Source organism: Janthinobacterium kumbetense (genome assembly GCF_023703445.1).
Lineage (GTDB): Bacteria > Pseudomonadota > Gammaproteobacteria > Burkholderiales > Burkholderiaceae_D > Janthinobacterium > Janthinobacterium kumbetense.
The window spans coordinates 56,622-114,292 of sequence record NZ_JAMQGR010000002.1; the positions used below are offsets into that span (position 1 = coordinate 56,622).

General features: G+C 64.7%; 45 protein-coding genes (2 of these 45 cut by a window edge). 23 read left to right on the forward strand and 22 right to left on the reverse strand.

The genetic code is table 11. The features are described from left to right. The 4 genes from NCG91_RS07635 to NCG91_RS07660 form a co-directional block, all read right to left on the reverse strand. Window positions 1–5: the beginning of an AIM24 family protein gene (locus tag NCG91_RS07635; protein WP_034784288.1), read on the reverse strand. Its footprint begins 637 nt before the window's first position; 5 of the gene's 642 nt are visible here — the first part of the coding sequence; it begins with the start codon at window positions 3–5; its stop codon lies beyond the left edge, outside the window. 17 nt (window positions 6–22) lie between these two features. Further along, window positions 23–640 (reverse strand): AIM24 family protein, encoded by a 618-nt coding sequence (locus NCG91_RS07640; protein ID WP_216350350.1) that lies wholly within the window; start codon window positions 638–640, stop codon window positions 23–25. A gap of 158 nt (window positions 641–798) precedes the next feature. Further along, window positions 799–3,963: a S8 family serine peptidase gene (locus NCG91_RS27995; protein ID WP_285817088.1), complete on the reverse strand. Its 3,165-nt coding sequence runs from the start codon at window positions 3,961–3,963 to the stop codon at window positions 799–801. A 1-nt stretch (window position 3,964) separates the two neighbouring features. After that, window positions 3,965–4,780 (reverse strand): NF038120 family PEP-CTERM protein, encoded by an 816-nt coding sequence (locus NCG91_RS07660; protein ID WP_251349269.1) that lies wholly within the window; start codon window positions 4,778–4,780, stop codon window positions 3,965–3,967. Between the two features lie 430 nt (window positions 4,781–5,210). Here NCG91_RS07660 and NCG91_RS07665 point away from each other — a divergent pair, with 430 nt between their 5' ends. Together NCG91_RS07665 and NCG91_RS07670 are read left to right on the forward strand one after the other, a co-directional pair. After that, window positions 5,211–6,119: a histidine kinase gene (locus NCG91_RS07665; RefSeq protein WP_251349270.1), complete on the forward strand. Its 909-nt coding sequence runs from the start codon at window positions 5,211–5,213 to the stop codon at window positions 6,117–6,119. Continuing rightward, a complete protein-coding gene (locus NCG91_RS07670; RefSeq protein ID WP_251349271.1) occupies window positions 6,116–6,793 on the forward strand; it encodes a response regulator transcription factor in 678 nt (225 codons plus the stop codon). The genes NCG91_RS07665 and NCG91_RS07670 overlap by 4 nt, the downstream gene beginning before the upstream one ends. Here NCG91_RS07670 and NCG91_RS07675 read toward each other — a convergent pair. Together NCG91_RS07675 and NCG91_RS07680 are read right to left on the reverse strand one after the other, a co-directional pair. After that, complete coding sequence (locus NCG91_RS07675) at window positions 6,790–9,288, reverse strand: TonB-dependent receptor (RefSeq protein ID WP_251349272.1); 2,499 nt, start codon at window positions 9,286–9,288, stop codon at window positions 6,790–6,792. The two genes, NCG91_RS07670 and NCG91_RS07675, sit on opposite strands and share 4 nt — an antisense overlap. Before the next feature lie 95 nt (window positions 9,289–9,383). Further along, window positions 9,384–9,845, reverse strand: coding sequence for an Lrp/AsnC family transcriptional regulator (locus tag NCG91_RS07680; protein WP_070217690.1), 462 nt, complete (start codon window positions 9,843–9,845; stop codon window positions 9,384–9,386). Between the two features lie 99 nt (window positions 9,846–9,944). On the opposite strand from NCG91_RS07680, the gene ilvB reads away from it, so the two are divergent. After that, window positions 9,945–11,705 carry a biosynthetic-type acetolactate synthase large subunit gene (ilvB, locus tag NCG91_RS07685; RefSeq protein WP_251349273.1) on the forward strand — a complete coding sequence of 587 codons (1,761 nt, stop codon included), beginning with the start codon at window positions 9,945–9,947 and terminating at the stop codon, window positions 11,703–11,705. Between the two features lie 10 nt (window positions 11,706–11,715). Here the strand turns inward: ilvB and NCG91_RS07690 are convergent, their stop codons facing one another. Then, window positions 11,716–12,573, reverse strand: coding sequence for a helix-turn-helix domain-containing protein (locus NCG91_RS07690; protein WP_251349274.1), 858 nt, complete (start codon window positions 12,571–12,573; stop codon window positions 11,716–11,718). 113 nt (window positions 12,574–12,686) lie between these two features. Here NCG91_RS07690 and NCG91_RS07695 point away from each other — a divergent pair, with 113 nt between their 5' ends. The 5 genes from NCG91_RS07695 to bamE all read left to right on the forward strand — a co-directional run bounded on the left by NCG91_RS07695 (window position 12,687) and on the right by bamE (window position 16,135). Continuing rightward, a complete protein-coding gene (locus NCG91_RS07695; RefSeq protein ID WP_251349275.1) occupies window positions 12,687–14,126 on the forward strand; it encodes a cytochrome P450 in 1,440 nt (479 codons plus the stop codon). 35 nt (window positions 14,127–14,161) lie between these two features. Continuing rightward, on the forward strand, window positions 14,162–14,623 hold the full coding sequence (locus NCG91_RS07700) for a GNAT family N-acetyltransferase (protein WP_251349276.1): 462 nt from the start codon (window positions 14,162–14,164) through the stop codon (window positions 14,621–14,623). Then, a complete protein-coding gene (locus tag NCG91_RS07705) occupies window positions 14,620–14,979 on the forward strand; it encodes a nucleotide pyrophosphohydrolase (protein WP_251349277.1) in 360 nt (119 codons plus the stop codon). The genes NCG91_RS07700 and NCG91_RS07705 overlap by 4 nt, the downstream gene beginning before the upstream one ends. A 62-nt stretch (window positions 14,980–15,041) precedes the next feature. Beyond that, window positions 15,042–15,830, forward strand: a complete 789-nt coding sequence (locus NCG91_RS07710; RefSeq protein WP_251349278.1) for a hypothetical protein — start codon at window positions 15,042–15,044, stop codon at window positions 15,828–15,830. After that, a complete protein-coding gene (gene bamE, locus NCG91_RS07715) occupies window positions 15,827–16,135 on the forward strand; it encodes an outer membrane protein assembly factor BamE domain-containing protein (protein WP_251349279.1) in 309 nt (102 codons plus the stop codon). Before NCG91_RS07710 ends, bamE begins: the two co-directional genes overlap by 4 nt. 35 nt (window positions 16,136–16,170) lie before the next feature. Here bamE and NCG91_RS07720 read toward each other — a convergent pair whose 3' ends face one another. From NCG91_RS07720 to NCG91_RS07730, 3 genes are all read right to left on the reverse strand, one after another. After that, window positions 16,171–17,826 (reverse strand): methyl-accepting chemotaxis protein, encoded by a 1,656-nt coding sequence (locus NCG91_RS07720; protein WP_099665611.1) that lies wholly within the window; start codon window positions 17,824–17,826, stop codon window positions 16,171–16,173. A gap of 437 nt (window positions 17,827–18,263) precedes the next feature. Beyond that, a complete protein-coding gene (locus NCG91_RS07725; protein WP_251349280.1) occupies window positions 18,264–20,420 on the reverse strand; it encodes a DEAD/DEAH box helicase in 2,157 nt (718 codons plus the stop codon). Window positions 20,421–20,692: 272 nt separating this feature from the next. Continuing rightward, a complete protein-coding gene (locus tag NCG91_RS07730) occupies window positions 20,693–21,538 on the reverse strand; it encodes an alpha/beta fold hydrolase (RefSeq protein WP_251349281.1) in 846 nt (281 codons plus the stop codon). A 135-nt stretch (window positions 21,539–21,673) separates the two neighbouring features. Here NCG91_RS07730 and NCG91_RS07735 point away from each other — a divergent pair, with 135 nt between their 5' ends. Then, window positions 21,674–23,290, forward strand: a complete 1,617-nt coding sequence (locus NCG91_RS07735; RefSeq protein WP_251349282.1) for a M28 family peptidase — start codon at window positions 21,674–21,676, stop codon at window positions 23,288–23,290. Between the two features lie 140 nt (window positions 23,291–23,430). Here NCG91_RS07735 and NCG91_RS07740 read toward each other — a convergent pair whose 3' ends face one another. The 3 genes from NCG91_RS07740 to NCG91_RS07750 all read right to left on the reverse strand — a co-directional run bounded on the left by NCG91_RS07740 (window position 23,431) and on the right by NCG91_RS07750 (window position 27,940). After that, complete coding sequence (locus tag NCG91_RS07740) at window positions 23,431–23,847, reverse strand: SRPBCC family protein (protein ID WP_251349283.1); 417 nt, start codon at window positions 23,845–23,847, stop codon at window positions 23,431–23,433. Between the two features lie 132 nt (window positions 23,848–23,979). Continuing rightward, window positions 23,980–24,678, reverse strand: coding sequence for a dienelactone hydrolase family protein (locus tag NCG91_RS07745; protein WP_099665616.1), 699 nt, complete (start codon window positions 24,676–24,678; stop codon window positions 23,980–23,982). Window positions 24,679–24,766: 88 nt separating this feature from the next. Then, window positions 24,767–27,940, reverse strand: coding sequence for a DUF6701 domain-containing protein (locus NCG91_RS07750; protein ID WP_251349284.1), 3,174 nt, complete (start codon window positions 27,938–27,940; stop codon window positions 24,767–24,769). A gap of 115 nt (window positions 27,941–28,055) precedes the next feature. On the opposite strand from NCG91_RS07750, the gene NCG91_RS07755 reads away from it, so the two are divergent. Continuing rightward, window positions 28,056–29,060 carry a GlxA family transcriptional regulator gene (locus NCG91_RS07755; protein WP_251349285.1) on the forward strand — a complete coding sequence of 335 codons (1,005 nt, stop codon included), beginning with the start codon at window positions 28,056–28,058 and terminating at the stop codon, window positions 29,058–29,060. A gap of 12 nt (window positions 29,061–29,072) precedes the next feature. On the opposite strand, the gene NCG91_RS07760 is transcribed toward NCG91_RS07755, so the two are convergent. Together NCG91_RS07760 and NCG91_RS07765 are read right to left on the reverse strand one after the other, a co-directional pair. Continuing rightward, a complete protein-coding gene (locus NCG91_RS07760; protein WP_034784311.1) occupies window positions 29,073–29,306 on the reverse strand; it encodes a hypothetical protein in 234 nt (77 codons plus the stop codon). A gap of 118 nt (window positions 29,307–29,424) precedes the next feature. Continuing rightward, window positions 29,425–30,531 carry an S-(hydroxymethyl)glutathione dehydrogenase/class III alcohol dehydrogenase gene (locus NCG91_RS07765; RefSeq protein WP_034753481.1) on the reverse strand — a complete coding sequence of 369 codons (1,107 nt, stop codon included), beginning with the start codon at window positions 30,529–30,531 and terminating at the stop codon, window positions 29,425–29,427. Between the two features lie 216 nt (window positions 30,532–30,747). Between NCG91_RS07765 and NCG91_RS07770 the strand changes: the two genes are divergently transcribed. From NCG91_RS07770 to NCG91_RS07780, 3 genes are all read left to right on the forward strand, one after another. Beyond that, window positions 30,748–32,196, forward strand: coding sequence for a PQQ-dependent sugar dehydrogenase (locus NCG91_RS07770; protein WP_251349286.1), 1,449 nt, complete (start codon window positions 30,748–30,750; stop codon window positions 32,194–32,196). Window positions 32,197–32,313: 117 nt separating this feature from the next. Beyond that, window positions 32,314–32,757: a thioesterase family protein gene (locus NCG91_RS07775; RefSeq protein WP_077399141.1), complete on the forward strand. Its 444-nt coding sequence runs from the start codon at window positions 32,314–32,316 to the stop codon at window positions 32,755–32,757. A 41-nt stretch (window positions 32,758–32,798) separates the two neighbouring features. Then, on the forward strand, window positions 32,799–33,599 hold the full coding sequence (locus NCG91_RS07780; protein WP_251349287.1) for a substrate-binding periplasmic protein: 801 nt from the start codon (window positions 32,799–32,801) through the stop codon (window positions 33,597–33,599). A 29-nt stretch (window positions 33,600–33,628) separates the two neighbouring features. Here NCG91_RS07780 and NCG91_RS07785 read toward each other — a convergent pair whose 3' ends face one another. After that, window positions 33,629–34,147, reverse strand: coding sequence for a DUF3016 domain-containing protein (locus tag NCG91_RS07785; protein ID WP_251349288.1), 519 nt, complete (start codon window positions 34,145–34,147; stop codon window positions 33,629–33,631). A gap of 421 nt (window positions 34,148–34,568) precedes the next feature. On the opposite strand from NCG91_RS07785, the gene NCG91_RS07790 reads away from it, so the two are divergent. Further along, window positions 34,569–36,074, forward strand: a complete 1,506-nt coding sequence (locus NCG91_RS07790) for a DUF3369 domain-containing protein (RefSeq protein WP_251349289.1) — start codon at window positions 34,569–34,571, stop codon at window positions 36,072–36,074. Window positions 36,075–36,267: 193 nt separating this feature from the next. Here the strand turns inward: NCG91_RS07790 and NCG91_RS07795 are convergent, their stop codons facing one another. After that, the gene (locus NCG91_RS07795) at window positions 36,268–38,223 is read right to left on the reverse strand and encodes a GAF domain-containing sensor histidine kinase (protein WP_251349290.1); all 1,956 of its coding nucleotides are present in this window, start codon (window positions 38,221–38,223) and stop codon (window positions 36,268–36,270) included. A gap of 185 nt (window positions 38,224–38,408) precedes the next feature. Here NCG91_RS07795 and NCG91_RS07800 point away from each other — a divergent pair, with 185 nt between their 5' ends. From NCG91_RS07800 to NCG91_RS07820, 5 genes are all read left to right on the forward strand, one after another. After that, entirely contained in the window at window positions 38,409–39,956 is a 1,548-nt protein-coding gene (locus NCG91_RS07800) for a C13 family peptidase (RefSeq protein ID WP_251349291.1), read from the forward strand. Window positions 39,957–39,998: 42 nt separating this feature from the next. Beyond that, window positions 39,999–40,367: a cation efflux protein, CzcI family gene (gene czcI, locus NCG91_RS07805; protein WP_099665624.1), complete on the forward strand. Its 369-nt coding sequence runs from the start codon at window positions 39,999–40,001 to the stop codon at window positions 40,365–40,367. A gap of 106 nt (window positions 40,368–40,473) precedes the next feature. Further along, window positions 40,474–41,712 carry a TolC family protein gene (locus NCG91_RS07810; RefSeq protein WP_251349292.1) on the forward strand — a complete coding sequence of 413 codons (1,239 nt, stop codon included), beginning with the start codon at window positions 40,474–40,476 and terminating at the stop codon, window positions 41,710–41,712. A gap of 12 nt (window positions 41,713–41,724) precedes the next feature. Further along, window positions 41,725–42,930, forward strand: coding sequence for an efflux RND transporter periplasmic adaptor subunit (locus NCG91_RS07815; protein ID WP_251349293.1), 1,206 nt, complete (start codon window positions 41,725–41,727; stop codon window positions 42,928–42,930). A gap of 25 nt (window positions 42,931–42,955) precedes the next feature. After that, the gene (locus tag NCG91_RS07820) at window positions 42,956–46,126 is read left to right on the forward strand and encodes an efflux RND transporter permease subunit (protein WP_251349294.1); all 3,171 of its coding nucleotides are present in this window, start codon (window positions 42,956–42,958) and stop codon (window positions 46,124–46,126) included. Between the two features lie 133 nt (window positions 46,127–46,259). On the opposite strand, the gene NCG91_RS07825 is transcribed toward NCG91_RS07820, so the two are convergent. Continuing rightward, window positions 46,260–46,772: a hypothetical protein gene (locus tag NCG91_RS07825; RefSeq protein WP_152252198.1), complete on the reverse strand. Its 513-nt coding sequence runs from the start codon at window positions 46,770–46,772 to the stop codon at window positions 46,260–46,262. A gap of 122 nt (window positions 46,773–46,894) precedes the next feature. Next, entirely contained in the window at window positions 46,895–47,131 is a 237-nt protein-coding gene (locus NCG91_RS07830; protein ID WP_251349295.1) for a hypothetical protein, read from the reverse strand. A 212-nt stretch (window positions 47,132–47,343) separates the two neighbouring features. Between NCG91_RS07830 and NCG91_RS07835 the strand changes: the two genes are divergently transcribed. Beyond that, window positions 47,344–47,724 (forward strand): hypothetical protein, encoded by a 381-nt coding sequence (locus tag NCG91_RS07835; protein ID WP_099665628.1) that lies wholly within the window; start codon window positions 47,344–47,346, stop codon window positions 47,722–47,724. Here NCG91_RS07835 and NCG91_RS07840 read toward each other — a convergent pair whose 3' ends face one another. Next, window positions 47,725–50,730 carry a sensor domain-containing diguanylate cyclase gene (locus NCG91_RS07840; protein ID WP_251349296.1) on the reverse strand — a complete coding sequence of 1,002 codons (3,006 nt, stop codon included), beginning with the start codon at window positions 50,728–50,730 and terminating at the stop codon, window positions 47,725–47,727. A 264-nt stretch (window positions 50,731–50,994) separates the two neighbouring features. On the opposite strand from NCG91_RS07840, the gene NCG91_RS07845 reads away from it, so the two are divergent. After that, window positions 50,995–51,714, forward strand: a complete 720-nt coding sequence (locus NCG91_RS07845; protein WP_251349297.1) for a helix-turn-helix domain-containing protein — start codon at window positions 50,995–50,997, stop codon at window positions 51,712–51,714. On the opposite strand, the gene NCG91_RS07850 is transcribed toward NCG91_RS07845, so the two are convergent. Both NCG91_RS07850 and queC read right to left on the reverse strand, forming a co-directional pair. Beyond that, entirely contained in the window at window positions 51,698–52,603 is a 906-nt protein-coding gene (locus NCG91_RS07850; RefSeq protein WP_251349298.1) for a sterol desaturase family protein, read from the reverse strand. The two genes, NCG91_RS07845 and NCG91_RS07850, sit on opposite strands and share 17 nt — an antisense overlap. A 78-nt stretch (window positions 52,604–52,681) precedes the next feature. Then, window positions 52,682–53,407, reverse strand: a complete 726-nt coding sequence (gene queC, locus NCG91_RS07855) for a 7-cyano-7-deazaguanine synthase QueC (RefSeq protein ID WP_099665632.1) — start codon at window positions 53,405–53,407, stop codon at window positions 52,682–52,684. A gap of 221 nt (window positions 53,408–53,628) precedes the next feature. Between queC and NCG91_RS07860 the strand changes: the two genes are divergently transcribed. After that, on the forward strand, window positions 53,629–55,542 hold the full coding sequence (locus NCG91_RS07860) for an autotransporter assembly complex protein TamA (protein WP_251349299.1): 1,914 nt from the start codon (window positions 53,629–53,631) through the stop codon (window positions 55,540–55,542). Next, window positions 55,542–57,671, forward strand: the 5' end (the start) of a protein-coding gene (locus NCG91_RS07865; protein WP_251349300.1) for a translocation/assembly module TamB domain-containing protein. The gene runs 2,298 nt beyond the window's last position; 2,130 of the gene's 4,428 nt are visible here — the first part of the coding sequence; its start codon is at window positions 55,542–55,544; its stop codon lies beyond the right edge, outside the window. The genes NCG91_RS07860 and NCG91_RS07865 overlap by 1 nt, the downstream gene beginning before the upstream one ends.

Below are 57,671 nucleotides of genomic sequence, written 5' to 3' on the forward strand. Positions count from 1 at the left end.
GGCATCGCGGGTCCTCGCTGACTTAACGTTCGGCGGGCTGGATGAACACCACGCCCTGGCCTGTGAATTTGTGCTGGTACGATTCGCCCGAGCTCTGGCCGATCATCGTGCGCCAGTTGACGTCGAAAACGAATTCCTGGCGGATATCGCCCTTGAAGCCGACGAAGGCGTCCGGGTCCACGCGCAGCGGGTGCGCGGGCGTCACTTCCAGCATGATCAGGTTGCCGCGCGAAATGACGGCCAGGTTGCCGTGCCCTTCGACGGTGGTGGAAAACAGGCCCTGGCCCGAACTGGCGCCGCGCAGACCCGCAAAGCTGGTGCCCGTCTTCAGGCTCGTGTCGTAGGCCAGCAGGCTGCTGCTTTCGATGGTCAGCTTTTCACCCGTCAACGGAATGACGGTGATTTCGGCCGCATTCTGCGCGAAAAACACGGTGCCCGTGCCGGCTGCCTGCATCACCTGCATGCCTTCGTTCGTCACCTTGCGCTTGAGCGCGCCGAACAGGCCCTCGCCGCCGAGCAGGGATTTTTCAAATTTGATGCTGCCCGTATAGGCGACCATGGCGCCGGCAATCGCCAGCACTTTTTCATCCTGCAGGCGCACTTCCAGCAGGCGGTCGGTATTGGTGCGGAAACTGGTCACGCGCGACTCCCCAAGAATGCCAGGGCACAAAGCCATGGCTATCCGACAAGATACCGTTGGCGTTACCACCATGCAAGTGCTATTCCTCCCGAACGGGGGTGGGTGAATAAAAAAAAAGCGTGCCCGGAGGCACGCCTTGCGTTCAAGCAAAGAACGGTTTACTCAGCCAGCACCGGCTTGGCGCCGCGCGCGTTCTGGAACAGCGGCACGGGATCGTTGGTATTGACCTCGACCACCGTCACGCCCTGCACCACGCCAGCCACCTGGTAGCCGACGGCGCCCAGGTGGCGCTTGCCTTCGGCCAGGTTGGACCAGCTCAGCGAGACAGTCGCCGTGCCGCCCGTGTAGGCCGTGCCCGGCATCAGCGCCTTGAAGCCGCCATTCGACAAGCCCGGCGCCAGCACCCACGACGACAAGGTGTAGTCGGCCTGGCCGTTTTGCGGCGCAAAGCCGATCACGCACACCTTGTAGGTGCCGGCGGCGGGCAGGCGCAGTTCCACTTGCTCATTGGAACTTTCATTGCCGCTGCTGCCGACCAGCACATTGGCGGCGTTGTAGACCTCCATGTCCATGTCGGTATTCGCGCCGCCCGTCGTTTCCGCATCGTAGGTGGCAAAGCGCGCCGCCAGGGTGCCGGCCGGGATCACCACATTGTGCACGTTCACGCCCGTGGCGCCGCCCGCCTTGCAGGCAGCCGATGCGGCGGCGCCCGTCGTCGCCTGGCCGATCGTGCGCGCCTGGCGCACGGCTTCGACGAGACCCGACTTGACGCCCACCAGCGCGCCCGAGAAGCCCGTGCCCAGGGTCAGCACCTTGCTGCCCGTGGCCGCTTCGCTGCTGACCAGCGGAATGGCCACCAGCGCCGTGCCGCGCGCCGTCAGCGGGCTGCGCACCGTGTGCGTGCCATCCGTCCAGCTCAGGGCGCCGTAGGTCCAGGTATTGGCCGGCGCCGTGGTGCGCGTCAGCTTGACCTGGTACTGGCCCTTGGCGCCCGGCGCCAGGCTCAGGCTCGTTGGCGTCACCGCCACCGTATAGCCCGGCAAGCTGGCAGAGACGTTGTAGACGGCGCTGCTGGCGCCCACGTTGGTCACCGTGCGCGTCAGGGTTTGCGTGCCCAGCACGTTGGCCGCCGTCAGCGACGCCAGGTTCAGGTTATAGGCCGCGATCGTACCGATGGCCTGGCACGTGGCGGCGCTGTAGACCTTCAGGTTCAGGCCGCACAGGAAGCGCGCATAGTCGATTTCCGACATGTCGTACACGAGGCCCGGATCGGCCGCGCTGTTCGGCGCGATGTGGCCGGCGCCCTGGCCCCACGGCAGCTGGCCCGAGTTCTTCGCCGTGGCATCCCACGACACGGAACCGTTCAAGCCGTCCGAATAGGTGCTGAAAGCCGTCGTCATCAGCGCCGACTTGATGGCCGCGGGCGACCAGTCAGGATGCTGCTGCTTGAGCAGTGCCGCCACGCCGGCCACGTGCGGGCTGGCCATCGAGGTGCCGGAATAGAAATCCCATTCGGCCGCCGGCGCCACGCCGCCTGCCGCCACGGCATCGCGCTGCGCCTGCGTCAGGTCGGCCGTCACGCCGGCCAGCACGTTGGTGCCGGGCGCCGAGAGATCCGGTTTCAGGATGTTCGCGTTGGCCACGTTCGGGCCGCGCGAGGAACGGTCGCTGACGATCGGCGCCTGCACCGTCGTGTCGGCGGTGGTGTGGATTTCGCCCAATGCCGCCGTGCCGTCGGGCGTCGCCGCCATGAAGGCCTTCAGCGCGTCGCCCTGCGCCTGCGCCAGGTGCACGGTCGACAGCGCGTGCGCCTGGTTGATGACGGTGTTGGCGCCGCCGGCCACGTTGGCGATGATCACGCCCGCCGCACCGGCCGTTTTGGCGTTCGCGCTCTTGTTGACCAGCACGTTGCCGCCACGGTCGCACACGAGTATCTTGCCCGCCACTTTCGCCGGGTCGAGATACGCCGACGTGGCATCGGCCACGCCGAAGCAGCGCAGCAAGTTGACATCCGTCGGCAGCACGCCGGCCAGGCCCGCGTCGCGCGACTGGATCAGCGGCAGCGCCGGCGTATTCGCATTGCTCGATGCGCCTTCCAGTTTCGTGCCGCTGCTGAGAGTGACGTTGGCCGCGTACAGGCGGTTGTGGGTGGAATTGGCCACCGTTGCCAGCCACGGGCTGATGTGCGACACGGGCGCCGGCACGTCGGGTGCGGGCGTGGCCGGGCCGGAATTGCCGCCCGATGTAGCGACAAACACGCCGGCCGCCGCCGCGCCAAGGAAGGCCACTTCCGTCGGCTCGTCGAAGGCGCCGCCGCCCGCGTTCGGGCCGATGGAGAAGTTGATGACGTTCACGCCATCCTTGACCGCCTGGTCGATGGCGGCCACGCTGTCGGCCGTGGCGCAGCCGTTGCGGCCCGTCGAGGCGGCCGTCCAGCACACCTTATAGGCGGCGATGCGGGCGCGCGGCGCCATGCCGGACGCCTTGCCCAGCGAGACGCCGTTCGAAGTGGCCAGGGCGCCATTGTTGCCGCCCGCCGTGGACGCCGTATGCGTGCCATGGCCGCCGTGCCCCGTCAGGCCGGCGACGGAATCGCGCGGTGACAAAAATTCCGTCCAGTGCAGCGCCGACGTGGCGGCGCGGTAGTAGCGCGCACCGATCAGCTTGTTGTTGCAATTCTCGGCGGAGAAACCTTCGCCCGTCTGGCAAGTGCCCTGCCAGCTGGCCGGCGGCGCGCCGTACACGACATTGTTGCCGCTGTGGCTAGGTACGCCATTCTCGTCCAGGCGGTCGGCAAAGGCCGTGTTTTCCGGCCAGATGCCGCTGTCGACGATGCCGATGATGATGTCTTCACCCGCGTGCGCCTTGCCGCCCAGCTGCTCCCAGATGCCGCCCGGCTTGTCCAGGCCCAGGAAGCTGGGCGTGTAGCTGGTGTCGAGCTGCAGGATGGAGTCGGCGCTGATGCTGGCCACGCCGCTGTTTTTCTTCAGGGCCCGCACTTCATCGTCCGTCAGCAAGGCGGAAAAGCCGTTGAAGACGACGCTGTACTGGTGCGTGATTTCAGCCGCGCTGACGGTGCCGGCCACGGCGGCCTGCTTGGTGTCGAGGTAGCTCAAATAGGCCTGCACATCGGCGGCGCCCACGTTGATGCGCGCGCCGGGGGCCGGCTTGGTGGCGGCCAGGCCGTCGACCTGGCCCGTGTAGGTGGCGGCCGGCTTGTCGACCAATTGCACGATGTAGGAGCGGCGTTCCTGCGCCTGCGCCGCTTGCGCCAGGCTGGCGGCCAGCAAGAGGATGCCGAGCGAAACGGGACGTAATTTCATCTTACGCTCCTTGCACGGTGGAGGCGGCGAACTTGCCGGTACGGCGGCGCGACAGCATGCCGATGGCACCCAGGCCGGCCAGCATCAGCATGTAGGTCGACGGTTCCGGCACGGCGCTGATGTTGATATTGTCGAGCGCAAACTGGCCCTGGTTGAAGGCGGGGAAATCGAGGGAATTGCTGCACGCGCCCGTATCGTTGAAGATGCACGCATTGAAGGTCAGGCCCGTAAACGCATAGTTGCTGAAGCCGCCCAGCAGGGAAGCGCTCTGGAAATGGTAATTGCCATCGCTGCCCTGGCCGGGAAACGCCAGCGAGGTGCTGATCACCTGGCCGTCGCTGAGGGTGCCGCTCAGCTGCAGCTGGCCCCAATTCTGGTTCGGCAAGCCGGACACGGGAGCGATAAAGGAATAATCGAAACCGGCCAGGGTGAATGCCTGGTGGTCGGCGCGCGTGAAATTCACGCCGCCATCGTTGAGGATAGCCAGGTAATTGCCGGTGGCGCCCTGCGGGCAGGCAGCGATATCGCACGACGAACCCACGCGGCCATCGAGGATGGCGCCCACGCCGCTGACGCCGCCGCCGGCCGCCGTCGTCGGGTCGGCCAGGAACAGCAGGTTGTAGCTCGACGTATTGAGCGTCTGGCCGCTTTCATACACGTCGGGACGCAAGTTGTCGAAAGTCAGGACACCGGCCAGGGCCGGTGCCGAGCCCAGCACAGACAAGGTGGCCAGCGCGGCAAGGACGGCGACGCGACCGCGGGTAGCGGGCGGATTGGCGGTGGCGGGCGATACCCGCGCATGTGATAAACGATTCATTCTATTCCCTTGATTGTTGTGGATAGATAGGTCGGCAGGTCTGACGCCCGCTTTCAGCTTTTTCACAAAAGTGTCAACAAATATAGCAAATCGTATAAAACAAATATCATATTTTTAATATCATTTATTTATTTTTTATCTAACTCCGCGAAACTTTGTTTTGTTTTATCTATGAAAGTTTGAGGAATCTCAACGTTACATTTGAACAACAAGAGCGCACACTGCAGACGTGCGCGCCAGCGTGCCGGCCCGACTTCAGATAAGCTCGAAAACCGCGTCTGCCGCACCATCATCTTCCCGTCACATCGCGGTACACCTGTTCCATCCTGGAACACTTGTCTCTCCCCGCCACGCGCCCGGCCACAGCCCCTGCAGCGATGGCATGAAGCTTGCACAACAAAGAGATCGACCGTGCTCAGGGAGCAGCATCATGGAACACCATCAATTTGGCGCCCAGGCAAGCGCGCACGCCCGGCCGCGCCGGACCGTCCTGCTGTGCTGCGCGCTGGCGCTGGCTTTTTTCCTGCTGGCCGCCAGGCTGGACCTGGCCGAACGGCTGACGCAGTCGCTCTGGCGCCAGGAACATTGGCAGCTCGATGAACTGGCCCTGAGCCTGCTGCTGCTGGTGCTGGCGCTGGCCGGCTTTGCCATGCGGCGCGGCCGCCAGGTGGCGCTGCTGCTGGCGCAAAACCGCGCCCTCACGCAGCGCCTGCTGCGCGCGCAGGAAGAGGAACGCTGCGCGCTGGCGCGCGAGCTGCACGATGAAGTGGGACAGGATTGCACGGCCATCCGCGCCGCCGCCAGCTACATCCTGCGCGCGCGCGAGGGCGACCAGGCGAACGTGCAGGCGTGCGCCGCCAGCATCGCCCGCTCGTCGGAAGCGCTGCACGCGATGGTGCGCACGATGCTGCGCCGGCTGCGCCCGCCCGTGCTCGACAGCCTGGGATTGGCGCCGGCGCTGCAGGCGCTGTGCGACAGCTGGACCCAGCAGCACGGCATCGCCTGCCATTTCGCGCCGCACGCCATCCCCGCCGGCCTCGACGACAGCACCGCCACCGCCATCTACCGCCTGGTGCAGGAAGGCTTGACGAACGTGGCGCGCCACGCGGGCGCCGACCGGGCCACGGTGGAATTGCGCGCCGATGCGCACGGCTTGCTGCACCTGGCCATCGAAGACAATGGCCGGGGTTTGCGCCAGGACAAGACGCCAGCAGACGGTTTCGGCATGCTGGGCATGCGCGAGCGCGTGGCCGGTCTGCGCGGCCATATCCGCTGGATCAATGCGCTGGGCAACGGCTTGCGCATCGAAGTGGCCCTGGCGGCACGGTGCGCGGCATGAGCGCCATGAACGCCATGCACAGCGGCATGCGGCCGATCCGCGTGATGCTGGTGGACGACCATCCCGTGGTGCGCACGGGCTACCGGCGCCTGCTGGAACAGGGCGGCGACATCGCCGTCGTGGCCGAGGCGGGCAATGGCGAAACGGCGTATGGCTTGTACCAGGAGCACGCGCCCGACGTCTGCGTGACGGATTTGTCCATGCCCGGCATCGGCGGCCTGGAATTGCTGCGCAAGCTGCTCGCGCGCGACGCGGGCGCCCGCGTGCTGGTGTTTACCATGCACGACACGCCCCAGCTGATCGCGCGCGCGTTTGACGGCGGCGCCTGCGGCTTCGTCAGCAAGCAGGCCGACCCGGAACACCTGGTCGACGCCGTGCGCGCCGCCCACGCGGGCCGGCGCTACCTGGACCCGCACAGCGCGCCCGGCGTGCTGCAAGGCACGGCCAACATGGAAGCGGACCGCTTGAGCAGCCTGAGCCAGCGCGAATTCGAAATCTTCCGCCTGCTGGCCGAAGGCCGCAGCGCTGCCGACTGCGCCCGCCTGCTGCACGTCAGCAGCAAGACGGTGGCCAACCACCAGACTTGCATCAAGGAAAAGCTCGACGTGCCCGGCCCCGCCGCCCTCGTGCACCTGGCGCTGCGCAATGGCATCATCGAGCAGGTCCATCCTTAAAACGCATAGCGCACGCCCACATTCACGCTGCGCGGCGCGCCGGCCGCATAAAACGTCGCATTGACCATCGGATACTCGCCGTTCACGGCGGGCAGCGGGCGGGCGGCGAAATTGCCGTTGGCGTCGAAACCCGTCGCACCCAGCTGGGCCGCCGTCGCATATTTCCGGTCGAACAGGTTATTCACCTGGGCAAACACGCTGAGCCGTGGCGTCAGCTGGTATTTGCCGTTCAGCTCGACCACGGCATAGCCGCCGCTCTTGCCCGCGCCCAGGTAGGCTGGGCCGCCAGCCTGGTGCACATTGTTTTCATTGCCGCGCGCATAGGCGCTGGAGACGGCCGTCATGGCCAGGCCCACCGTCCAGTCGCGTCCGCCCTGAATATCCACATGCGCCTTCAGGATATGGCTGGGCGTCAAGGGAATGCGCTTGCCGGGCGTGATGACGATATTGCCTTCCAGGCCCGGTGCTTCCGCATCGCTGCTGCTGTTGGCGCTGCCGTTGACGAGCTCCCGGCTTTGATACGTCGCCTGCAGCCACGTGTAGTTGACGCCGAAGTCCAGCATGCCCGCCTTGCCATCAAGCGCCAGTTCCACGCCCTGGTGGCGCGTCTTGCCGAAATTCTTGAAATAGCCAAACCCCGCCTGGTTGTCGGCCACGAACAGGATATCGTCGTGATTTTCCGCGCGGAACACGCCCGCGCTCCAGCGGGCCACCTCGCCCCACTGGCCACGCACGCCCGCTTCCCACGTCTTCGTGATGACCTGCTTTAATGGCGGGTCGCCGGCCATGGCGTTGGGCAGGCGGCACGGATTTTCCGGATCGGCGCAACCGAGCTCGATGGCCGTCGGCGTGCGGCTGCCTTCGTTGTAGCCGAGATACGCGCTGATGCCCGCGGCCGGCGCATACGCCAGGCCGATGGCGGGATTGAAGCGGCTGAAACGGTGGTCGCCGTCCAGCGAACCGCTGCCGCCGCCGGGCGTGATGGCGTCGCGGTTGCGCACCGTGCTGCGGTTGTAGCGGCCGGAGACGGTCAAGGTCAGGTCTTGATTCAACGCAATGCTGTCGCTCGCATACACGCTCCACGTGCGCATGCGCCCGCTCAAGTCGACCCGGTTGTCGACGGGCGTGCCGTCGTCATCGATTTCCGTGCCGTCGGCAAAGAAGTTCACAGGCGTGATGCTGCGGTCCGGATTCAGGTAGCCGAACTGGCTCGTCTGGCGGAACGTGGCGTGGCTCGTGTCATAGGCGGCGCCGGCCGTGACGGCATGGCGCGCTCCCGCCACGTCGGCCAGCGCGGTGAACTGGCCCGAAAGCCCATAGTTTTCCTGCCGCGTATGGCTGCGGTTGAGCATGCCATTGCATTTTTCGGCCGGCTCGTCGTTCAGCAGCACGTTGGCGATGCAGCGCCATTTCGGGAAGGGCGTATTGGCCGCGTTCGCCCCGCTGGCGGGAAAGCCCGTGTAGCCGGCCGCCGCCAGGGCCGCCCGCTCGGCCACGCCCGGCTGGTAGACGGACTGGTCGAGCGACTCGTCGTTCAAGTCGCCATTGAACGTGTGCGTGTCGATCTTGCGGTAGTACACATTGCCGGACAGCAGCAAGGCCGCGCCGGCCTGGTGCTTGCCCGTCAGGTTCAGCAGGGTCGATTTGTTCTGCGTCAAATCCGGCTTGGTATACACGCTGCGGTAATCGCGCGCCAGCAGGCGCTGTTCCTGCAAGCCGTTGCCCGTCAGCGCATTGTCCGCGTGGGCTACGGTAACGGCGATATCCGTGCGCGCATCGCTCCAGCCCAGCTTGCCAAACACCTGGCGCACGTCGGACGGCGAATCGTCGCGCCAGCCGTCTTCCTTGAAGCGGTTGCCCGTCACATACCAGTGCCAGCCTTGCGCATTGCTGCCGCCATGCTCGACCTCGACGGCGCGCCGTTTGTCGGAACCCAGGCGCGCTTCGATGGCGGTGCCGGGGCTGCTGCGGCCATCCTTGGTTTGCAGCGCCAGCGCGCCGCCCAGGGTATTCAAGCCGAACAGGGGGTTCGAGCCGGGCATCAGGGTCAGCGACTCGATGGCCATGCGCGGGATCAAGTCCCAGCTGACGACGTCGCCGAACGGCTGGTTCAAGCGCATGCCGTCCAGGTACACGGACAACCCTTGCGGCGTGCCCAGCAGGGGCGACGCCGTATAGCCGCGGTAGCTGACGTCGGGCTGGAACGGGTTGTTCTGTACCTCGTTCACGTAGACGCTGCCCAGGTTGCGGCGCAGGAAGGCGGAGATGTCGAGCGCGCCGCTGCGGGCGATCTGCTGCGCGCTGGCCGTCTGCACGGGCGCGGCCAGGGTGTCGCGCGGCTGGTCCACGGTGGGCAGCGGCATGCTGCCCGTGATGATGACGGTGGGCAAGTCACCCGAGGTGGCCAGGTTCGCGGCCAGGCTGGCTGCGGCCGGTTCGGCGGCGTGCGCCTGGCACAGGGCCATGGCGGCGGCGGCCAATAAAGTCAGTTTCATGCGTATCCCCAGTTTTATCGTGGTTTTTATTACTGTCCAGTATCGGACAGTCACCATCGGGGAACCAGGGAAAAACTCCCGCCGTGCAGGCAGACTTATCGCTGCAAGGGCAGGTAGCTCTGTTTGAGCTGGCGCAACACGAAACTCGATTTGCTGTGGCGGATGCCGGGAATTTTATATAAACGCTCGCGCAGCAGGCGTTCGTAGTCGCGCGTGTCGCTCACCGCGATGCGCAGATAGTAATCGTAGTCGCCCGAGACGAGAAACGCTTCCAGCACTTCCGGGATCATGGCCAGCGCGTGGCCGAATTCGAACAGGGCCTGGTCGGAATGGTCGTCCAGCGTCACTTGCACGATGACGGTGTCGGCCAGCCCCACCTTGGCCGCGTTGACGTTCACCGTGTAGCCTTCGATGACGCCATCGTCTTCCATGCGCTTGATGCGCGCCCAGCACGGCGACGAGGTCAGGCCCACCTTGGCGCTCAGGTCGTGCAGGCTGATGCGGGCATCCTGCTGCAGGGCCGTCAGGATGGCGAGGTCGAATTTATCCAGTTTCATTCTGTCATATCCTTATTTCACAGCAAATTTTACTGAATATCGCATTCTATACGAGAAAACCAGCAGCCTTTTCTGCCCCATCAGGCAGAAAATAAGGCCATGAAACCCGATCCCGCTCCCCTCCTCGCTCCCGCCGCCGACCTTGCGCCGCGCAACGGCGCCAGCACCCTGATCGACACCCTGCTGGCCCTGGGCGTCGACACCGTCTTCGGCTACCCGGGCGGCGCCGTGCTGCCCCTGTACGACGCGCTGCACGCGCAGCCCCGCCTGCGTCACGTGCTGGTGCGCCACGAACAGGCGGCCGTGCACGCGGCCGAAGGTTATGCGCGCAGCACGGGCCGGCCCGGCGTCGTCTTCGTCACGTCCGGTCCCGGCATGAGCAACACCACCACGGGCTTGCTCGACGCCCTGTGCGATTCGGTTCCCGTCATCTGCATCAGCGGCCAGGTGGCCAGCACCAGCATCGGCACCAACGCCTTCCAGGAATGCGATGCGCTGGGCATTTCGCGCCCCGTCACCAAGTGGAACCGGCAAATCCGCGCGGCCGAGGAAACGGCCGCCGTCATGCACGAAGCATTTATCCAGGCCACGCAGGGCCGGCCCGGCCCCGTGCTGGTCGATTTTCCCAAGGATCTGCAGCTGGCGCCCGTCACGCAGCACGCGCCGCTGCCGCCCGCCGCATCTGCCGCCGCCACGCCCCTGCCGGCAGCATCCGATCTGGAACGGGCCGCCAGCCTGATCGCCGGCGCGCGCCAGCCCGTGTTCTATGGCGGCGGGGGCCTCGTCAATTCCGGCCTGGATGCCTGCGCCGCCTTCCAGCAACTGGTGAAACTGGCCGCCGCGCCGTGCACCCTGACCTTATTGGGCCTGGGCGCCTTTCCCGCCTCGCACCCGGCCTTCCTCGGCATGCTGGGCATGCACGGCACCCTGGAAGCGAACCTGGCCATGCACCATGCCGATCTGATCGTCTGCGTCGGCGCCCGCTTCGACGACCGGGTCACGGGCCGCCTGGATGCGTTTTGTCCTGGCGCAAAGGTCATCCACATCGACATCGACCCGGCCTCCATACACAAGGTGGTGCACGCCGACGTGGCCTTGCGCGGCGATTGCGCGCCCATATTGGCCGCCTTGCTGGTGCAGCTGCGCGGACGCCTGCTGGCGGACCGCCAGCCGTGGTGGCAGCGCATCGACGCCTGGCGCGCCCAGGACAGCCTGGCGTTCGACGATACGCCGGAGGTGATCGCGCCGCAGGCGCTGATGCGGCGGCTGCAGGCGGCGCTGGACGGCATGGACGGCGGCGACGCCATCGTTTCCACCGACGTGGGCCAGCACCAGATGTGGGCGGCGCAGCACTTGCGCTTCGAGCAGCCGCGCCGCTGGCTCACCTCGGGCGGCGCCGGCACCATGGGCTATGGCTTGCCGGCCGCCATCGGCGCGCAGATCGCCCATCCGGGCAAGCGCGTCGTGTGCGTCAGCGGCGACGCGTCGATCTTGATGAATATCCAGGAACTGGCCACGGCGGTGCAGCACCGCCTGCCCGTGAAAGTGGTGTTGTCGAACAATGGCTACATGGGCATGGTGCGCCAGTGGCAGGAACTCATCCATGGCGGGCGCTACAGCCACAGCTACACGGAAGCGCTGCCCGATTTCGTCGCCCTGGCGCGCGCGTTCGGCTGGCAGGCGCGCACGGTGAGCCGGCGCGAGGAGCTCGACGCGGCACTGGCGGCCTGCCTGGCATCGGAGGGCCCGTACTTCCTCGACGTGCGCGTGCACGGCGCGGAAAACTGCTTCCCCATGATGGCGCCCGGCGCGGGGCACCATGAAGTGACCTTGCGCAAAGGCGTCGTCTACACCGGGTAACAAATCCTGTTCAACTCCACACCCTGTATATCCAGTAGCTTTCATCGTCGCGCATGGCGCGCGCCAGCTCGGTGGGGCTCAAGCCCGTGATTTCGCGCGTCTCGCGGCAAAAATGGGCCTGGTCGGCGTAACCGCCGCTGGCGGCGACGTCGGACCAGGACGCCGTGCCCTGCAGGATGGCGCCGCGCTCGTCGAGAAACAGCTGTTCCGCGCGGCGCATGCGGCGCAAGGTGCGCATGGGCTGGCCGGCCCAGGCCTTGATGCGGCGCTCGATATTGCGCGCGCTGCTGGCCAGGCCCGTCGATGCCGCCTGCACGGCCAGGCGGCGCACCCAGTCCTGCACGGCGCCGGCCGGATGGTCGCCGCTCTTGCGCGCCAGCGCCCAGCGCGGCGCGAGAAAATCCTCCACCAGCCTGACGCGGACCGCATCGTCGGGCGCCGCCAGCACGGCGTCCGACAGGGCCAGCCAGTCCCCATCGAACAGCGCGTCGAGCGGGCGGAACTGGTCCAGCAAGCCATCCATCGAGACGCCCGACAACGCATGCAGGGCGGCCGGGTAGAACATCACCACAAACGTATGCACGGGGCCGGGGTTGTAGCTGACCAGCGGATACGAGCGGGGGCCGCCGAACAGCGCGGGCGGCATGCGCACGTCCCGCAGCGACAGGCCCGGCGCTGCCGCTTCCACGTCGCCCGCGACGGTCCAGACGATGCTGCACATGGGCGCGGCGGGAAAGCGGTTCAGGCGCTGCGCCGGCGGCAGCGGCGCGCAGCCCGTGGTGTCGCGCACGAGGAAGGCGCGCACGCAGGAAGCGAGCGCCGTGCGCGGCGCGATCAGGCGGGTCAGGGGCGTAGGGGCGGCAGGCATGGCGACGATTGTACCGGCAATTTCCGGCCGCGCCCGATGTCGTATTCGTTCAAGACGCGGACGTGCAAGCGCGCTACAGTGAAGTCATTGTCGCCATCCACCAGGAGTACGCCATGCCCCCGCTCGACCACGCCGCCGCGCCCGCCACCACGGTCCTGCGCCAGATTCGCCGCCTGCCGGGGCCATTCGCCCTGCCCATCGTCGGCAACAGCCTGCAGATCAAGCTCACGCGCATCCACCGCGACGTGGAAGCGTGGGTGCGGCGCTACGGCCCCTACATGCGCGCCTGGTTCGGCCGCACCCTGGTGCTGGTGGTGGCCGACAGCGAGGCCGTCGCCGCCGTGCTGCGCGACCGGCCCGACGGCTTTCGCCGCCCCCTGAGCAGCTCCATCGTTTCCGAGGAGATGGGCGGCATCCCCGGCCTGTTCCTGGCCGAGGGCATGGAATGGCGCAACCAGCGCCGCATGGTCATGGCCGGCATGGCGCCCGGCGCCGTCAAGGCCTACTTCTCCGCGCTGGCGACGGTGGCGCAGCGCCTGCGGCGGCGCTGGCATCTTGCCGCCACGCAAGGCCAAGCGATCAACCTCGATGGCGACCTGAAACGCTACACGGTCGACATCATCGCCGGCCTCGCCTTCGGCACCGAGGTCAATACGCTGGAAGCGGGCGAAGACGTGATCCAGCGCCACATGGACGCCATCCTGCCCGCCGTGGCGCGGCGCAGCCTGTCCATGTTCCCGTACTGGCGCTACGTCAAGCTGCCCGTCGACCGCCGCCTGGACCGCGACGTGGCGGCCCTGTCCGCCGCCGTGGCCGACCTGGTGCAGCAGGCGCGCACGCGCATGGCGCGCGACCCGGCACGCCGCGAGCGTCCGCCCAACCTGCTCGAAGCGATGATCGCCGCCGCCGACGAAAAGGACAGCGGCGTGAACGACCGCGCCGTGGCCGGCAATGTGCTGACCATGCTGCTGGCGGGCGAGGATACGACGGCCAATACGCTGTCCTGGATGATTTACCTGTTGCAACGCCATCCGCACACCCTGGCGCGGGCGCGCGAGGAAGTGCGGCGCCTGGCGCCCGACACGGCCCGCTTCACGATCGAGCAGATGGATAGCCTCGACTACCTGGGCGCCTGCGCCAGCGAAGCCATGCGCCTGAAGCCGGTGGCCCCCTTCCTGCCCGTGGAAGCGCTGCGCGACACGGTCATCGCCGATATCGCCGTGCCGGCCGGCACCCTCGTGTGGTGCGTGATGCGCCACGACACGGTGTCCGATGCGCACTTTCCCGACGCGCAAGCCTTCCAGCCCGAGCGCTGGCTGGCCGAAGGGGGCGAGGCGAACAACAAGCGCGCCGCCATGCCCTTCGGCGCCGGCTTGCGCACGTGTCCGGGCCGCTACCTGGCCTTGTTGGAAATCAAGATCGCCATGGCCATGCTGCTGGGCAGCTTCGACATCGCCGGCGTCGACACGCCCGATGGCGGCGAGGCGCAGGAACTGATGGGTTTTGTGATGTCGCCCATCGGCCTGACGCTGCGCCTGGCGCGGCCGCAGTGATACCATGGGGGAAGTCCCATTCATACGACCTCCCCATGACCATCCGCCTGGAATCGCCGCAGCAAGCCGACGTGCAAACCCTGATCGCCGAACTTGATGCATATCAACAGACCCTGTATCCGGCCGAATGCGTCTACTCGCTGGACCTGGCGTCCGTACCGCCGGACACCCTGCTGTTTGCCGTCGCCCGCGATGCGGCCGGCACGGCGCGCGCCTGCGGCGCCATCGTCGTCACGCCCGCTTTCGGCGAGGTCAAGCGCATGTACGTGCACCCTGACAGCCGGGGACTGGGCCTGGCGAAACGCTTGCTGGCCTTGCTGGAAGAACAGGCGCTGGCGCGCGGCTGCCGCTTGCTGACCCTGGAAACGGGCATCCACCAGCCCGAGGCGATCGCCCTGTACGCGCGCCACGGCTACCAGCGGCGGGGACCGTACGGCGACTATCCCGACGACCCATTCAGTGTCTTCATGGAAAAACCGCTTCAGGCGGCGGCATGAGCGCGCCCAGCGACAGCCTGTTTGACATCCGCGCGCGCCTGCGCGCCTTTGCCGACGAGCGCGACTGGGACCAGTTCCACACGCCGAAAAACCTGGCCATGGCCCTGTCCGTGGAAGTGGCGGAATTGGCGGAACACTACCAGTGGCTGGCCACGGGCGCGGATAGCGAACTGGACGAGGCGAAGCGCACGGGCATCCGCCACGAACTGGCCGACGTGCTGATGTACCTGGTGCGCCTGGCCGACAAGAGCGGCGTCGACCTGCACGCGGCCGTGCTGGAAAAGATGCAACTGAACGCACAGAAATACCCGGCGCAGCAGGTGCGCGGCGACGCGCGCAAATACAGCGAGTACTGATAGCGAGTACAGACACGCCCACCCGTGCGTGGCGGATGCGAAAAAAGGCGTAGCATCAAGCCATGCGTATTTATCGATTACTGCTGATCATAGGCTTGCTCCACGGCCCTATTGCGCTGGCGCAAACCGCGCCCGTGCCGCAGGTGAAGGTGGACGCCACGCGCGACCCCGTCGACAAGTCCTACCGCAAGATGCTGCAGGGCGTGGACCGCTTCGAGCGCGACCATGCGCTGGCGCCGCAGGCCGTGCTGCGCTTCCGCTTGCTGCCGCGCCAGCCCGGCGTGGACATGCAGGGCGTGCAGCTGCGCATCGCCGGCGACACGGTCAGCATCCCCTTGCCCTTGGCCGAAGACAACAGCTTTGCCCCCGTGCGCAATGCGCAAGCGGCGCGCGAAGACGCCGTGCTGCTGGCCAACCGCAAGGCCACCACCATGAGCTGGCGCGCGCAAGTGATCACGCCCGGCTTGCCGCCCGGCACGCGGCGCCTGGGCGACCTGCGCCTGGAATGCCGCGCCGGCATGGATTCGGGCCTGATCTCGAACGACCCGCAAATCATCGCCTGGCTGTCCAGCATGCTCTACAGCACAGATAAAGTGTGTTCCGAGCCGGATGGCAATTATCTGTTCTTCACGGACCGTCCCCTGTTCGGCGTGACCCTCGTGCACGGCGAGCGCCGCCTGGCGCTGCCGTTCACCATGCTGTACGCGGGCGGCGAGCAAACGCCCGCCTCGCTGCCCTATTGCGATTGCCAGGTCTTGCTTGACCGCACGTACTACGCGCCCTTGTGGGATAACAACTGGCCGGACGACACCCTGCTGGAATTTACTTACATGGACGAGGTGGCGCCATGAAGTGGCTGTCGCTGATCTTGTTGACGCTGCTGGCCGCCTGCTCCGGCACGCGCGCCTTGCAAGCAAGCAAGAATGTGCCCTACGCCACCCTGGAACAGACGGTGCAAGTGGGCAACAGCACGCGCGAACAGGTGCGCGCCGCACTGGGCGACAGCACGTCCATCCGTTTCGACAGCGGCAAGGAAGTGTGGATGTACACCTATCCGGCGGCCTCGGGCGCGCAGGGGGAATATGTGATTCTGTTTGGCGGGGATGGGGTGGTGAAGCAGGTGCGCGGCGGCGAGGTGTACCGGGTACGGAAGTGATTCCCGCCAGCATGGCGCTGGCGGGAGTGGCATGCTTATCGTGCCTTCAGCAAGGCCCGCGACGCGACGCCCGCGCCCACGCTGCGGCCCACGCCGGCAACCTTGCGCTTGGGCGACGCCTTCAGCTTGAAAATGCCGATCGACTGGGCCACGCTGTCGGTGCGCTGCGCCAGGTTGGTGGCGGCCGCGGCCGCCTGCTCCACCAGCGCCGCATTCTGCTGCGTGATGCCATCCATGTGGATGACGGCCTGGTTGACTTGCCCGATGCCCTGGTTCTGCTCGCGCGTGGTCGAGGAAATCTCGTCCATCACTTCCGTCACGCGGGCTACCGAGGCGATCACTTCCGCCATGGTGGCGCCCGCATTGCTGGTCAGCACGCTGCCCGCGTTCACGGTGGCGATCGAATGGTCGATCAGGTTTTTCACTTCTTTCGCGGCCGTTGCCGAACGCTGCGCCAGGCTGCGCACTTCGCCGGCCACGACGGCGAAGCCGCGACCGTGCTCGCCCGCGCGGGCCGCTTCCACGGCCGCGTTCAAGGCGAGGATATTCGTCTGGAAGGCGATGCCGTCGATCAAGCCGATAATGTCGAGAATCTTGCGCGACGACGAGCTGATCTCATCCATCGTGGTGACCACTTCGCTGACGATGGTGCCGCCCTTGGCCGCCACGGTGGACGCCTGCGCCGCCAGGTCGTTGGCCGTGGCCACATGGTCGGCGCTGTTTTGCACGGTCGACGTCAGTTCTTCCATGCTGGCCGCCGTCTGCTCGAGGCTGGACGCCTGCGATTCCGTGCGGCTGGACAAGTCCATATTGCCCGTGGCAATTTCCGCCGTGGTGATGCGGATATCCTCGAAGTTGGCGCGCACGTCGCCGATGATGCTGTGCAAGTTGATGTTGGTCTGGCGCAAGGCCGCCATCAATTGCCCCATGTCATCGTCGCGCACCTTGTCGATGACGCCCGTCAAGTCGCCGCCGGCCATCTTGCGCGCTACCGTGATGGCGTCGCCCAGCGGGGCGACGAGGGAATTGTGCAGATGGGCCCAGAAATACAGCATCAGCGCCACGGCGGCGGCGGCGGCACCGCTGAGCCAGCTGCGCGTGGCCGTGCTCGTGTCACCGTCGATATTCCACACGGCGCAACCGAGGATGGCCAGCACCACGCCGAAGACGATGCAATGCAGGGCCAGGTCTTGCGACAGGCTCAGCTTGCGCCATTCGGCCAGCTTGGCGGCCCAGCCCTGGCGCACGACGCGGCCATTGCGGATCGCCAGGTTGGCGGAATTGCCATCTTTGAAACTTTTATACAGGGCTGCCGCTTCGTTGATCTGCTCGCGCGTGGGCTTGGTGCGCACGGACATATAGCCGATCGGGCGGCCGCTTTCGATGACGGGCGTGATATTGGCGAAGACCCAATAGAAATCGCCATTCTTGCAGCGGTTCTTGACCATGCCAGTCCAGGGCATGCCCGTCTTGATGGTGTCCCACAGGTCGGCAAACGCTTCGGCCGGCATATCGGGATGGCGCAGGATATTCTGTGGCGCACCCAGCAGTTCCATTTCTGAAAAACCGCTGACTTCAATGAAATACTGATTGGCGTAATTGATGTTTCCCTGTAAATCCGTGGTGGAAACAATCGTCATGCCTTCATTTAATACGTATTCATTTTGCGTGATAGGCGTATTGACCCGCATCGTCGCTCCTCTATTTTTTTCAACTAGCATAACAAAAACATAAAAACAATATACCACATCAAGCACCCATGATATATCGCCTCGGCGACAGTGACGCCAGTCAAACAATTTAATAAAAGTCAATTTATTTATATTTTAGGATTTACTTTGATTCAACTTGATTGATTTTATTGAAATGCAAAATTTAAATTGCGTGCACATACAATAATTAATAAAAAATTATGTATCGATGCGACAGGCAATAAAGATGGCGTTTACGCCGATAAAAAGATGCAAAGGAGCGGCGGCCATTGCCGGCAGATGGCGATACCTGCCGCCAACCATAACGCGGCAACCATGTTTATTTCTTGAGGGAAAATAAAAACTGGCGCGAATGCGCCAGTGGGGGATGTGTCTCCAATCCGCGACACAGGCGCCGAAGCGCCCGTGGGGATGGCTTACTTGTACGTTTTACGGGGTGGCGACTTCGGACGCGGCGGCGCAGGCTTGCGCTCCGTCGTGCCATCGTCCAGGCTGATGCGCAGTTTCTGACCCGAAACGACAACCGATTTCAAGTGGTCGAGGATTTCCGGCGGCATGCCTTCCGGTAAGTCCAGCACGCTGTAGTTGTCAAAGATATCGATGCGGCCGATATGCTTGGCTTCCAGGTTCGCTTCGTTGGCGATGGCGCCGACGATATTGCTTGGCGTTACGGCGTGCTCACGGCCCACTTCGATGCGGTAGGCCGTCACGCCCGGGCGTGGACGTTCCTTCTTCGGCGCGCGCGGGGCAACTTCGCCCGCGTCCGCCGGTGCATCCTTGAACGCTGGCGCGGACTTGGCGGCGAACGGCTTGCGCGGCGCGGCTGGCGGCGCCAGGTCCGGTGCGTCGCCGTCGCGGCTGATACGCAGCTGCTGGCCCGCCACCCACACGGTTTTCAGCTGATCCAGCAATTCTTTCGGCATGCTGTCTGGCAAGTCCAGGACGCTGTAGTCGTCATAGATTTCGATGCGGCCGATGTTTTTCGAATCGATGCCCGCTTCGTTGGCGATGGCGCCCACGATATTGCCCGGCTTCACGCCATGCTGATGACCTACCTCAATGCGGAAGGTTTGCATGCCGGCGTCGGCCGGACGCTGGATGCGTTCCTTTTTCGGGAAGGCCGGGCGCTCGCTGCGCTCGTTGCGGTCGAAGCGGTCATTGCGTTCGAAACGGTCATTGCGTTCAGGGCGGTCAAAGCGGTCTTGGCGCGCAGGACGGTCGTCCTGCCACGTGGCTTGCTCGCGTGCCTTGTTTTTGTCCAGCAACAAAGGCACATTGCCACGCGCCATCTTCGCCAGGGCGGCGGCGATTTCGATGGCGGGAATGTTCTGTTCGCGTTCGAAATCTTCGATCAGCGACTGAAACTGCTCCAGTTCGCCCAAGGCCAGGGTTTCGCTGATCTGTTCCTTGAACTTGGCGATACGCACGTCGTTGACGGCCTGGATCGTCGGCAGTTCCAGCATGCCGATCGGCTGGCGGGTCGAGCGTTCGATGGCTTTGAGCAAGTTCTTTTCACGCGGGGTGATGAACAGGATCGCTTCGCCGCTGCGGCCGGCGCGGCCCGTGCGGCCGATGCGGTGGGTGTAGCTTTCCGGATCGTGCGGCACGTCGTAGTTGACGACGTGGCTGATGCGCTCGACGTCCAGGCCGCGGGCGGCCACGTCGGTGGCGACCAAAATGTCGATCTTGCCGTCTTTCAACTGCTGGATCGTGCGCTCGCGCTGGGCTTGCTGGATGTCGCCATTGATGGCGGCAGCCGAGAAGCCGCGGGCTTGCAGCTTGCCGGCCAGCTCTTCCGTGCCCAACTTGGTGCGGGCAAAGATGATCATGCCGTCAAACGCTTCCGCTTCCAGGATGCGGGTCAGCGCGTCGAGCTTGTGCATGCCCGACACCAGCCAGTAGCGCTGGCGGATGTTGTCGGCCGTGCCCGTCTTCGCGGCGACCGTCACTTCGGCCGGGTTCACCAGGTAGGTCGTGGCGATGCGCTTGATGACGGAAGGCATGGTGGCCGAGAACAGGGCCGTTTGATGGCCTTCCGGCGTTTCTTGCAAAATGCGTTCGACGTCGTCGATAAAGCCCATGCGCAGCATTTCATCGGCTTCGTCGAGTACCAGGGTTTTCAGCTTGGACAGGTCGAGCGAACCCTTGTCCAGGTGATCGATGACGCGGCCAGGGGTGCCGACGACGACGTGCACGCCGCGGCGCAAGGCCGACAGTTGCGGGCCGTAGCTTTGGCCGCCGTAGATCGGCAGCACGTGGAAGCCGGGGATGTGGGCAGCGTACACCTGGAACGCTTCGGCGACCTGGATGGCCAGTTCGCGCGTCGGTGCCAGGACCAGGGCTTGGGGTGAGCTTTGTTTCAGATCGATGCGCGACAGGATCGGCAAGGCGAAGGCGGCGGTCTTACCCGTGCCTGTTTGCGCCTGGCCCAGCACGTCGCGGTTCGCGAGCAATAATGGAATCGTCGCCGCCTGGATAGGCGACGGTGTTTCGTAACCGACATCCTTGAGCGCGCGAATCAGCGGCTCGCTCAGGTTAAGGTCGGAAAATAAGGAAATTGGTGTATCAGACATGAAATCACTCACAAGTTCGCTCGAATCGCCCAATGCGAAAGAGTGTATCTGCTAGTTTACTCTTTACTGGACCTTACCGGGTGGCTGCATGCCGCAGAACGCCGTTTTTTGCGCCATATCTACGTAAAAAAGCCAGAAAAATCGGCGATCCGCACGCATTTGGCGCGTGATTTTGCCAACATTAAACGATACACAACAATATGCCGGCTGCGCCTGTTCTGTGTGGCAACAGCTACGGCGGGCGCCTCGCCGTCACGGCGCCCGCCCCGGCTTCAGGTGCGCAAGAACTCCAGCAAGTCCTCGTTCAGCCTATCCTTGTGCGTCGTCGCCAGGCCGTGCGGCGCGCCCGCATACACGAGCAATTTGCTACCGATGATGAGCTCGGCAGTGCGGCGCGCCGAGGCGGCGATCGGCACGATCTGGTCGTCGTCGCCATGGATCACCAGGGTCGGCACGTCGAATCTGGCCAGGTCGCCCGTGAAATCCGTTTCCGAAAACTGCTTGATGCACAGGTAGGCGGCCGGCATGCCCGCCTGCATGCCTTGCCGCCAGAAACTGTCGCGCACGCCCTGCGACGGCTTCGCACCGGGCCGGTTGTAGCCATAGAAGGGCTCGCTCAAGTCGCGGAAAAACTGGCTGCGGTCGGCCTGCACGCCTGCGCGGATGGCGTCGAACGCGGACAGCGGCAAACCCAGCGGATTGTCGGCCGTTTGCAGCATCAGCGGCGGCACGGCGCCCACGAGCACGGCGCCGGCCAGGCGCTGCGTGCCATGGCGGCCGATGTAGCGCGCCACTTCGCCGCCGCCCGTCGAATGGCCGACGAGGGTGGCGCCCGTCAAGTCCAGCGCGGCGATCAGGGCGGCCAGGTCGTCGGCATAGGTATCCATGTCGTTGCCGCCGAACGGCTGGCTGGAACGGCCGTGGCCGCGCCGGTCGTGCGCGATGACGCGGTAGCCGCGCGAGGCCAGATAGAACATCTGGTCTTCCCAGGCGTCGGAAGACAAGGGCCAGCCGTGGCTGAAAACGACGGGCGGGCCGCTGCCCCAGTCCTTGTAGTAGATCAAGGTGCCGTCGGCGGTACGCAGGGTATTGCTCGATTGCAAGTCAGGGCGAGTCATGGAACGCTCCTTGTCGGTGGACCAGCAGCCATTGTGGCCCCAATCGGCTGGCGCGCGCCGCGCGCTACGCCAATGCATTGCGGTAGAGTAAGATTACCGCTGCTTTGCTTTCCCGTATTCACTTTTGGAGTTGTCATGCGTTTTCCCTTCGTCCTCGCCGCCAGCCTGTTCAGCACGGTTACCCTCGCCCAACCGCTCGTTGCCGAGGCGCCCCTGCGCGCCCACCTGTCCTTCCTGGCCGACGACTTGCTGGAAGGACGCGGCACGGGCCAGCGCGGCGGCGATCTGGCCGTGCGCTACCTGGAAACGCAGGCGGCCGTGGCCGGCTTACAACCATTGCCGGACGGCACGTATCGCCAGGCGCTGACCATCGTCGGCAGCAAGGCCTTGCCATCGAGCACAGTGACCTTCAGCGCGGGCGGCAAGACCTTGTCCCCCGCCTTCGGCCAGGACATCGTCTTTGGCGCGGCCAATGGCCAGCAGACAGTGGCGTTCGACGCGCCCGTCGTGTTCGCCGGCTACGGCATCCGCGCCCCCGAAGAGCAGTGGGACGACTTCAAGGGTGCTGATTTAAAAGGAAAAATGGTCATCCTGATGGTCAACGACCCGCAGCCGACCGTTGCCGAACCGAACCGCTTTGCCGGCAAGTCGCTGACCTGGTACGGCCGCTGGGTCTACAAGTACGAGGAAGCGCTGCGCCAGGGCGCCGCCGGCGTGCTGCTGATCCACACGACGGCGTCCGCGTCGTATCCGTGGTCGGTGCCGGCCAACGGTTTCGGCCATGAACGCTTCAACCTGGCCGGCGCGGGCAATGCGATGGAAGGCTGGCTGCAGGAAGACATGGCGCGCGCCCTGTTCCAGGCGGGTGGGCAAGACCTCGATGCCTTGCGCGCGCAGGCGGAAACGCGCGAATTCCGTCCCGTGGCCTTGAACGCCACGGTCAAGGTGGTCTTGAACAGCCAGATCCGCAGCATCGAGCAATTCAACGTGGCCGGCATCGTGCCGGGCACGGATCCGAAACTCAAGGACGAAGCTGTGATTTACTCTGCCCACTGGGACCACCTGGGCAAGGATGACGAAGGCAGCGCCCGCTCAGGGCAAAGCGACCACATCTACAACGGCGCCATCGACAACGCCTCGGGCGCGGCGGCCCTGCTGGCCATGGCGCAAGTTGCGGTAAAACAACCTGCACGGCGCACGCAGATCTTCCTGTGGCCGGCCGGCGAGGAAACGGGCATGCTGGGAAGCACGGCCTACACGCGCAAGCCCCTGTGGCCGCTGGCGAAAACGGCCGCCGACCTGAACCTCGACAGCATGAATTTCGTCGGCAAGACGCACGACATCGGCGTGGCCGGCGCCGAGCGCAGCAGCCTGTACGCGAGCGCCGCCAAGGTGGCCAAGCGCATGGGCTTGCGCCTGGCGCCCACCATTCCCGACCTGTCCGGCGCGTTTTACCGGGCCGACCACTTTGCGTTTGCCAAGGCTGGCGTGCCCGCCTTCAACGTGGGTTCGGCCGTATTTTCCGGCGACGGCTCGTTCGACTTCGTCAAGGAGCCGAAAGCGTCCGGCGAACGCCTGGTGGCGTTCAAGAAAGATTACCACCAGGTAACGGATGAATACCACCCGTCGTGGGACCTGTCGGGCATGGTGCAGCAGGCGCAGTTCACCCTGAACCTCGGCTATGAAGTGGCGAACGACAAGAATTTGCCTGCATGGAACAAGGGCGAAGCGTTTGGCAAGGTCAAACGCTAGGCGCCATGCAAAACACCGGCATGTGCCGGTGTTTTTTTAAGAGTGCTGGACAAAATGTTCAGGGCTAGGCGTGTTGCCGAAGACAGTACGAATGTACGGCGAGGCAACGCAACAACGCCATGGACTTTTTGTCAGGCGCTCTAAATTGCCATGATGCGTTTCAGGTCGATGAATGCCGTTTCATACAGGTGCTGGAACGCACCCACCATGACTTCTTCCACGCCTTCGGCCGCGTCGAACTCGCTGGCCCATTCCGCCACGCAGGAAGCGCCGCCCGGCTCGCCCGTGACGCGCAGAGTGGAGCGGTAGTTCTTGACGGGGATCGGCCCCGAGACGATGGTGTAGCTGTAGCTCTTGTCCGCCTCGCTGTAGCTTTGCAGGCGTTCGGCGATGATGGCGCCGTCCGTGGTTTTCAGGCGGCGCACGCGGCCGCCGTGTTCGGACAGGCTGGTCTTGATCGAGCTCGACCATTCAGCCAGCGACTGGAAGCCGCCGATAAAATCCCACACGCGTTCGGCGCTTGCCGCCAATGTTACAGAAACAATTACTTGGGCCATCTTTAATTCGGTTCCTCATCCAGGTTTGCCGGGCGTTGCCCGGCACAGCCGCTATTTTAGCGCCCATGCGGCTTTGTTGCTGGGCGCGTATTGGGCTCGAGAATAACAACTGGCCGGCCTGGCGAGGCAGCCTTACAGGTTTTCCGCCAGGAAAATCAAGGAATTGCCGTGCGCGTGGGCGGCGGCGCGCTGCTGGTAGCTGTCGCGGTGGGTGCAGTTGAAACCGTGCTCGGCGCCCGGGTAGATGTGGATTTCCACGTCTTGCCGGTCTTCGAAGCGTTCGGCGATCTTTTGCACGGCTTCCGGCGGAATGTGGCTGTCCTGGCCGCCGAAATGCATGAGCAACGGCACCTGGATGCGGTCGGCCAGGTCCAGCTTGTTCTGGATGCCGCCGCCGTAATAGGCGATGGCCGCGTCGACCAGGCCAGCCGCGGCCGTCTGGAACGACAAGCGGCCGCCAAAGCAGTAGCCGACGGAGGCCAGCTTGCCCGTCACTTCCGGACGCGCGCGCAGGACGGCGATGGTGGCGGCGATATCGGCGTCGGCGTGGGCATTGTCGGTAGCCTGCATGAGTTCGACGGCGCGCTTCCAGCCGTCCGCGTCATAGCCCAGTTCGATGTGCGCACCGGCGCGCCAGAACAGGTCGGGCACCAGCACCACGTAGCCATCGGCCGCGTACTGGTCGGCCACAGCGCGGATGTGCTCGTTGACGCCGAAAATTTCCTGTAACAGGATGATGGCGGGGCCCTTGCCCACGTGCGGCACGGCCAGGTAAGCCTGGAAGCTGCCGTCCGGGCCGGCGATATCGATCCACTGCGATGTTGTGCTCATAGAAACTCCAGTCTGAGGTTGGGGGGAATGCCACAGCCAGGCATGTTACTGGTTTTTCCCTCTTTCTGCGCCCACCCTTTGTCCTGGCTCAATACATCTCGCGCAGGTAAATCACCGGGCCCGACTTGAAGACGCCAAAGACGACGGTGCCCACGGTGCTGGGCAAGTACGCGATGCCGGGCACGGACACATCGACGCTGCCGGTCTTGCCGGCGCCGGGCGCCGCCACAATCAGGCGTCTATTCGGCGGCAAGATGCCCTTGTCGAACGTATAAGTAATAACCGTGTTAGCGGGGAATGCAAAGTCCTTGCACACCAGTGTTTTCTTGCAATTGGCAAACACCACCTGCGCGCTGCCGAAGGCGCTGATGCTGTCCAGCAGACTGGTGACCCAGGTCTTGCCGTCCCAGTACTGCGCCTGCACGGCCAGGCGCACGGGATAGCGCTCGGAACCGTAGTCATGCGGCACCATCAGGCGGCCCGTGAACACGGTCAGCTGCGCTTCCTTGCCATCGGCCGGCGCCGAGCTCACATTGCCAGCTGCCGGATAGGCATACGTCGCGCGCAGCAGCAGCCCCGTCGGCGATGCCAGCGCTGTCGGCTGCTTGGGCACGGCATAGGCGGCGGGGAAGCTGTAGGCGATGGCGCGCGTGGCAACGCCATTGGTAAAACTGGTGACGGGTACGCCCGTCACGGCCGCAGGTACTGTTGCCCCATCCGTCAGCGTGCTGCCCGATGGCGCCGTGGGCGGATATTTGTTGTTCCCCGTGGCCGCGTCATACGGGACCAGCGGCACCTGCGTTTTGTTGATGTCGGCATTCCTGGCGTCGAAGTTCTTCGTCTCGTTGCCGGCGGCCGTCTGGGCGCGGATGGTCAGGTCAAAGGGCTGGCGCGAATACACGGCGCGGTTGCCGGCGCACACGAGCGGCGCGCTGCACGGGAAAGGAAACTCCGTCTTCGCCCCCCCCGGGAGGTCCACTTGCTTGACGACCAGCTCCGTCACAAAGTGGTGCGGATAAAAGAGCACGGGGTCGCTCGTCCCCGGCGACGTCAGGCTGCTGCCCAGATAACCGTTTTGCAGCGCGGCCGTGAAATTGATCTGGCCCACTTCGGGCCAGACCAGCGGCGGCGCCGTGATGATGCCCCCTTTTTTCAAGAAATCGAGATCGCCGCCGACCGTCGGATTGGCAGGCGTGTTAACGTCCGGGTTTTCGTAGACCGGCGCCAGCAAGATATTGCCAAGCACGACTTTTTGCACGGCGACACCGCTTTCGTTGCCGAAATTCTTCGTCACGGCACCGGCCGCGTTGACGGCCGACAGCATGATGGTCGTACCGGACGTCAAGGGCGCCGCCGCCAGGCCCGCGCGCTGAATCGGCGCCAGCTTCGTGAACAGAAATTTCGCTGGCGCCACGATGACCGTGCCGCTGCCGCTCATGTCCAGGCCGTTATCGCTGCCGCTTTTCGGATTGTAGGCAGCCGTCAGGAGCAACGCTCCCGCGTCGGCATACAGCATGTTCGGCCTGGCCACGCCATCGGCGCCGAACGTCACATTCACCTTGGTGCTCGCCACGGCGCAGCTGCTCTGGTCGCTGCCAGCCAGGGCGACATAGCTATTTTGGACGCTGTCAAAGATGCGCGCAGGCAATGTTCCCTTGTCCGGATTGCTGTACCCGCAAGTCAGGTTCAATTGCTTGGTCTGGCTGGCGAACATGGGCACGCACACGTCCCTGTTGCCGGACGAGGTCTGCAAGGCGCTGATTTCCAGTACGGCCACGTCCTCCGCGTAGCGCGGAACGCCGCTTACCTGGAAGCCGCTGGAGAGAAAGCTGATCTGGCAATTGCTCGTGTTGCCGCCGCTCTTGCACACCAGCGCGCCCGTCGTGGCGGGCGTGCTGACCAGGCTCAGGGTGGCGATGCCCACCGTGGTCTGGCGCACCGTGACATTGGCGTTGACGCCGCTGGCATCGATCTGCGTCGACACGCCGCCCGGGCTGACGGTGACGCTGGGGCTACCCTTGTACACCGCGCTGCAGCTGGCGTCGGCGCAGGCAGTCACCGTCACCGTGGGCACCTGGCAAGTGAGCGCCGTCAGCGGGTGCTCGATCTGGAAATGGTGCAGTCCGCTCGGCGTGCCGGGCCCGCACTTCGGCCCCATCGGTTCATTGAAGGCCCAGCCGCTGTTGTTCGTCACGCAACTGCACGGGTTCGACGGTGTATACGCCTTGCAAGTGATGGTTTGCTGCACCCGGCCCTGCCAGCCCAGGGTGATGTGGTCGACCAGCGCATTGCCCGTGATATACGCGTTGGACGAGTCCAGCGTGACGTTGCCGCCCTCGACATTACCCTTCACGCCATTGCCGGAGGCGATGCTCAGGGAGCTGGACGCTTTCACGTCGCCCGTGACCAGCAGGCCCGAGGCCTTTAAGTCGATGGTCGGCGACGTCAGGTTGCCCTTCACCTGGCTGCCCGAACCGACTGTCAGCGAGGTGCTGGCCGTGATATCGCCCTGCACCTGGCTGTTCGCTGCCTCGATGCTGACGACGGGCGCCTTGGTGGTGCCATTCAGGTTGCTGCCCGAACCAAGGCTGAAGGAATTGACCGCCGTCACGTCGCCGGTAATCGACACGCTGGAACTGGTGGTGATGCTGCTGCCGTTGACGGGTCCCGTTATAGTCGAGCTGGAGCCGATGCTGACGTTGCCGCTGGCCTTCACGCTGCCCGTGATCGTGACCTTGGAATTGCCGCTGATCGAGCCGCCGCTGATGGCGCCATTCAGCGTCGAGCCGGAGGAAATGTCGATATTGCCCGTGGCCGTGATATTGCCCGTCACCTTCACGGGCGTGCCGCCCAGGGAAACGGACGCCGCCGAGATATCGGCCACGAGCACGGTGCCGCCCTGCGACCCCACCTTGAAATTGCCGCCCTTGGCCGTCAGGCTGCCGCCCGTGATCTTCAGGTTGGGCGGATTGACATTGCTGATGTCGATATTCTTGTTGGCCGTCAGGGCCGCCGTGCCGCTCATGCTCAGGCCCTGGTTGTAGTCGATGCTCACATCGCTGTTGACTGTCACGCCATAGCCGCTGGCGATGACGACGTTGTCGGTGCTGCCCATGATCAGGCTGGCGCACGTGTATTGGGTGCTGGACGCCGGCAGGGTGCAGCCGCTGACGGCGCCGCCATTGAAATTGAGCGTGGCCGCGTGGGCAAGGGTTGAGCCCAGCAGCAATGTCAGGGCGGCAAAAATGTGGAGTAAGCGCACGATATCGAGGAATCCGGTGGGTGGGGAGCCAGCGGGCGCGCGGATTATTTCATGCTAACCTACGCCATCGCTGTTGTTGCATTATGGCAGTATTTATCCCCCTCGCGCATATCGCATGATCAAGCAAAGCCCCAAAGAATTTCCCCTGCGCACCGTCGACATCATCGTCTATCCCGGCTTCAAGGCGCTCGAAGCCATCGGCGCCATGAAAGTGTTTGACTACGCCAACACCCATTTGCGCCTGCGCAATCTGCCCGGCGGCTACGACGTGCGCATCGCCTCGACAGCCGTCGGCCCGGTCGAGTCGGACACGCTGATGTCGCTGCACGCCAGCAAGGCGCTCGATGTGAACCGCCTGCCCGACCTGGCCGTCATCGTCGGCTGCCACCACGTCGAGCAAGTCTTGCAGGATATTCCAGCCCTCGCCGCCTGGGTGGCCGAGGCGGCGCCGCGCATCGATACCCTCGCGGCCCTGTGCACGGGCTGCTTCTTCCTGGCCGAGGCCGGCGTGCTCGACGGCAAGAGCGCTGCCACGCACTGGAGCGCCGTGGATAGCCTGCGCCAGCGCTATCCATTGATACAGGTCAATGCCGATGCGATTTTCGTGCGGGAAGGGAAATTCTGGACGTCGGCCGGCGTGACGGCCGGCATCGACCTGGCGCTGGCCCTGGTGGAAGACGATTTCAGCCGCGATATCGCGCTGGAAGTGGCGCGCGACCTGGTCGTGTATCTGAAGCGGCCCGGCGGCCAGTCGCAGTTTTCCGTGCACCTGTCGAGCCAGATGACGACGCACCCGACCATCCGCCAGTTGCAGGGCTGGATCATGGAGCATCTTGCCGAAGAGCTTACCGTGCCGCTGCTGGCGGCCAGGCTGGCCATGAGCGAGCGCAATTTTACGCGCGTGTTCCAGCGCGAAACGGGCACCAGTCCCACGGAATTCATCGACACGGCCCGCTTTGAAGTGGCGCGCCGCTTGCTGGAAGACAATGTGTCTTCCTTAAAACAGGTGGCCGTGCAGGCGGGCTTGCACAGCGAGGACAGGCTGCGCCGCCTGTTTCAAAAGAAACTCGCCATCACGCCGCGCGATTACCGCGAGCGCTTTTCCAGCACGGCGCGCTAGGCGCAGCGGGTATCAGCGCGGCTTGCCGTGACGCACGTGGCGCGTCGCCAGTTGACGGCTCTGCCGGGCCAGCGGCGTAAACAGGAGTGCGCACAGCAGATACGTGGCCAGCAGCGCCAGCCAGATGGCGGGCGTGGCGAGGCTGGCGGCATTGCTCCACCACAAGGCCAGCAGGGAAGACAGGGCCGCGCCGAGGAAGACGGGCAGCATGCGGCGCAAGGTCGCGAGGTAGGCAGTGGCAAACATGGACGGCTCCCGAAGCAAGGCGGTGATGTCTTCACACTAGCAGGGGCAGGCAGCGAAGTACAGCGCGCCGCCCTGCCCCGTCCGTCAAGTGTTGCGCAATGAGTACAGTCAGATAAAATTAATACAACACGACGGAACGGATCGATTCGCCGCTCTTCATCAGGTCGAAACCTTCGTTGATGCGCTCGAGCGGCAAGCGGTGCGTGATCAGGTCGTCAATGTTGAGCTTGCCTTCCATATACCAGTCGACGATCTTCGGCACGTCCGTGCGTCCGCGCGCGCCGCCGAAGGCCGAACCGCGCCATTCGCGTCCCGTCACCAGCTGGAATGGCCGCGTGGAAATTTCCTGGCCCGCCGCCGCCACGCCGATGATGAAGGACTTGCCCCAGCCCTTGTGCGTGCACTCGAGCGCCTGGCGCATCAGGGTCGTGTTGCCGACGCACTCAAACGAATAATCGGCACCGCCGTCCGTCAGTTGCACGATGGCATCGACGACGTTTTCCACTTCATTCGGGTTGATAAAGTGCGTCATGCCGAACTTGCGCGCGATGGCCTGGCGCGCCGGATTGATGTCGATGCCGATGATTTTATCGGCGCCCACCATCTTCGCCGCCTGGATCACGTTCAGGCCGATGCCGCCCAGGCCGAACACGGCCACGTTGGCGCCCGCCTCGACCTTGGCCGAGAACAGGACGGCGCCCACGCCCGTCGTCACGCCGCAGCCGATGTAGCAGACCTTGTCGAACGGCGCGTCGGAGCGGATTTTCGCCAGCGCGATTTCCGGCACGACGATGTAGTTGGAAAAGGTGGACGTGCCCATGTAGTGGAACAGCGGCTGGCCATTCAGCGAAAAGCGGCTGGTGGCGTCCGGCATCAGGCCGCGGCCCTGCGTGGAGCGGATGGCCTGGCACAGATTGGTCTTTTGCGACAGGCAGAACTTGCACTGGCGGCATTCCGGCGTGTACAGGGGAATGACGTGGTCATCCTTTTTCAGGGTCGTCACGCCCGGACCCACGTCGACGACGACGCCGGCACCTTCATGGCCGAGAATGGCGGGGAAGATGCCTTCCGGGTCGGCGCCGGACAGGGTGTAGTAATCGGTATGGCAGATGCCCGTGGCTTTCAGCTCGACCAGCACTTCGCCAGCGCGCGGGCCGGCCAGGTCGACTTCTTCGATGGTCAGCGGGGCGCCCGCTTTCCAGGCAATCGCGGCTTTGGTTTTCATGTGTGTCATTCCTGCTCGGTTTCAGATGCGCCATTATCGGGCGCCGGCGGGCGCCGCGGCGCAAGTGCCGGCGCGCTTGTCCGAAAACGCGGCGCATTTGTCCGATGCCACCGTACGTTTGCGCCAGCTCAAACTTCCCGCCGCCAAGACGCGCATTCTTGGCACAAGCCCATCCCCTCTTGAGCAGCCATTGCGTCGTTCCCGCAGGAGACTGACATGCGCCATTTCCTTTCCCGCTTGCCGCTGCCCTGGCTGGTCCTGCTGCTGGCATGCTGCCTGGCGCTGCTGGCTGCCTGTGGCGGCGGCCATCACCACCCTGCGCCGGGCGCCACCACGGGGAACCTGACGGTCACCCTCGGCGGCTTGCCGGCCGGCGTGGCGGGCGCCGTCACGGTCACGGGGCCTGCGTCGTACAGCAAGACGCTGACGGCCAGCACCACGCTCACTGGCCTGGCGCCCGGCGCCTACGCGGTTGGCGCCGCCAGCGTGACGCAAGGCACGGGGACGCTGGCGCCCACGCCCGTCACGCAGCAGGTGCAAGTCACTGCGGGGGCGACAGCCAGCGCCAGCGTCACGTATGCGGCAGCCACGCCGCTGGCTCTGCGCCTGCAGGAAGTGGCCAGCGGACTGGATGCCCCCCTCTTCCTCACGGCGCCGCCCGGCGACAGCCGTTTGTTCATTGTCGAACGGGCCGGCCGCATCCGCGTGGTGCAGAACGGCAGCCTGCTGGCCACGCCCTTCCTCGACATCAGTACGCTCACCACCACCAGCGGCGAACGGGGCTTGCTGTCGCTGGCCTTCCATCCGCAGTACGCCAGCAATGGCTATTTCTTCATCTATTACACCAGCCTGGCCGGCGACATCGTCATCGAGCGGCGGCAAGTGTCGGCCGGCAACGCCAACGTGGCCGATCCCTTGTCCGCGCTGGCCATCCTCACGATTGCCCATCCCACCTTCAGCAACCACAATGGCGGCTTGCTCAGCTTTGGCCCGGACGGCTATCTGTATGCGGGCACGGGCGATGGCGGCAGCGGGGGCGACCCGCCCGGCAACGCGCAAAACACGAATGTACTGCTCGGCAAGCTGCTGCGCCTGGACGTCAACGCCAGCAACGTCGCCCAGCCGTACGCCATTCCACCCGGCAATCCCTTTGCCTCGGCAGGCGGACGCCCTGAAATCTGGGCCTACGGCTTGCGCAATCCGTGGCGCTACGCCTTCGACATGCCGGCCCTGCTGCTGTATATCGCCGACGTGGGCCAGGCCAGCTGGGAAGAGGTCGACGTGCGGCCCGTGGGCCAGGCGGGCAACAACTATGGCTGGAACATCATGGAAGGCACGCAGTGCTACAACAGCCCCAGCTGCAACCAGACGGGGCTGGTCTTGCCCGTCATCACCTACGGCCACGATGCAGCCGGCGGCTGCTCGATCACGGGCGGCTATGTGTACCGGGGCGCAGCACTGCCGGAACTGGCGGGGCAATACCTGTATTCCGACTACTGCAGCGGCTGGCTGAAAAGTTTCAGCTACAGCAATGGCACGGCCTCCGCCGTGACGGACTGGGGCATCGCGAACGTGGGCAACATCGTGTCGTTCGGCCAGGATGCTCAAAACGAGCTGTACGTGCTGAGCGGCACAGGGAAAGTCTACCGGATCGCACGCAAATAGTGCCCCTGCGCGATGCCTGCAGCACACGGACGATGGGACGTTTTTCGACGGGACGCGGGGAACCGGCTAGAATTGGTTTTTTCCGCCGCGCCCTGCGCCCCAGCTCAAGAGAACACCATGGCCCGTTTGAAACTTGAATTCCCCGAAGACCAGTACTGCTATTCCTCGCAACTGACGGTACGCACGACGGACATCAACGCCGGCAACCATCTCGGCAACGATTCCATGATTTCCATGATTTCCGAGGCCCGCGCCCGCTTCCTGTTCGAATATGGCGTGCGCGACATCGAAGCGGACGGTACCGGCATCATCGTCACCGACCTGGCCACCACCTACCGCGCCGAAGCCCATGCACGCGACCAGTTGCTGTTCGAAGTGGGCGTCATGGATTTCAACAAGTATGGCGGCGACATCACCTTCCGCATCACGCGTCCGCGCGACAGCACCCTGATCGCCATGGCCAAGTCCGGCTTTGTGTTTTTCAACTATAAGCTCAGCCAGGTCGTGCCCATGCCGGAAGATTTCGGCAGCAAGTTCCCGCAGGTGAACTGGATCGATTGAGGCGCGGTACATTCCGGCCATCATCCTGTATGCTTGTCAGGATGATATGTAAAATTGACCTGCGCCGCGCCGGCGCCTGCCTGCTGGCCGCCCTCTGCGCGATGGCCGCCCCCGGCATCGGCCATGCCGCGCCGCAAACCGTCATCCTGTACGGCGACGACGACTATGCGCCATACAGCTATGTGGAAAACGGCGTCTTCAAGGGTATGTATGTCGATATCCTGCGCCAGGCGGCCAGCGCGATGCCCGCCTACCGGCTGGAACTGCAGCCGCGCCCCTGGAAGCGGGGCCTCGATGCGCTGGAAAAGGGCCAGGTTTTCGGCCTGTTTCCGCCCGGACGCAAGACGGAACGGCCCTACGTGCAGCCGTATTCGGCCATGCTGTACCGCGAATCGGTGGTGCTGTTTTGCCATGACGCCGTCATGCGCACGCCGCGCACGCGGTTTCCCGCCGACTTTGCCGGCCTGACCATCGGCGTCAATACGGGTTTTTTACTCTCGGAAAAACTGATGGCGCCGGCCCGCGAGGGACTGCTGCGCCTGGAAGCGGCCAAGGGCAATGAAGCCAATCTGAAAAAACTGGCCTTGCGGCGCATCGATTGCTACGCCAGCGACCGCGGCGCGGCACGCCACACGGCGCGCCGGCTGGGCGGCGAACTGGCCCGTTACGGCTTTGCCTTGCACGAAGTGCTGGAATTGTCGTCCGAAGCGACGTATATCGCCTACAGCGCGCGCAACACGCCGGCCTACAAGGCCGATTTCGTCGCGCAGATGAATGCCGCCCTGCTGGCCCTGCGGCATAGCGGCCAGCTGGCGCGCATCGAACACGCTTATTTGCGTTGATCAGCCCGGCACTTCGCGCCGCGGCAAGATCATTTGCGTACCGGACTCTTCACTTGCGCGCCGAACGTGCTCGCAAACCAGTCATCGATCATCTGCTTCTCATAGCGCAGCTTGTCGCCGCTGGAATAACGATTGATGCGCGTCAGATAGGACATATCGGACAGGGCCGCATCGGCGCTGCCGATGACCTTGCCATCTTGCTCCAGCACATAGTGCAAGCGTATGCGCGGCCAGTCGGCCTGGCCGGTCATCACGCGGAAATCCTGCGCAGAGCGCATGGCGGGATTTTCACGGCCAGCCATGTCCAGATCCGTCACATCGATCTTCAGGGTTAGCCCGGGCTTGAGCGCCTCTCCCCGTTTTGCGAAGTGCGCCGCCAAGTCCTTGAGGACATTCTCACGCTCCGTCCGATCGAAAGACACATCCGAGAATTGTTCCGGCTTGGTGAAATGCACTTCCGTGCCCGCCCAGGCGGCAGTGCTCGCCAGCAAGGCAAGACCAGCAATGAAGGTACGCGTCGTTTTCGTTTTCATGATGAGTCCTTTCAAGAATGTGGATGGCCTGCGGCCATTTTTTACTTCTCAATATAGCGCGATGCGTTTCATTCTAAAGGGAAACTAATACATTGTTACTTTTCTTGCACCGCGTAACGAACGAGGCTTCGTCCCACCGATTTTTTTTACAGATTCATTGGCAATATTAATTAAAACAAAGTATTGTCTTGAAAATATAGTTGCCTAAGCGATAAAGTATACATAGTGCCGGCAGCGTGGATTTAAAGTGCTTTTTTGATATGCATGTTGCATGAGTTTAGTCAATTATTCTTGCTTGTTGTTAATACTTGGCTGTCAGTCTACAATCGATAAAATGCGCCCGAAAAACGCGCAACGCCAGTAGTGGCGCACAGGCAAGCCTGGCGCGGGCGTCTCAGTATTGCGTCAGTTATGCCTTTTAGCGGAACTCGCCCTTATGTCATTTTTGTCTTCAGCATCGCCCAAGTTACCTCCCTGGAAAGTCCTGCTCGTCGACGATGAACCCGACATCCATGACATCACCGAACTGACACTGAGCCGTTTTCGCCTCGAGGGCCGCGCCCTGAGTTTCGTGCATGCCTACAGCGGCGCCGAAGCCAAGCAGGTGCTGGCGCGCGAAGCAGGCATCGCGCTGGTGTTTCTCGACGTGGTGATGGAGCGCGAAGACAGCGGCCTGGAAGTGGCGCGCTGGATGCGCGAAGACCTGGGCAACCAGTTTACGCGCATCGTGCTGCGCACGGGACAGCCGGGACAGGCGCCGGAAGAGCGGGTGATCGTCAACTACGACATCAACGACTACAAGGAAAAGACGGAACTGGACCGCACCAAGCTGTTCACCACCACCTTTGCCGCCCTGCGCGCCTACCGCGACATCATGAAGGTGGAAGAGGCGCGCCAGGCCCAGCTCCACTACCGCGAAGGCCTCGAGCGCGTCATCGCCGCCTCGGCGCACATCTTCAAGCAGCGCAACCTGCGCGACTTCGCCAGCGGCCTGCTGCAGCAAGTCGTCGCCCTGCTGCGCCTGGAAACGAGCATGCTGCTGCGCCTGCGCGGCGCCAGCGCCATTTCGGGCGAACAGGATTATGAAATCCTCGCGCAGATCGGCGACACGGACGACGGCATCCTCAGCCCTTCCCTGCTGTCGCAGCTGGACGACGCCAAGAGCAACAAGATCTCGCGCCTGCACGGCGACACCTATGTCGGCTATTTCCCGAACAGCAGCGGCAAGGCGTCCTTACTGGTACTCAAGGGCGTGGAAGAAATCTCCGACCTCGATGCGCAATTGCTGGAAGTCTTCTGTTCCGGCGTGGCGATCGCCTTCGACAACATCCTGCTGACGCAGGAAATCACCGATACCCAGGCCGAGCTGATCCTGCGCCTGGGCGACGTGGTCGAATCGCGCTCGCACGAAGGGGGCAACCACGTGCGCCGCATGGCCGAAGTGTGCCAGCTGCTGGCGCAGGCGTCCGGCATGTCGGACGAGGAAACCATGGTGCTGCGCCACGCGGCGCCCATGCATGACATCGGCAAGATTTCCACGCCCGACGCCGTGCTGCTCAAACCGGGCAAGCTGGACGCGGCCGAATGGGAAATCATGAAGCAGCATCCGACGGTAGGCATGTCCATCCTGGACGGCTCGCAGCGCCCGCTGCTGAAGGCGGCCGCCGTGATTGCCCACCAGCACCATGAAAAATACGACGGCAGCGGCTACCCGCAGGGCCTGGTCGGCGAGCACATCCACAAATACGCGCGCATCGCCGCCGTCGCCGACGTCTTCGACGCCCTCATGCACAAGCGCTGCTACAAGGACGCCTGGCCCCTGGAGCGCGTGGTGGGCTACCTGCGCGAAGTCAGCGGCAGCCACCTCGATCCGCAATATGTGGAGTTGCTGATTGCCAATCTCGACGAAGCGCTTGCGTTAAATCAACGTTTTCCAGACTAGCAGGCCCCACGAGCGATACGCACGCCGGCAAAACACGCTTCGGCCCACGCCCCCAACACGGGCATTCCGGGCCAAGCGGACCTGAAAAATGTCGAGGGCAAGGCGCAGCGACGCAGACAGTACGCATGTACGGCAAGGAGCTGCAACGCCGCCATCGGCATTTTCTCAGGCCCGCGTCTCCGGCCCGCCGCTTTTAGGTTTTCAAGGACACATCATTGAACCCGAGCGGGAAACGGATTTTATAGTGCAATCCCATGCCCGGCGCGCTGACCACCTTCACCGTGCCCCCCAGCGGCCCCGTCACCAGGTTATAGAGAATATGCGCACCCAGGCCGCTGCCGCCGGAACCCCGCTTGGTCGTGAAGAAGGGGTCGAACAGCTGGCCCAGGGTGGCGCTGTCCATGCCCATGCCGTCGTCGCTGTAGTCGAGTTCCAGCATCTCGCCGGCCGTGCGCACGCTGATCCTGATCTTGCCCGGCTCGCCTTCGACAAAGCCGTGCACCAGTGAATTGACCACCATGTTCGTGACGATCTGCGAGACGGCGCCCGGATAGCTGCGCAGCTGCACCTCGGGCGCGCAATCGATGTCCACCTTGACGGGCTTGCCCTTCAGCTTGGGCTGCAAGGACAGCAGGATTTCATCGAGGTATTTGCGCAAGTTAAAGCTGCGCAATTCGTCCGACGACTGGTCCACGGCCACCTGCTTGAAGCTGCGCACCAGCGCCGCGGCGCGCTGCGTGTTCGTCGTCATGATGCGCAAGGTCTGGTCGATGATGTCGAAAAATTGCCGCAAGCCATCTTCATCGAGCTGGCCGCCTTCCAGGTCTTCGCGCGTGAGCTTCAATTCCTGCACCAGGTGGCTGGTGGCCGTCACGCAAATGCCCAGCGGCGTATTGATTTCATGCGCCACGCCCGCCACCAGGCGCCCCAGCGAAGCCAGTTTTTCCTGGCGCACCAGTTCCGACTGCGCCTCCTGCAAGGCGCTCAGGGCGCTGTTCAGGGCCGCGTTCTGCTCTTCCAGCGCTTCCTTGGCCCGACGCATGGCGCTGTCGGCCTGGATGCGGGCCATCGCCACGGCCACGTGGCTGGCCATGAAGGCCAGCACGTCCAGTTCCGCCTGGCCATACACGACGGACGTGTCATAGCTTTGCACGATGATCACGCCATATTTCCGGTCGCCCAGCAGCATGGGCGCGCCCATCCAGCTGGCGATGCTGGTATTGCCCAGCGGCTCTTCCATCTCGCCGCTGGCCACCAGCGCCGCATAGCTGTCCGCATCGAGCAGGCAAGCCTGGCGCCGCGCCAGCACATAGGAACTCATGCCGATGCCGTAATGAAAGCGTTTCACGGGCGCCTGCGCATCCTTTTCGTCGACGAAATACGGGATCGTGATGTCCTTGTTGTCCGGGTGATACAGGGCGATGAGGAAATTCTTCGCCGTCACCAGCTCGCTGATGATGGCGTGCAGGCGCGTATACAAGGTCGTCGCATCGGATGCCTGCGCCGACAGGTTGGCGATTTCATACAGCGCATGCTGCAGGTTTTCCGCGCGGCGCCGCTCGGCCACCTCGTGCGCCAGCAGGGCCGTGCGCTCCTGCACCGCCTTTTCCAGCCGGTCCATGCTTTGCATGCCTTGCAGCGCGCTCGACACGTGCGTGGCGATCAGCGCAAACAGGGCCTGGTCTTCCAGGCTGAAGCGGTGCTGGGCGTCGTAGCTCTGGATGACGATGGCGCCCAGCACCTGGTGCTGCTGGTCCAGCAGCGGACAGCCGATCCAGTGCTCGGCCGCCGTGCCCCCGCCCCAGGCGCCGCCGCCGATGGCGCGCATGGCGTCGTCGTCGGCCGTCATCACCAGCTGCTTGCGGTTGACGATGACCCACGCCGTGGGCGACTGCGCGGCGCTGGCCAGGCGCACGCCCTCGTCCGGGTCGGGCGCGGCGTCGAATTCGTCGACAAAATAGGGAAAGCGCACGAGGCCGTCGTCGCGGTCGCTGAGCGCGACATAGAAGTTCGCCGCATACATGATGCGTCCCAGCGCCGCATGCACCGCCTGCAGGAATTCACTGATATCGCTGCAGGTGCTCGAGCGCTGCCCGATTTCCAGCAACACGGTTTGAACGGCTTCCAGGCGGCTGAGGCGGCTTTCCATGGGTGACTATGTACCTTGTGCAAGTATATGTTCTGAAAATCAATATTATCAGTTCAGCCCAACCTTGGCACGGCATAAAACGGAGAATCTTGTCTTGAGGCAGAGCAACACACGCCACGCGCGCATTTGCCACGCTGGCAATACAGTGGCAGACTAGGCCCCTTCCTACAGACCAGACCGTCCTCATGACTGCCACGCTACGCGCCTCGCTTCGCCCCTACACCCTCGCCGGCCTGCTGGCCTTTGCCGCGCTGGGCATGCCGCCCCTGTGCGCCGCGCCAGCCAAGGCGCCGGCGGCGGAAACGGCCGATGGCGGACGCTATTTCGGGCCCCTCGTCGCGGGCAAGATGCATGGCCAGGGCCGGCTCGAATATGCGAGCGGCGCATTTTACGAAGGGGGCTTCGCGCGCGGCGTGTTTTCCGGCCAGGGCAAGCTGCGCCAGGCGTCCGGCGTCGAATACGCGGGCGCGTTCAGTCAGGGCGCCTTCGATGGCCTCGGCCGCTACACCTCGCCCAAGGGCGAAATTTACACGGGCAACTTCGTCAAGGGCAGCTTCGAGGGCGTGGGCCGCTTCCAGGGCGCCGACGGCGCCACCTTCGAAGGCCATTTCAAGCACTGGCGCCCGCACGGCGCCGGCAAGCTGACCGACACGGACGGCACCGTCTTCGAAGGCGAATTCGTCCAGGGCCAGGTGCAGGGCAAGGCCACCGTCACCACCAGCGACGGCATCCATTACGAAGGCGAACTGAAAGACTGGAAATTCGAGGGCCAGGGCGTGCTGCGCACGGCCGAGGGCGACGAATACCGGGGCGGCTTCAAGAATGGCCAGTTCGACGGCAAGGGCGTGCTGCGCTACGCCGTGGCGCAGGCGGACGGCCGGCGCGAAGACAGCGGCAACTGGACGGAAGGCCAGCTGGACGACCCGGCCCTGGACAAGCTCACGCGCGACAATATCGAGCTGGCCCTGTACAACCAGCGCACCCTGCTCGACGGCGCCCTGGCGCGCATCGCGCCGCGCGATGCGGCGAAAAAGATCAATCTGTATTTGCTGGGCGTGGCCGGCGACGGCGCACAGGAAGTGTTTCACCGCGAAACGGCCTTCGTGCAGCGCCAGTTCGACCGCGATTACGGCACCGTGGGCCGCTCCTTGATGCTCGTCAACAGCCGCAACACGGTGGCGCAGCAGCCGATGGCCACGCGCACCAGCATCGCCGCCAGCCTCGACGCGCTGGGCGCGAAGATGGACAAGGCCAACGACATCCTGTTCCTGTTCCTCACCAGCCATGGCTCGCCCGAGCACGAACTGGCGCTGGCGCAAAACGGCATGGACCTGCACAGCCTGCCCGCGCAGGAACTGGCGTCCATGCTCAGGCACAGCGGCATCCGCTGGAAAGTCATCGTGATCTCGGCCTGCTATGCGGGCGGCTTCATTGCCCCCTTGAAAGATGACAACACCCTCATCATCACGGCCGCGCGCAGCGACCGCACTTCGTTCGGCTGCGACGACCAGAACGATTTTACGTATTTCAGCGAAGCGTATTTCAAGGAAGCCTTGCCGAAAAGCAGCAGCTTCACGGAAGCGTTCGACAAGGCCAAAGTGCTGGTGCAGGCGCGCGAGGCGGCCGATTTCCGCGAAGGCGGCATGGAAGCGGAAGAGCATTCCGAGCCGCAACTGTTCCAGGGCAAGGCCATCGCCGCGCAATTGAAGGCGTGGCGCGCCCAGCCGCGCTGACATGGGCACGCCCGCCCGCCTTTCTGTACAATAGCCGTCACCATGCGTAAATTCTTCCTCATTTTGCTGCTGTTCGTGCTTCCGCTCCAGATGTCCTGGGCTGCGGCGAGCGCGTATTGCCTGCACGAGGAAGGCAAGGCGGCGCAGCACCTGGGCCACCACAGCCACCAGCACAAGGCGGATGCGGACAAGCAGCCCGCGGGCGATAAAAAAGTGGCGGACCAGCAGAAAAAAAGCCAGCCGCACAGCGACTGCAACGTCTGCCACGGCATCGGCCACGCATGGCTGCCGGCCGGCTCCAGCCTGCCCATCGGCGACATGGCTTCCGTGAACGCGGACACTTCCCCCTTCTTTTACGCTTCCCACATCCCGGACGCTCCCAAGCGCCCCGACTGGTCGTCGGCCATCTAGGCCGACGGGACGTCCCCTTTTGTCATAACGCAATGCGCGCCCTGAAATAATCCGGGTGCAGGCCTGCGCGTCCCGTCGAATTCTTTTCCATACCTTGGAGAATTCGATGCACCGATCCATTTACCTATTGCTACTCTCTGCTGGCCTGCTGGCCGGCAACTTTGCCCACGCACAATCTGGCGTGGAACCCGCAGCACCCCTGACCCTGCCCGCCGCGCTGGCCCTGGCGGAGGGCGGCAACGCCACCCTGTCGGCCGCCCGCCATGAACTGGCGGCGCAAGGGGGCGCCCTGCAACAGGCGCGCGCCCTGCCCAACCCGGAATTGCAAACCGTGCTGGAAGACACGCGGCGCGCCACGCGCAGCACCACCGTGCAGCTCAACCAGCTCATTGAACTGGGCGGCAAGCGGGGTGCGCGCACGGCCGTCGCCCAACGCGGCGCAGACCTGGCGCAGGCGGGCCTGTCCCTGCAACAGGCGGACACGCGCGCCGCCGTCACGTCCGCCTTTGTCGACGTGCTGGCCGCGCAGGAAGGCTTGCGCCTGGCCGACAGCGCGCAGGCGCTGGCCGCGCGCGCCAGCGACATCACGGCGCGCCGCGTGACGGCCGGCAAGGCGTCCCCGGTCGAGGAAACCCGCGCCAGGGTGGCCGAAGCGAGCGTGCGGCTGGAACTGAACCTGGCGCGCAGCACCCTGGCCAGCGCCCGCCAGCGCCTGGCCGCCCTGTGGGGCAATGCCACGCCCCGCTTCACACTGGCAGAGGGACGCCTGGAAACCTTGCCGGAGCTGCCCCCCGCCAGCGAACTGGCAGCGCGCATGGCCCAGGCCCCTGCCGTGCGCCAGGCGCAAAGCGCGCTGGCCCAGCGGCAAGCCATGCTGGACGTGGAACAGCGGCGTTCCACGCCCGACGTCACGCTCAGCATCGGCATGAAGCGCTCGGAAGAGCTGGGCCGCAACCAGGCCATCATCGGCCTGGCCTTGCCGCTGCCCCTGTTCGACCGCAATGCGGGCAACAAGCTCGACGCCTTGCGCCGCAGCGACAAGGCCAGCGACGAGCTGGCTGCCGCCCGCATCGCCGTGCAAACGGCAGTGGCCGCCGCCAGCGAACGCCTGGCCACGGCCAGGCTCGATGTGGAGAGCTTGCGCCAGGACATCTTGCCTGGCGCGCAAAGCGCCTACGACGCGGCCAGCAAGGGCTTCGAGTTCGGCAAGTTCGCCTTCCTCGACGTGCTCGACGCCCAACGCACCTTGCTGCAAGCCAAAAACCAATACCTGCGCGCACTGACGGAAGCGCAGCACGCCGCCGCCGACATCGAGCGCCTGCTGGGCACGCCAGCTCCTCTGTAAGGAACACCATCCATGAACATCCCACGCAACAAAAAGCAGGCGATCGCCATCGCTTCCATCGCCGCCGCCGGCATCGTGCTGGCCGTTCTCATCCTCGGCACGGGCAATTCCAAGACCCCGCCGCCCGCCGCCGCCAAGGCGGAGGCGCATGCTGAAAAGAAAGACGAACATGGCCACGAAGAAGTGGAAGGCAAGCTGGAATTGACGGCGGCGCAAAGCCGCGCAGCCGGCGTCGTCATCGCCACGGCCGCGCCCGGCCGCATCAAGACGACGGTGGCCCTGCCCGGCGAAATCCGCTTCAATGAAGACCGCACGGCCCACGTCGTGCCGCGTCTGGCTGGCGTGGTGGAAGCCGTGCACGCCGACCTGGGCCAGCTGGTCAAGAAGGGGCAAGTACTGGCCGTCATCGCCAGCACGGAACTGTCGGAACAGCGCAGCGCACTGCTGTCGGCGCAGCGGCGGCTGTCGCTGGCCCGCTCCACGTATGAGCGCGAAGAAAAACTGTGGCGCGAGAAGATTTCGGCCGAGCAAGATTATCTGCAGGCGCAGCAAGCGTGGCGCGAAGCGGAAATCGCCGTGCAAAACGCGCAGCAAAAGCTCAGCGCGCTGGGTGCCAACTCCACCAGCAAGGGGCCGCTGAACCGCTACGACATCCGCGCGCCGTTCGACGGCATGGTGCTGGAAAAACACATCACGCTGGGCGAAGCCGTCAAGGAAGATGCGAACATCTTCGTCATTTCCGACCTGTCGACCGTGTGGGCGGAAATCGCCGTGCCCGCGAAAGACCTGGCCACCGTGCGCATGGGAGGCAAGGCGGAGGTGAAAGCGTCCGCGTTTGATGCCAGTGCGCAAGGCACGATCACCTACGTGGGCGCGCTGCTGGGCGAGCAGACGCGCACGGCCAAGGCACGCATCAGCTTGCTGAACCCGGACATGGCGTGGCGCCCGGGCCTGTTCGTCACGGTGGAAGTCGTGTCCGGCGAAGCGGACGCGCCCGTCACCGTGCAGAGCACGGCCATCCAGACGGTGGAAGACAAGCCCGTCGTCTTCGTGCAGGTGAAAGATGGCTACCAGGCCACGCCCGTGGTACCGGGCCGCAGCGATGGCAGCTTGACTCACATCAAGCAGGGCCTGGCCGCCGGCACGCCGTACGCGGCGCAAGGCAGTTTTGTCCTGAAGTCCGAGCTGGGCAAGGACTCCGCCGGTCACGAACACTGATCACGTCAAGGCTAAGGAAACCATCATGTTTGAACGCTTGATCCGCTTCGCCATCGACCAGCGCTGGCTGGTGATGCTGGCCGTGGCCGCCATGGCCGGCCTGGGCATCTACAGCTATCAAAAGCTGCCCATCGACGCCGTGCCCGACATCACCAATGTGCAGGTGCAAATCAATACCCAGTCCGCCGGCTATTCGCCGCTGGAAACCGAGCAACGCGTCACCTTCCCCATCGAGACGGCCATGGCCGGCTTGCCCAACCTGGAGCAGACGCGCTCGCTGTCGCGCTACGGCCTGTCGCAAGTGACCGTGATCTTCAAGGATGGCACGGACATCTATTTTGCGCGCCAGATGATCAACGAGCGCTTGCAGGAAGCGAAAGAAAGCTTGCCAACAGGCATCACACCGAAGATGGGTCCCGTTTCCACGGGCCTCGGCGAAATCTACCTGTGGACGGTGGAAACGCAGGACGGCGCGAAAAAGCCCGACGGCACGCCGTACACGCCGACGGACTTGCGCGAAATCCAGGACTGGATCATCAAGCCGCAGTTGCGCAATGTCACGGGCGTGACGGAAATCAATGCCATCGGCGGCTACGCCAAGCAATACCAGGTGGCGCCCTACCCGGAAAAACTGGCAGCCTACGGCATCAGCCTGCAAGACGTGGTGACGGCGCTCGAGCGCAACAACAGCAACGTGGGCGCCGGCTACATCGAACGGCAGGGCGAGCAACTGCTGATACGCGCGCCGGGCCAGGTGGCGTCCAAGGACGACCTCGGCAACATCGTCGTCGCCAATGTGCAGGGCGTGGCCATCCGCATCCGCGACGTGGCCGACGTGGTGCTGGGGCGCGAGCTGCGCACGGGCGCGGCCACGGAAAACGGCCGTGAAGTGGTGCTGGGCACCGTGTTCATGCTGATCGGCCAGAACAGCCGCGCCGTCTCGCAAGCCGTCGACAAGAAGATGGTGGAGATCAACCGCAGCCTGCCGAAAGGCGTGCACGCCGTCACCGTGTATGACCGCACGGTGCTCGTCGACAAGGCCATCAATACGGTGAAGAAAAACCTGCTGGAAGGCGCCGTGCTGGTGATCGCGATTTTGTTCCTGTTCCTTGGCAATATCCGCGCGGCCGTCATCACGGCCATGGTGATTCCGCTGGCCATGCTGTTCACGTTTACGGGCATGGTGCAATACCACGTGAGCGCCAACCTGATGAGTTTGGGGGCGCTGGACTTTGGCATCATCATCGATGGCGCCGTGGTGATCGTGGAAAACTGCGTGCGCCGCCTGGCCCATGCGCAGCAAAAACTGGGACGGCCGTTGACCTTGCAAGAACGTTTTCACGAAGTGTTTGCGGCATCGCAAGAGGCGCGCCGGCCCTTGCTGTATGGTCAGCTGATCATCATGGTCGTGTACCTGCCCATCTTCGCGCTGACGGGCGTGGAAGGCCGCATGTTTACGCCGATGGCCCTGACGGTCGTCATCGCCCTGCTGGGCGCCATGCTGCTGTCGATCACCTTCATCCCGGCCGCCGTGGCGCTGTTTATCGGCGACAAGGTGGCGGAGAAGGAAAACGCCATCATGCGCGCCGCCAAGCGCTGGTATGCGCCGCTGCTGGACAAGGTGATGCGCAACACGCCCGTCGTGCTGACGGGCGCGGCGGTGGCCGTGGTGCTGTCGGGCTTGCTGGCTACGCGCATGGGCAGCGAATTCGTGCCCAGCCTGAACGAGGGCGACATCGCCATCCAGGCCTTGCGCATCCCCGGCACCAGCTTGACGCAATCGCTGGCCATGCAGCAACAGCTGGAAAAAAAGCTGATGAGTAACCACAAGGAAATCGCGCGCGTGTTCGCCCGCACGGGAACGGCCGAGATCGCGTCCGACCCCATGCCGCCGAATATTTCCGACGGCTACATCATGCTCAAGCCCCGCGACCAGTGGCCGCAGCCAAAGAAATCGCGCGAGCAATTGCTGGCGGAAATCGAGGCGACAGCCACCAGCTTGCCAGGCAACAATTACGAGTTTTCGCAACCGATCCAGCTGCGCTTCAATGAACTGATTTCCGGCGTGCGCAGCGACGTGGCCGTGAAACTGTTCGGCGACGACATGGCCGTACTCGACGGCACGGCGGCGAAGATCGCTGGCGTGCTGGGCAAGATTGCGGGCGCCACGGAAGTGAAGGTCGAGCAGACGACGGGGCTGCCCATGCTGACGGTGCAGATCGACCGCGAGCAGACGGCCCGCTATGGCCTCAACATTGCCGACGTGCAAGCGGCGATTGCCACGGCCATCGGCGGGCAGGAAGCGGGCACCCTGTTCCAGGGCGACCGCCGCTTCGACATCGTCGTGCGCCTGCCCGACAGCCTGCGCAGCGACCTGGAGCAACTGAAACGCTTGCCCATCGCCCTGCCCCTGGGCGCGGCGGCGGAAGGCCGCGCGCGCTTCATCCCGCTCGGTGAAGTGGCCAGCCTGCACGTGGCGCCGGGGCCGAACCAGATCAGCCGCGAAGATGGCAAGCGCCGCATCGTCATCAGCGCCAACGTGCGCGGGCGCGACATCGGCTCGTTCGTGGCGGACGCCACGCAGCAGCTGCAAGCGCAGGTGGCCATTCCCGCCGGCTACTGGACCAGCTGGGGCGGCCAGTTCGAGCAATTGCAGTCGGCCACGAAACGCCTGGAGCTGGTGGTGCCCGTGGCGCTGGCCCTCGTCTTCGTCTTGCTGTTCGCCATGTTCGGCAACGTGAAGGATGGCTTGCTCGTGTTCAGCGGCATCCCGTTCGCCTTGACGGGCGGCATCGTCGCCCTGTGGCTGCGCGACATTCCCATGTCGATCTCGGCGGCTGTGGGCTTCATCGCCCTGTCCGGCGTGGCCGTGCTGAACGGGCTGGTGATGATCGCCTACATCCGCCAGCTGCGCGAACAGGGCATGCCCTTGCAGGAGGCGATACGCGTAGGGGCCATCACGCGCCTGCGGCCCGTGCTGATGACGGCGCTGGTGGCCTCGCTGGGCTTCGTGCCGATGGCCACTGCCACGGGCACGGGCGCTGAAGTGCAGCGTCCGCTGGCCACCGTGGTGATCGGCGGCATCCTGTCGTCGACAGCCTTGACCCTGCTGGTGCTGCCGCTGCTGTACCGGCTGGCGTACCGCAAGGAAGACGAGGTGGAAATGCACACCGCGCCCGAAGGCGCGGCGGTGTAGTCCTGGAACCAGGCGTAGCAAAATCGTAGCGAGCGGCTTCGAGGCTCGGCGCCCCCTTGTGGCTGAGAAGCGCAGCTGTACTCAAGTACAGCGAGCATCGGAGGCCGCAAAGCGTGCCGCGCAGTAGATTTTGCTAGCCTGGCCGGCGGTAGCCGCCTTCGATCCAGTTCGCGGCGGATGTCGCATTGAACTTGAAGGCAGCCGAGGTGCGCACCTTGGCGATCTGTTCGCCGTCGGCGTCGTAGGCGCTCAGTTCCGCATACGGGTGGTCTTCGTCGGGCACGATGTCGAACATCACCTTGATCTGCCCCTCGTCGGTGGCGACGAACAGGTTCTTGTGCAATTGCGCATGCAGCTGCTGCTCGTGGCGGCGCAGCACTTCCGACGCCGTCTTGACCAGCGTGTTGAACGCATTGACGTCGAGCGGCTTCGGGTTTTTCTTGTCGCGGCCCATGGTCCACGGGCCCACCAGGGCTGGCTCCGGTTCGCCATCCTTGATCATGGCCACGGCCCAGCCTTCATCTTCCTCGTTCTTGATCACGCGCGCCGTCCAGCCATTGCCTACCCACAGGCGCGGCTCCTGGATCGGGGCATCGTTGTCCTGCTCGGCTGCTTCGTCGGAAAAATCGGGGAAATCGGTACTCATGGCGGTGCTCGTGATGGAAGGTCGGGGCTAGCATGATAGTCGAAAACGCCCACCCGTGCCGCCTTGCCGCAAGCGCGACGGCACGTCATACAACACGAGGCAGCCTGCCGCCACGGCGGCTGTCAGCACATGGACATGGCAGGCCGGTTGGGCCAGGTCAGCGGCGGACCGGGCGGTACCCAGCGCGGGTCGATGGCCGGCAGCGGCGCATGGTAATTGAAGGGGTTGATGATGATCGGCGGTATCGCCGATGGCGCGCCGACGGGTTCGGCGCAGGACTGCGTGGCGCTACGCTGGCGCATGATGCGATGGTCAGGGGGGGATAGCGATTGATCCCCGGTATCTGCAAACAAAAGCATGTTGCCCTCCTTGCGAGACTGAGGTATTCAGTATAGGACGGCTTGCGCGCATTACAAGAAAAGAAATCTTGTTCCAGATCAGTGTTTTTCTGGCCCCCAGCGCCTTCCATACCGTGAAAATGACAGCCTGTCGCACGCCGCTGGCGGCAAGCCGGGCGCATCCCTACAGTGTGAGCATGCAACACCCCATCACCCACACATCGAGGCCTATCATGAAAAAACTGCTCACCTTCGTCCTCATCGTCATGCTCGCCTGCCTGTTCCTCGACAAGATCAGCGGCAGTGGCAGCGACATGCACATGCAGTTCAACGGCGACGATGTCGACGGGCCGCTGGAGTGGCTGTTCGGCCTGGTGTTTGCCGGCGGCGGCTTGCTGATCGCCGCCATCGCGGTGGTGTGCGCCGCCGTCATCACGGGAGTGGTCCTGGCCGGCGTGGGCGTGGTGCTGATCGCGGTGGTGGCGCTCTGCGTGGTGCTGGCGCTGGCCTTGAGCACGCCCGTGCTGCTGCCGCTGCTGATTCCCGTCGCCATCGTCTGGCTGATCGTCAGCCGCAACCGCAAGCAGGCGCAAGCGCGTCAGCACAGCCTGTAATCACTGCGCCATGAACTTACTGAGCACGCCGTCGCCGCCGCCGTCATTCTGTTCGATGCGGTTGCGCCCGCCCCGCTTGGCCCGGTACAGCGCCTCGTCGGCGCGCGCCAGCACGGCGTCGCAATCGGCATCGGTACCGGCCATGGCGGCCATGCCGATGCTCACCGTGATGGTGATCACAATGCCGCCATCGATGGTCAGCGAACTTTCCGCCACGCGCCGGCGCAGCCGTTCGGCGAACACGGCGGCGGCGCTCAGATCCGTGCCAGGCAGCAAGATGGCGAATTCTTCGCCGCCCACGCGACCCGGCACGTCGACCTTGCGCAGCGCCTGGCACATCAGCGCGCCCAGGTGGCGCAGCACGGCATCGCCCACCGCGTGGCCGTACTCGTCGTTGACGCGCTTGAAGTGATCGATGTCGAGCATCAGCACGCTGGCGCAGCTGGCCAGCTCGCGCTGCAACCGCGCATGCTCGTTTTCCAGCGCCGCCATGAAGTGGCGCCGGTTCGGCAAACCGGTCAAAAAATCCGTGGTGGCCAGTTGCAGCAGTTCCGCGTTCATGCGCTTGCGCTCGGTGATATCGAGCGAAGACACCATGACGAAATCGAGGCTGTCCGCATGGCCCGGCATCACCAGCAAGCTCAATTCATTTTGCCGCGCCGCACCATCGAGACGCACGAAGCTGCTCTCGCACTCGTACAGGTGGGCGCCGCCAGCCAGCGCCAGCAGCGCATCGCCAAAGCGCGGCAAGGCGCTGTCGTCGAAATTCTGCGCCAGGCCCAGCGCGCCGCGGCGCTGGTCGTCCTCGTTGGCGCGCACCTGCGCCAGCGCGGCGCCGTTCGCATCGATGATGCGCACCATCCCCGCCAGCCGCTGCAGCGCCTCCGGATGGGCCTGGAAATGGGCGCCCAGGTCGCGCACGCCCGCTTGCTCGAGAACATCGAGCGCGGCGCGCACGGCCGACCAATCCTGTTCCCACAGGGCCACGGGCGCATGGTCGTACAGGCTGCGGAAACGCGCTTCGCCGGCGCGCAGGGCCAGCGCCACTTGCGCCTGCTCAATGGCCATGCCGGCCAGGTGCGCCGCCTCGCTCAGCCGCGCCAGGTGCGCCGCGCCCGGCAAGGTGGGCTGGCGGTGATACGCCATCAGCACGCCCAGCAGCTTGCCCGAGCCGCCACGCACGGGTTCGGCCCAGCACGATTGCAGCTGGGCCCGCCACGCCAGTTCCATCGTCTCTTGCGCATCGGCAACGGCGTGCAAGTCGCCGACGATCACGCGCAAGTCGTCGCGCAGGGCTTGCGCGGCGATGCCATGCACGCCCTGCAGGGTGTCGAGGTCATGGCCATGGCTGGCCAGGTTGAAGAACGCGGGCAAGCCCGGCGCCGCGCCCAGCACCAGGCGGTGGCGGCTTTCATCGAGCAGCAAGATGCTGCACAGCATGGCGGGATGGTCCGCCTGCACGCTCAGCACCACGCTTTCCAGCACCCGTTCCAGCGGCGCGCCCGTGGCCAGCATTTCCAGCACTTGCCGCCGCGTATGCTCGCGCCGCTCCATCTGGCTGCGCTCGCTGATATCGCGAAACGTCCACAAGCGCGCCTGTTCATTGCCCAGTTGCATGCTGCGCACATATTGCTCGACCACCCGCCCATCGCGCAGGTGCAGCACGTCGCGCCGCTCGCGGTGGCCGTGCGGCGCATGGACGCGTGCTCCGAGGAAAGGCGCCGCCTGCTCCAGCTGGCTTTCCACATGGCGCACCAGCGCCGCGCCGTCGGCTTGCCAGTCGAGCGCATCGGGCACTTGCCACAGGTCGCGGAAGCGCCGGTTCGACGTGAAGATGCGGCCATCGATGTTGTCGACCAGAATGCCGTCGATGGTCGAATCGAGGATGCTGCGCAGCATGGCCTGGCTGCGCTGCGCCGCCTCGGCCATCGCCAGCACGCTCGCCTGCCCCTGCTCCAGCTGGCCCGTCAGTTCGCTCGAACGCGCCAGCGCCACTTGGGCGCGGGCGCGGCCCGCCGCCAGCAGCCAGGCGGTCAGCGCCAGCACGATGCTGGCCAGCAAGCCGGTCAAGGCCACCAGGCGGGGCCGCGCCAGCAGTTCGCCATCGAAACCGGGCATGGCGCGCACGCGCAAGGTCCAGGCATGGCCGGCGATGGTGATCGTTTCCTGCGCCACCAGGCTGTCCGACGCGGCAGACGACAAGGCGCCCTGCAAGCTGTCATACATCAGGGCCGCCTCGGCCAGTTGCGCGCCATCATAGATTTCCAGGTCCAGCTGGCGCGCGCTCTCGCCGCCCACGCCCGCCATCAGGTCGCCCATGCGAAATGGCGCAAAGACCCAGGCGCGCAAGGCGGCGCGCCGCTGCTCCACGCTGCCGTGCAGCAAGCTATTCTCATACACGGGCAGCACGATGAGAAAACCATGCGACTGGGCGCTGCCGCCATCCTGTACCAGGTGGATCTTGCCCGTCATGGCGGCTTGCCCCGTGTCGCGCGCCTGTTCGAGCGCGGCGCGGCGCACGGGTTCGGAGCCGATGTCGTAGCCGAAGGCCAGCAGGTTGCTCTCGCTCAAGGGTTCCAGATAGGTGATCGGCGCATGCCAGGCGCGCTGGCCGTGCGGACGCACGGCATAGCCGGGATAGCCTTCCGCGCGCACGCTCGCTTCATGCCGCGCCAGGGCGGCGCCGGACAACAGCGGCAGGTAGCCGATGCCATGGATGCCGGGAAAGTGGCGGTCCACCTGCTGCACCGCCAGGTAGGCATGAAATTCGCGGCGCGTGACTTCCTGCGAACTGGCATACAGTCCCTGCACCCCGTGCAGCACCTGGATATAGGTCTGCATGCGGCCGGCGATGTTGTTGACCAGTTCGTGCACGCGGAAATCAAAATCGGCCCGCACCTGCTGTTCGCTGGCATCGTGGGCATTGCGCCAGGCGCCATACGTCAATCCCAGGCACAGCGCCAGCACCAGCGCGGCCAGCACGCGCGGTCCCATCCAGTGCGACACTGGCCCAGCAAACCACGACGTAGACGCGCGTGTAGGCATGACAGGATGACAAGCAGAACGGATATCAAACCGCTTCACGGCCAGCGACGTGGCTGGCGGCGGGCTGCAGGACTACCATCGGTAGTCGATGAGAATGATAGTACGTTACAGCGGGCGGCCTTGCAATGCTGAATATTGTATTAAAAAAATCACATATTGCGCCAATGCAATGATGTGTGCTCCAGGAAAATTCGATGCCGTGAAAACAATCCACCACTCGCTGATATGATCGCCCCGCAATCCATCACCTGGGAGTCGCGTTTGCAACAGGATAGCTGGCAGGGAACACTCTGGCTGGCGCCGGACTTCGCCATCTTGCATGGCGCGGCGGGCGCCACGGATAACCACGCCCATTATGCGCACCAGTTGATGCTGAGCACCGGGGCGCCTTTCACGGCCGAGCTCGACGGCATCGTCCACACGGCGCGGCACTTGCTGGTCGATAGCCTGCGTCCGCACGCCATCCTGGCCGCCCCGGCGCCCATGTTGACCATCTATGCGGAGCCGCAGCGCCTGGGCGGCCCGGCCCTGCTGGCAGCGGCCGGCAGCGCAGGCATGCCCAGCCTGGACAAGCTGGCTGCCGCGCTGCAGGCGCAGCCGCGCGAAATCCTGGCCGACGCGCGCGTGCAGCGGGCGCTGGACCAGGTCGATGTGCTGCTGTCGGGCAAGGTCAGCGCGGCCGCCGTGGCCGAGGCGGCGCATTTGTCGCTGAGCCAGCTGGAACGCCTGTTCAGCGCCCAGCTGGGCTTGCCCGTGCGGCGGCTGGTGCTGTGGCGCCGCCTGCGCCTGGCCATCCGTTTCATCTTGCTCGGCAGCACCCTGACGGAGGCGGCCCACGGCGCCGGCTTTGCCGATGCCGCGCATTTTTCGCGCACCATGCGCAGCCTGTTCGGCGTGCGCGCCGACCGCAGCTTGCGCCAGCTCAAGGTCACGCTGCTCGATTGAGCGCATGCTTCAAGCCGGCCGGCAGCTCGGGCGCGCGCACGCCCTCTTCCGCGCGGAATGGTTCCAGCAGTTGCGCCCCGTACGCGGCCGGGTAATCGGGACGGCTGCCGATGCCCAGATCCTCGCCCCGCATGCGGTAGCCGGGCGCGTCGAAACGCGTGCCCAGCAAGCGGTCCCAGCAGGTAAAGAACAGGCCGAAATTCACGTCGCCGGCCGTGCCGTATTTCATGTGATGAAAACGGTGCAATGGCGCCCAGGCAAACACGTGGCGCAATGGCCCCATGCGCATGTCCACATTCGCGTGCTGCAGCAGCAGCTGGATCGCCACGGCAAACGCCAGCACGGCCATGACACGCTCCGGTATGCCCAGCAGCAACAAGGGCAGCATGCCGCCCGCCGCTTCCAGCAGCAGGTGCAGCGGGTGTTTCATCCAGCCGTTAAAACCGTACAGGCGCGTCACGCTGTGGTGCACGGCATGCAGTTTCCACAAAAAATAATAACGGTGGCTCAGGTAATGCACGAGCGTGATGCCGCAGTCCGCGATGAGGATGGCCAGCAGCAGCTGCGCCCAGAACGGCAACTGGCCGGGCCAGAACGGACCCAGCGCCAGGTGCCCGGCCAGCAGGGGGAAGATGGCCAGTCCCAGCAGGTACAGCGCTTCATTGACGAGCGCGTGCGCAATGTCGCGCCAGCCGTCGCCGTGATCGTGGTTCCACGCGCCGTCATACGGCAGGTAACGCTCGGCCAGAAAGGATGTGAGCAGGGCCAGCAGCAACAGCGGCGGCAAGACCCGGAGAGAGAATTGGCACAGCGCCACCAGCACGGTGGCGGCGCCGATGAAGCCGGCCCAGAAGACGGGGCCGTACAGCGCGGCAAAGAGGGATTTCATGGCAAGACGCTCCTGTGGCAAAAACCACAGCATGGCCTTGTCCCCCGCCCCGCCGCTTGAAGAAACGGCGCAAACTGCTTATTTGGCCGCCGGCTTCGCAGCCTTCCTCGCCGCGTACTGCTGGTAGCCATTCGCGCGCAGGGCGCAGGCGGGGCAGGTGCCGCAGCCATAGCCCCAGTCGTGCAATTCTCCCCGCTCGCCCAGGTAGCACGTATGCGTGCCGCTGCGGATCAGGTCGACCAGCGGCTGGCCGCCCAGGTCTTCCGCCAGGTCCCAGCTTTGCGCCTTGTCCAGCCACATCAGCGGCGTTTCCAGCTTCAGGCGCGTATCCATGCCCAGGTTCAGGGCCACTTGCAGGGCCTTCATCGTGTCATCGCGGCAATCCGGATAGCCGGAAAAATCCGTCTCGCACATGCCGCCGACCAGCACCGTCAAGCCGCGGCGGTAGGCCACGGTGGCGGCCACCGTCATGAACAGCAAGTTGCGTCCAGGAACAAAAGTGTTCGGCAAGCCGTTTTCCTGCATGACGATCTCGACGTTCTGCGTCATGGCCGTATCGGAAATGGCGGAAATCAGGGACAGGTCGATCATGTGATCCTGGCCCAGGCGGCTGTCCCACTCGGGCGACTGCCGGCGCATCTGTTCCAGCACGCCGGGACGCACGGTCAGTTCGATCGCATGGCGCTGTCCATAGTCAAAGCCGATAGTTTCCACGCGGCTATAGTGTTTCAAGGCCCAGGCCAGGCAGGTGGTGGAATCTTGTCCACCGCTAAAGAGCACCAGTGCGGAGTCCGTTGCTAGCATAATTTCTTTCTTTGAGTTTTGTTCTGTCCAATAGTGCGCGGGGAAACGAGATTCCCCATGCAAAAAATACTTATTCGTCCGCCATCAGTTTACCTATTCCGGTAACATGCAGTCAGCATTTACTCATCTGGAGCACCATGTTTTCTGCACGACCCATACGGCATACGGCTGCCGGCAAGGCGATACGACCACGAATTTTGGCACAAGTAGTGACAAAAGCAATGGGTCAACTGACACTGGCGGCCGCCGGCAGTGTCATCTTGCTGTTCCCCATCGCCCAGGCCGCCGCGCAGGAGGGTGCGCAACAGAGCGCGCAAGACGCGCCCGCCGACAGCGCCGCCACGGAAGCGGCGCCCGCCCCGCTGCAGTACGAGGTCAAGGTCAACGCGCCGGGCGACCTCGATGAGTTGCTTGAAAAAAACCTGGACCTGGAACGCTTCCGCGGCAACCCGCGCATGGACCGCGAGCAATTGCAGCGCCTCGTCCGTGATACGCCCGAGCAAGCCAGGAACCTCGTCGCCACGGCCGGCTACTATACGCCCGTCGTCACGGTGCGCGTCGATACGAGCGGCGCCAAGCCTGTCGTCATCGTCGACGTCGATCCGGGCGAGGCGGTCACCATCGACAAGGTCGAACTGGAATTGCGCGGCTTCGACCCCACGCCGCCGCTGGCCGCCAGCGAGCCCTACGATACGGAAGCCCTGAAGCGCAGCTGGTCGCTGAAGACGGGCAGCGTGTTTCGCCAAGCCGACTGGGAATCGGCCAAGCGCGCCCTGCTGCGAGAAGTGGTGCAGACGCGCTACCCGCGCGCCCAGCTGGTCGACACGCAAGCCGTGGTCGACCCGGAAACGCATAAAGTCTCGCTGCTGGTAGTGCTCGACAGCGGCCCCGAGCTGCGCTTCGGCGAGCTGCGCATCGAAGGCTTGAAACGCTACGATCCCAGCATCATCCGCAACCTCGACAAAATACGCCCGGGCGAGTACTACAGCGAATCGGCGCTGCAATCGTTGCAGGCGCGCCTGCAGGACACGGGCTACTTTGCCAGCGTGGAAGTGAGCGCCGACATGAGCAGCATCCTCAGCGAGCAGATCGAGGCCGGCCAGGAAAGCCAGCAAGCCGAGGCCGAAGGTGCCAGCGCCGCCGCCGAAGCCAAGCCCGTCAACCGCGGCCCCGCGCCGCTGCTGCCGCTGGTGGTGCGCGTCACGGAAAACAAGCAGCAGAACGTCAGCGCCGGTCTCGGTTTCAGTACGAACACGGGCAATCGTGCCCAGCTCAACTATGACAACCTGAACGTGTGGGGCACGCGCTTCAAGAGCGCGATCACCATGGAAACGAAGAAACAGGCGGCGCACGCCAATTTTTACTTTCCAACGACCGAGCGCGGCTACAACGACAGCGCGGGCGCCTCGTTCGAGCGCAGCGACATTTCCAACGAAATCACGGCCGTCACGACCATCTCGGCCAAGCGCAACTGGGGCGGCACCAACCTCGAGCGCAGCCTGACGTTCGAGTTCCTCAGCGAGGACAAGACGGTGGTCGGCCTGGAACAGACGCGCAGCAAGAGCTTGCCGCTGACCTATGCCATCACCAAGCGCAGCCTCGACAGCCTGCTGTTCCCCACCAAGGGCTATGTCATCAACGCCCAGGTGGGCGGCGCCCTGCTGCCCGTGCTGACGGACGAGCGCTTCGTGCGCGTGGCCGGCAAGGCCGTGTATTACCGTCCGCTCGGTGAAAAAGGCGAGCTGATCGTGCGCGGCGAAATGGGCGCGCTGGGCTCGAAAGAAAAACGCGGCGTGCCGGCCGTCTACCTGTTCCGCGCGGGCGGTGACCAGTCCGTGCGCGGCTATGGCTACCAGGAACTGGGCGTCAAGGAAGGCGACGCCACCATCGGCGGGCGCTACATGCTCACCGGCAGCGCCGAATACCAGTACTGGTTCAAGCCGAAGTGGGCCATTGCCGCCTTCTATGATGCCGGCAACGCGGCCGATACCGTCAAGGCGGCCATGACGCCGAAATCGGGCTACGGCCTGGGCGGGCGCTACAAGAGCCCCGTCGGCCCCATCAATGTCGACGTGGCGTATGGCCACGCCGTCCACGCCTACCGTTTGCACTTCTCTCTGGGATTCACTTTCTGATGTCCGATATTACTACCGAGTCCCCCAACGGCGCCGCGCCGCCACCGCCGGCGAAAAAGGCCCGCCGCTGGCCCCGCTATGTGGCGATCGCCGTCGCCAGCCTGGCCGTGCTGCTGGGCGCCGCCTTCTGGTTCCTTGGCCGCGAATCGACCCTGCAGATGCTGGTGCAAAAAGTGGCCAGCGCCAGCGGCGGCGAGATCGCCGTGTCGGGCGTGTCCGGCTCGCTGTACAACCGCATGCACCTGGGCCACGTCAGCTACCGCAGCAAGACGCAGCACATCACGGCCGAGAATATCGACATCAACTGGTCGCCGTTCCAGTTCTTCTCGGAAGGCATCGCCATCAGCGAACTGCATGTGGCCAGCCTGTCCGTGGAAAGCACGGCGCCGTCCGAGGAACCGTCGACGATGCCCGCCAGCCTGGCTTCGCCGTTCAAGATCGGCATTGCCGACGCGCGCCTGGACAAGGTGACCCTGGTGAGTCCGGGCGGCAACACAGTGTTTGAAAAGATCCATTTCACCTTGTCGGGCGACAAGACGCAATGGCAGCTGGAAGACGCCTCGGCCCTCACACCGTTCGGCCAGGCCACGGCCAGCGCGACGATTGCCGCCACACAACCGTTCAAGCTGTCAGGCAAAGCCGGCTTGACGCAGATCAACCCCGCCGCCGGCGAAAAACCGGCCGCCCTGGCCCTGCAACTGGGCGGCGATCTGAATGTGCTGAACGTCACGGCCAAGGGCAGCGCGGGCGCGGCCACGGCCGACGCCCAATTGGCGCTGGCGCCGTTCGACCCCGTCATCATCCTGCGCTCGGCCAGCATCAAAGGCCGCAACATCAATCCGGGCAAGTTTGACGCGACCTTGCCGCAGGCGGACCTGAGCCTGGAACTCGACGCCGCCATCGATACGCGCCCAAGCGCGCAAACCGTCTCGGGCAAGCTGGCCATCCTCAACCACGCGACACCGGGCCCCATCGACCAGCAAAAGCTGCCGCTGCGCCAGTTCGAGGCGAGATTAGGCGGCACCCTGACGGCGACCACCCTGGAGTCGGCCCTCATCGATTTCGGCACCGCAGGCAAATTCACGGGCAGCGGCAAGCTGAACCGCGACGCGGCCGATGCCCCCATCGGCAATGCGCAGCTGACCTTGCACACAGACAAGATCGACTTGCAGCACATTTACAGCAGCATCAACAGTACGAAGATCGTCGGCGATATCGTGCTCGACAGCGACGGCAAGACACAAACCCTGCGCGCCAAGCTGGGCGAAGCCAAGCTGCGCCTGGACGTGGAAGCCACCCTCGCCGACTCGCTCGTGCAATTGCGCAAGGCCACTTTGCAAGCGGGCAAAAGCAGCGTCAACGCGACGGGCCAGATCAGCCTGAAGGATGAACAACCGTTCAAGGCCGTGGCCAGCACCAGCCGTCTCAATCCCGCCGACTTCGGCGCCTTCCCCGTGGCCGACCTGAACCTCGACGTGCGCGCCAACGGCTACGTGGCACCGCAATGGCTGGCGAATGCGGATTTCACCGTGCGCCCCAGCAAGCTGCTCGACCAGCCCCTGTCCGGCAAGGGCAAGCTGACGGCCGATGCGGCCCATTTCAGCGGCATCGACGTGCAATTGGCGCTGGGCAAGAACAACGTGACGGCCAAGGGCAACTTCGGCGGCGCCGGCGAAAAACTCAACTGGAACGTCGATGCGCGGCAACTGTCCGCCCTGCAGTCCGACTTGCTGGGCAGCGTGCTGGCCAGCGGCGTGGTGCAAGGCACCATGCAGCAGCCGCGCACGACGTTTGTTGCCGATGCGAAAGGGCTTGGCTTGACCAGCGGCAAGCGTCCCGCACCGGACAGCGCCATCCATGCCAGCGGCGACATGGGCTTGACGGGGCCGAAACAGGCAGCGGAACTGAAAGTGACGGGTTCCTTGCAAAAGATCAATCCGGCCGCGTTTGGTGCTGCACTGCCCAACGGCAACGTCAACGCGGATTTCAACGGCAGCGGCCGCCTGAGCGGCGACTGGCAAGTGGCCCTCAACCTGGCCCTGCGCGAATCGACCTTGCAAAATGCCCCGCTGGCCGGCTACGCCAAGCTGTCGGCCAATGCGAAACGGATCGACAGCGTGGATACGGAA

Bases quoted from the DNA above. Each gene is read 5' to 3' on its own strand.
- NCG91_RS27995 (WP_285817088.1), bottom strand. From the start codon at position 3,963: ATGAAATTACGTCCCGTTTCGCTCGGCATCCTCTTGCTGGCCGCCAGC.
- NCG91_RS07660 (WP_251349269.1), bottom strand. From the start codon at position 4,780: ATGAATCGTTTATCACATGCGCGGGTATCGCCCGCCACCGCCAATCCG.
- NCG91_RS07665 (WP_251349270.1), top strand. From the start codon at position 5,211: ATGGAACACCATCAATTTGGCGCCCAGGCAAGCGCGCACGCCCGGCCG.
- NCG91_RS07670 (WP_251349271.1), top strand. From the start codon at position 6,116: ATGAGCGCCATGAACGCCATGCACAGCGGCATGCGGCCGATCCGCGTG.
- NCG91_RS07675 (WP_251349272.1), bottom strand. From the start codon at position 9,288: ATGAAACTGACTTTATTGGCCGCCGCCGCCATGGCCCTGTGCCAGGCG.
- NCG91_RS07680 (WP_070217690.1), bottom strand. From the start codon at position 9,845: ATGAAACTGGATAAATTCGACCTCGCCATCCTGACGGCCCTGCAGCAG.
- ilvB (WP_251349273.1), top strand. From the start codon at position 9,945: ATGAAACCCGATCCCGCTCCCCTCCTCGCTCCCGCCGCCGACCTTGCG.
- NCG91_RS07690 (WP_251349274.1), bottom strand. From the start codon at position 12,573: ATGCCTGCCGCCCCTACGCCCCTGACCCGCCTGATCGCGCCGCGCACG.
- NCG91_RS07695 (WP_251349275.1), top strand. From the start codon at position 12,687: ATGCCCCCGCTCGACCACGCCGCCGCGCCCGCCACCACGGTCCTGCGC.
- NCG91_RS07700 (WP_251349276.1), top strand. From the start codon at position 14,162: ATGACCATCCGCCTGGAATCGCCGCAGCAAGCCGACGTGCAAACCCTG.
- NCG91_RS07705 (WP_251349277.1), top strand. From the start codon at position 14,620: ATGAGCGCGCCCAGCGACAGCCTGTTTGACATCCGCGCGCGCCTGCGC.
- NCG91_RS07710 (WP_251349278.1), top strand. From the start codon at position 15,042: ATGCGTATTTATCGATTACTGCTGATCATAGGCTTGCTCCACGGCCCT.
- bamE (WP_251349279.1), top strand. From the start codon at position 15,827: ATGAAGTGGCTGTCGCTGATCTTGTTGACGCTGCTGGCCGCCTGCTCC.
- NCG91_RS07720 (WP_099665611.1), bottom strand. From the start codon at position 17,826: ATGCGGGTCAATACGCCTATCACGCAAAATGAATACGTATTAAATGAA.
- NCG91_RS07725 (WP_251349280.1), bottom strand. From the start codon at position 20,420: ATGTCTGATACACCAATTTCCTTATTTTCCGACCTTAACCTGAGCGAG.
- NCG91_RS07730 (WP_251349281.1), bottom strand. From the start codon at position 21,538: ATGACTCGCCCTGACTTGCAATCGAGCAATACCCTGCGTACCGCCGAC.
- NCG91_RS07735 (WP_251349282.1), top strand. From the start codon at position 21,674: ATGCGTTTTCCCTTCGTCCTCGCCGCCAGCCTGTTCAGCACGGTTACC.
- NCG91_RS07740 (WP_251349283.1), bottom strand. From the start codon at position 23,847: ATGGCCCAAGTAATTGTTTCTGTAACATTGGCGGCAAGCGCCGAACGC.
- NCG91_RS07745 (WP_099665616.1), bottom strand. From the start codon at position 24,678: ATGAGCACAACATCGCAGTGGATCGATATCGCCGGCCCGGACGGCAGC.
- NCG91_RS07755 (WP_251349285.1), top strand. From the start codon at position 28,056: ATGATCAAGCAAAGCCCCAAAGAATTTCCCCTGCGCACCGTCGACATC.
- NCG91_RS07760 (WP_034784311.1), bottom strand. From the start codon at position 29,306: ATGTTTGCCACTGCCTACCTCGCGACCTTGCGCCGCATGCTGCCCGTC.
- NCG91_RS07765 (WP_034753481.1), bottom strand. From the start codon at position 30,531: ATGAAAACCAAAGCCGCGATTGCCTGGAAAGCGGGCGCCCCGCTGACC.
- NCG91_RS07770 (WP_251349286.1), top strand. From the start codon at position 30,748: ATGCGCCATTTCCTTTCCCGCTTGCCGCTGCCCTGGCTGGTCCTGCTG.
- NCG91_RS07775 (WP_077399141.1), top strand. From the start codon at position 32,314: ATGGCCCGTTTGAAACTTGAATTCCCCGAAGACCAGTACTGCTATTCC.
- NCG91_RS07780 (WP_251349287.1), top strand. From the start codon at position 32,799: ATGATATGTAAAATTGACCTGCGCCGCGCCGGCGCCTGCCTGCTGGCC.
- NCG91_RS07790 (WP_251349289.1), top strand. From the start codon at position 34,569: ATGTCATTTTTGTCTTCAGCATCGCCCAAGTTACCTCCCTGGAAAGTC.
- NCG91_RS07795 (WP_251349290.1), bottom strand. From the start codon at position 38,223: ATGGAAAGCCGCCTCAGCCGCCTGGAAGCCGTTCAAACCGTGTTGCTG.
- NCG91_RS07800 (WP_251349291.1), top strand. From the start codon at position 38,409: ATGACTGCCACGCTACGCGCCTCGCTTCGCCCCTACACCCTCGCCGGC.
- czcI (WP_099665624.1), top strand. From the start codon at position 39,999: ATGCGTAAATTCTTCCTCATTTTGCTGCTGTTCGTGCTTCCGCTCCAG.
- NCG91_RS07810 (WP_251349292.1), top strand. From the start codon at position 40,474: ATGCACCGATCCATTTACCTATTGCTACTCTCTGCTGGCCTGCTGGCC.
- NCG91_RS07815 (WP_251349293.1), top strand. From the start codon at position 41,725: ATGAACATCCCACGCAACAAAAAGCAGGCGATCGCCATCGCTTCCATC.
- NCG91_RS07820 (WP_251349294.1), top strand. From the start codon at position 42,956: ATGTTTGAACGCTTGATCCGCTTCGCCATCGACCAGCGCTGGCTGGTG.
- NCG91_RS07825 (WP_152252198.1), bottom strand. From the start codon at position 46,772: ATGAGTACCGATTTCCCCGATTTTTCCGACGAAGCAGCCGAGCAGGAC.
- NCG91_RS07830 (WP_251349295.1), bottom strand. From the start codon at position 47,131: ATGCTTTTGTTTGCAGATACCGGGGATCAATCGCTATCCCCCCCTGAC.
- NCG91_RS07835 (WP_099665628.1), top strand. From the start codon at position 47,344: ATGAAAAAACTGCTCACCTTCGTCCTCATCGTCATGCTCGCCTGCCTG.
- NCG91_RS07845 (WP_251349297.1), top strand. From the start codon at position 50,995: ATGATCGCCCCGCAATCCATCACCTGGGAGTCGCGTTTGCAACAGGAT.
- NCG91_RS07850 (WP_251349298.1), bottom strand. From the start codon at position 52,603: ATGAAATCCCTCTTTGCCGCGCTGTACGGCCCCGTCTTCTGGGCCGGC.
- queC (WP_099665632.1), bottom strand. From the start codon at position 53,407: ATGCTAGCAACGGACTCCGCACTGGTGCTCTTTAGCGGTGGACAAGAT.
- NCG91_RS07860 (WP_251349299.1), top strand. From the start codon at position 53,629: ATGGGTCAACTGACACTGGCGGCCGCCGGCAGTGTCATCTTGCTGTTC.